We start from the raw sequence: 45300 nt of genomic DNA, 5'->3' as shown, positions 1-45300 counted from the left end.
CGCGGTGTCGCTTCTCGCTCCACAAAACCTAACTCAATCTCGTCCAAACATCCGTTGAGGCGGTCGTTTTCGGGCATAGATCACTCAGAAAACGCACCGCCTCACTCTTCATCCTTATCTGAACACCACCCTATCGGCCCCGGCATACGGCGGTCGGCGCTCACCGGGACCGCTCGATTGCCAGCAACGCGCCCGCGAGAACCCCGTAGAGGACTCCGAGTAACGGAACCCGGAGGTCGCCGCCGAGGAAGAACAGGGCGAGGCCGAGCCCGTACCCGTAGCCGAGCAGCGCCCCGGTGGCCGTCCGAACCGGATTGTAGCCGCGCCGCTCGGTCAGCGCCGTCAGGAGCCAGTCGACGAGCGCCGGCGCGGGAAACAGCGCCACGAACGCGATGTCGACAAGCCACGCCGGGCCGACGGCGTACGCCGCGAGGCCGGCGGCGATACCCGGATAGATGCCGGCACATCGCGCGCAGACGTGGATTCGCCGGCCGAACACCGTCGGCGCGTAACACCGGTACCACTCCGAGGGCTCGTGGTGGGCGAGGAGGTAGCGCCGCGTCTCGCGGAGGCCGTCCCCGACCTCTGACCACTCGACCATCGACGGCCCTTGGCGACGCCGAAGCCTCAATCTTGCCCTCGGGCCGCCGGACAGCGGCCACCTGCCGGCCTCGCCGCCGAGGGGGGAGAGAGCTATCGAGCGGCGGCCGTACGACCCCCTAGTCCGCCGTGCCAGCGACCACGGCCGGCGTCTCGACGGGCGCCGGCTCGAGCTGCGATGGCTCCCACTCGAGGTCCTCCTCGTAGTGGACGGGCGCGTTGTCCTGCTCGGGGTCCAGCACCGTCAGCTGTATCCAGCCGTTGTCGAGCAGTTGCCGGAGTTGTTCGTGCTCGCGGAGAACCTCGTTCACCCGTTCGACCGGCGCGTGGATGACCGCCGTCAGGCGCAGCGGCTGGTGATACGGCCGGTCGGCGTCGGCGTACAGCGACTGCAGCGGGAGACCGGTCATCAGGTCGCCGCCGTTGCCCTGATAGACGCCGACGTTGCCGACGGGGTTCTGGGTCACCTTCGAGCCGCTGCCGTAGACGGCGTTGTCGACCGTCGCGAAGTAGTACTGGTTGTTAATCCACTGGGTGACCACGAGCGGCCCCGTCATGATGGCTTCGAGGGCCTCGCCGTCGGGGTCGGTCGTCCAGTCGTAGGAGTGGAGGAACGCGCGGCCGTCGAGGTCCTCGCCGTCGGTCAACTCGCGGGGACCGATAACGAAGGAGGCGTTGCCGGCCAGCCCCCATTCGGGGCGGGTCTCGGCCCAGTCGGCCGCACGGCGCTGGGTCTCGCGGACGCCGTCGTCCGTGTCGGCGCCCATCGAATCGGCCCGTTCGGCCGTCGCGCCCGCCCGCGCGGTTTCGAGGTCCTCGCGCAGACGCTCGATGTCGTCCGCGTGGCTCTCGGGGGCCTCGCCGTCGAACAGCGTTATCTCGTCGGTGGTCGTGTTGTGTTCGGCCGCGAGGAAGACGGTATCGTCGGGGATGTCGATGCCGCGGTCGCGGAGTTCGTCTTTGACGGCCTCGTCGTTGCAGATTTCCGCGAGCACGCGGGCGTTCGGGCCACCGGGGTTGCCGGCGCAGGCCCCACAGTCCAGACTCGAATCGAACGGGTTGTTCGTCGTGTGGCTGGCATGACCTGCGAAGACGACGAGGCGGGCGAACGCCTCCCAGCCCATCAACTCGAAGGCGTTCTGCGCGTAGGTGACCTTCTCCTCCAGCGTCATCCCCTGCGGGAGGTCACCGTGGTCGTGTTCGTGTTCGGACTGTCGGTCCAGCGTCGGCGCGGCGAACTCGGGCGTGCCGGGAACGGCGCTGTCGACGGCCGTCAGTCCGTCGTACACTGCGGCGGGCAGTAGCGTCCGCGTCGCCATGGCCGCACCGTAGGTGGTCCCCGCGCCCTCGACGAACGTGAAGGCGGCCGCGACGTTGCTCTTGAGCGTCTTGAGGTGTTTGCGGCCGGCCGCCACCAGCCGCGACCACTGGTCGTGGGCGTCACGGCTGTCGGCTTCGTCGGGGGCCGGACGGTCGGTGACGTAATGTTGGGGGTCGACGATGGGCGGGCAGGCGTCGATGGTGGTGTCGTCGTCGTAGCCCTGATAGCGCATCGGAACGCCGAAAAAGCCCGCGTAGCCGTGGGTCTCGTAGGGGCCGGTGGCCTCGATGTGGCGGCGGATTATCTCCGAGCGGGTATCGATGCAGAACACCAGTTGGGCGGCCGGGCGGGCGTCCGCGCCGTCGGCGGGCGTCTCGTCCGGGGACGCCACCTCCACGAGCCGGTCGCGGTGGCTCTTCTCCCACGCGCGCAGCCAGAGTTCGGGAAGCGGCACGTCGTCTTCAGAAGCCGCGTCGCCGTCGTCGCCGTCCGGTTCGATGGGCGCATCCAGCAGGTCGGCCACCGTCAGCCGCACCGCGAGGTACTCGGTCAACGAGATGGGGTAGGTCGACTGCCACGGGTCGGCGTCGCAATCGCCGTCGGCGCGCTGTTTGATGAAGCCGGTCCAGCCGGGCAGCGCGGCGAGGTGATGCTCGAAAATCGGAACCCAGCGGTCCTGCGAGTAGTCGGAGAGGACCGCCTCCAGCGCGGCCTCGGGCGTGTCGGGGAGGTCCGACGGGGCGTCACAGCCGGGAATCTCGTCGTCGTACGGCGCGACCGCCCGCCACGCCGCATAGAAGCCCGCCTCACGGTCCGGCATCGCCCACTCGGCGTTGCCCTGGTCGAGGAAGACCGAGAGCCACTTCGAGAGGATTCGGTCGACCGCATCCGTCTCGGGGTCCGTCTCGGAGGCAGAATCGCTCTCCGCGTCGGCCTCGGCCATCTCCGTCAGCAGCGCCTCGGGCGTCTCGTCGATGCCGTGGGCGTCCAGTTCGGCGGCCAGTATCTCGGGGTCGATGCGGCCGTCCTCCCAGGCCCGCTCGAAGACGGAGGCGCGCGGGTAGCCCCGGCCGCCGAGGCGGCGTTCGGCTTCGCTGACAGCCCGATGGAACGGCCGGTCTTCGAGCCCGGAAAGCGGGTTGGCCGTGACGAAGGAGTGGAGCGGCCAGAGGGAACCGACGGAGTCGGCTGCGCGGTCGATGCTCTCATCGAGGGTCGTGTTATGCGTCATTGTAGTCCTCCTTGCGGGTGAGAACGGTATCCGGATTCGGCTGCGAGAGGTTCAGCAGCGCCACGTAGAGCCGTCTGCTGGAGCGGTGCCAGCCGAGTTCGGTCGCCAGATACGCGGCGGCGAAGACGGCAGCGACCGCGCCGTGGACGACCGTGAGTTCGGTCGGGGCGGTCGTCATCGGCACGCTCGACAGCAGCGCGGAGATGCTGTTGAACATCACGCTGTAGACCCCGATGGCCGCCATGACGACGAGTGGGACGCTGACCAACCGCAGCGGCGGCGACAGTTTCGACCGGCGGAGGATGTCCCGCGCGGCATGCAGCGTCGTCAGGACGACCACGAGCGTCAGGACGACGCTGGAATCGAGTTTCAGGCCCTTTCCGGTGAGCGTCGTAAAGAGGACGCCGCCGCCGACAGCCGTGAGGAGGCTGACGCCGAGGCCCAAGAGGCCGAGGCTGGCACGTGTCGAGTCGGTCGGAGCGGTCCCTTCGACGGTCGCGCCCGAGGAGAGGAACAGATACGCCTTATAAAAGCCGTGCAGGATGAGGTGCGTGATGGCCGCGGCGAAGAAGCCGAGGCCGCATTGCAGTATCATAAAGCCCATCTGGGCGACCGTCGAGGCGCCGAGTTTGCGCTTGATGTCGGGTTGGACGAGCAACAGGGCCTGTCCCAGCAGGGCGCTGACGGCGCCGACGACCACGATGGCCGACATGACCGCGAGGTCCTCGGCGAACAGCGGGGCAAAGCGGGTCAGCAGGATTCCGCCCGCGTTGACGAAGCCCGCGTGCATCAGCGCCGATGCGGGCGTGGGGGCCGTCATCGACGAGAGCAGCCAGTTGTGGAACGGGAACAGCGCCGACTGGCATATCGCCGCGAGGGCCAGCGCCGCGACGGCGAGCAACGTGAGCCGGGGTGGGAGGCTGTCGGCCTGCCCGAGAATCCCGGTGAGCGAGGTCGTCCCCGCCGTCCAGACGAGCGTCGTCAGACCGACGGCGACCAGCCCGCTACTGACGAGGAAGTACCGGCGGGCCATCGAGGCGGCGGCCTGCGCCTGCTCCCAGCCGCGGACGTGGCCGATGAGCGAGGCCATCGTCAGCCCCATCGCCAGCCACGCCGCGACGAAAAGCAGGGCGTGGTCGGCCGCCGTCATGACCATGACGGCGAGCGTGAAGAAGAGGACTCGCCCGAAGAAGCCCTCGATGTGGCTGTCGCCGGCCATGTAGCGGCGGGAGTAGGAGTGGACGATGCCGCTGAAAAACGAGATGACGACCCACATGAGCATCGTCAGGCCATCGATGACGACGTAGCCCGGAACGGCCCATTCGTAGCCGCGCCACACCGAAAGGGAGAGGATTCCCAGACAGGCGACGAAGAGCGCCCAGACCCCCCACGTCGACGCTCGCGGCACGACCGACGTCTGCGAGGGCGTTTCGGGGAGTTGTACGGCGTCGTTCGAGTGCGATTGTTCGGTCATCCTTCTAATTCGTCTTCCGTCCAGCCCGATTCCCGACGCGCCGTCGGCGTGCGAACGGAGTGGCTGGTTCTACCCCAGTAAAGAACAAACTGATTAATATATCCTACGATACGACCAATTCGTTCTATCTATAATTATTTTTGAACGAATTGGTCAGATGTCGGCGGGAGAAGCGCGTCGTCTCCCGTACGTGCGCGTAATCGGGGTGGAACCGAGAGCCGCGCCGACACGGCCATCGTCGCCGGACCGCCCGACCGGAGCCCTGCGTAACATGGCTGGAAATCGGTACTCGGTTCAGTGTTGAGAGAGACCGGACCATAAACCCACCTGTTTCGAACAGTTCGGTGATATTCGCCGATTTGTGGAACAAACTGTTCGATACGTCGCCGAAGCTACTCGTCGACCGGGTCAGCGGAGAGGTCGTCGAACGGCGTCGTCTCGTGGCTCCGGACCAGCACCTCGTCGGCGACGGTTATCCCCATCTCCAGAAGTTCCTGTGCGACGGGCGTGATGTCGCTGTCCGTCTCGCCGACGACCGTGACCAGCAGGTTCTCCTCGCCGGTGACCAGTTCCTGGACCGAGACGACGCCAGGGATGTCGAGGATCTCCTCGATGAGTTCTCCCCGCTCCGGGATGGGCGCCGTACAGAACAGGAGCATCCGGAGCGGGTAGCCCGATTTCTGGTAATCGACATCGGCGCTGTATCCCTTGATGACCCCTTCGGATTCCAGTCGCTGGATGCGTTTGCGGACCGTACTCGACGAGGCATCCGTCCGTTCAGCGATCTCCCCAGACGACAGGTTTCGGGCGTCTTCCTGGAGCGCATAGAGGATTTCCCGGTCGACGTCATCGAGTTCGTAGTCCGGCATACCCCCTGCTATTCCTCGAAAATATAAGGTACTTCGGCTCTGTATGGTTCAGTCGGCACTCGGAGTAGGGCGACGGCTACTCTCGGCTCCTGAGAGGAACGAGGAGCGACCCCGACAACGGCGACCATGCCACGAACCACCCTCGCTGAACTGTTAGCACGGAACCGGCGGCACGTCGAATCGCTCCCCGAGCACCACTTCTCGGCGGTCGAGGACTCCCAGTCGCCCGCGATGGTCTCGGTCTGCTGTTCGGACTCGCGGGTCTCGCAGGAGGGCATGTGGGACGTCGACGAACCGGGGTGGCTCTTCTCGGTCGCCAACATCGGCAACCAGACGTGGGACGCCGTCGGCAACGAGCGGGTCGTCAACGGCGACGTCCTCTATCCGCTCCGGTATACGGGGACGGACACCGCCGCCGTCGTCGGTCACACCGGCTGTGGCGCCATCACCGCCACGCTGGAGGACGTCCACGGCGAGACGAAAGGCGAGTTGCCGCCCGGCATCAAACAGCGGGTCAGTTGGCTCCGCGCGGTCATCGAGGACGGCCTCGACGACGCCCGCGTGCGGACCGACCGCGACGTCAACCTCGTCGACCAACTGGTGGAGTACAACGTCGACCGGCAGGTGGCCTACCTCCGGGAAAACGAGGAGGTACCCGACGGGACGACGATACTCGGATTCGTCTACGACTTTCAGGGCGTCTACGGGGACGTTCGCGGCCGCTCGTATCTGGTCAACCACGACGGCGAGACGGACATCGACCGGTTGGCCGAGGCGGTTCCGGACGGCTACGAGGACCACGTCGAGCGCCTGCTGGCGTAGGGTCACCCACGAGGCGAGCTATTCTTCCCCCAGCCACAGCAGAATCGCCGCGGCGACGACGAGCGTCCCCGCGAGACCGGCGAAGGCGACGGTGAAGTTCATCGCCTCTGCGACGACGCCGACGAACGTGGGGCCGAGGCTCCCGATACCCAAAAAGAGGGTCCGTGCGGCCCCGAGGTCCGCGCCGGTCTTCTCGTCGGGTGCGGCGTCCAGCAGGATGGCGTCGATGACCGGGAACTGGGCCTTGTAACCGAAGGCAAAGAGGACGATGGCGGCGGCGACGCCGACGACTGACCCGACGGCGACCAGCAGCGCCAGCGCGGCGGCGGCCAGCACCATCCCGACGACGGCGACGGTATGTCGCGGGAAGCGGTCGCTCAGGCTGCCGGAGACCGGCTTGACGAACAGGCCGAAGACGAAAAGCAGGGCGTAGGTGGCGCTGGCCAGTTCCGGCGAGAACTCCTTCGTCTCCCGGAGGTACTCCGGCAGGAAGTTCAACACGCCGTTGACCATGAAGTAAAAACAGACGAAGGCGACGATGGTCCAGCGCTGCCGCGGCGTCGCCAGCAGGCGCCGCGCGGTCGAGAGGATTTCGAGGTCCGCCTCGTGGGCGACGTAGGGCTCGCGGTTCCAGACGACGAAGAGGGCCAACAGCGCGACGAGCAGGACGGCGACGGGGAGGAAGACGACCCGCCACGTCGCGTAGGCGATGGCGACGACGGCAGCGATGGAGGCCAGGACGCCGCCGAGGTCGGTCCCCGCGCTGAAGACGCCCAGCGCGCGGCCGCGGCGCTCGACGAACAGGTCCGACAGCATCGCCCGCGAGGGGATGGCATAGAGCCCCTTCCCGAGGCCGAAGACGGCCGTCCCGGCGACGAAGAACAGGAAGCCGCGCGCGCCGCCCATGAGGAGACAGCCGACCGCGAGGACGAGAAACGAGGGCGCAAGTAGGGTCGCCCGGCTCCAGCTATCGGAGAGGCGGCCGCTGGGATACTGGAAGACGGCGTAGACGCCCTGCAGCACCGTCAGGGCGATACCGGCCTCGGTCAACGACATCGAGAGGTCCGCACGGACCTCCGGCAGCAGCGGCGGAACCGCGAAGCGAGCCAACTGCAGGGTGGCCCACGTCAGCGCCAGCACCGCCAGCATCCGGCCCGTGTACCCGCCGACCAGTCGCTCCTCGTTGGACACATTCGACGGTGGGCGACGGGAGTACTTTTAAACCCGGATTTCCGATGCGGCGGTCAGGAGCGTTCGGTTCCGGGGCGTTCGCGGTGGCCGCTGCCGAACAGGCGTTCGAGGATGGACCGCTCGGAGGGCCGTTCGGAGAGCATAATCGAGCAGTCGACCTCGTCGACGACGTCGAGGTGGAGCGTCTCGGTGACGAGTCGTGAGAGCAGTCCCTCCTCGGTCGCCCCGAGCGCGACGACGGTGTGGTCGTTCGCCTCCCGCTTGATGGCCGCCTCCACGTTGCCGGAGTCGTCGATGACTATCTCGGCGTCGGCGAGGTCCCGGTCGACGGCCCACTCGCGGATGTACCGCTCGCCGGCATCGACGTGTTCGGGGCCGTCGACGACGTGGAGGATGGTCACCTCGATATCCATGACCGACTGGAGGGCGCGAGCGACCTCGGCGCTCAAATCGGAGTCGGGACCGCCCGCGGTCGGCAGCAGGAACTTCGAGACGTCCAGTCCGCGGTCCTTGACGACGAGGAAATCGCAGGGCAGGCGGTTGGTCAACTCCGCCAGCGGCCGCTCGGCGCGGGCGGCACTCCAGAGGCGGCCGTGGGTCCAGCCCATCAACACGAGGTCCGGTTCGGTCCGGCGGGCGACGTTGAAGACCTCCTCGAAGGAGCGGTGCGTGACGGTCGTCGACGTCTCGAAGCGGATGTCGTAGTCGGCCGCGGTGTCGTGGAGGGATTCGAGTTGCTTTTCGGAGGCGGCCGTGATGCGCTGGCGCTGCCGGCTACCCAGCGACATCCGTTCGGGTGCCTGCACGACGTGGACGGCGTGAACCACGGCGTCTTCGTGGTCGCTGGCGATTGTACAGGCGAGTTCGACGGTCCGGGCTTCGGTCCGCGGGTTCGAGATGGGCACCATGATTCGGTAGCCGGCGTCCTCGCTGAGGCCGGTCTCCGAGGGGTCGAGGATGGGGACGTACGAGCGGCCGACCAGTCGGCCGAACAGCCATTCCCGGGGCGAGAGCCGACGCTCGATGCCCTCGAAACGAGCGGATTCGAGCCGCTGCTCGCTCGTCTGGAAGTAGTTGACGACGGTGACGAGCACGATGCCCCCGATGGTGTTGCCCAACAGGACGGGGAGTACGAACCCCGCCATGCCGGGGACGAAGGCCAACTCGCCGTGGAACATCAGATAGAGCGCTTCGGTAAAGGAGACGACGACGTGGAAGAGGTTGCCGAGCGGAATCGCGAGGAACGCGAGGTAGACGACGACCATCCGGGAGATGGTGTCGCGGGAGGCGAAACTGACCCAGACGACGCCGGCGACGATGAGTCCGGCGAAAAGCGCCTTGAAGAACAGCGACCACCACGCGGTCTCGAAGGCGCCCTTGCGGGCGATGTAGAGGGCCTCCTCGGCGGCCGCAGGCTCGAAGACCCCGCCGTAGGTGAGGACGACGGCACCGGCCGCCCCGCCGAGGAAGTTCCCGGCCAGGACGATACCCCAATGTCGCAGTAGCGTCGGGAGGCTGGCGAGCCGTTCGATGGTCAGCGCGACGGGCGGCAGCGTGTTCTCGGTGTAGAGTTGGTAGCCGCCGATGATGATGTAGATGAAGCCGAGGGGATAGAGCATCGCACCGACGAGGGGGCTGTCGCTTGCGGCGGACATCGATGCATACAGCAGGAACGTGATACTGATGGCGAAGCCGGCGGCGATGCCGCTGAAGAGGAGCTCCCGGCCGCCGGAGGTGACCTCCTCGTCGGCAGCCGCGATGACCCGCTGGAACACCTCGTCGGCCGAAAAGCGGTCCCTGACGGCCTCACCGACCGCGGGGGCACCGAGCTTCGAGCGCTCGATGGCTTCCCGAACCGACTCGTCCAGTTCCTCTTGGCGGATGTCCTCCGAGCCCACGTCGGTCAGTTCCGTCCCGTCGGAGTCGTCCATTACTGGTGTGGTCAAAGGGCGGGAACTTGAGTTTGCGGGACACGACCGAAACCGTCAGCAACCACAAAAAATCAGCCGACGGACGTATCGTACGGGCTGGTGTCGCCCGCACCGGTCATCGCCACGACGAGTCGGCGATGACCGAGGCGTCGTTACGAGACCCGTATCAGTCGCCGACGCCCTCCAGTTCGGTCAGCGATTCGAGGTCCGGCACGTCCTCGGCGGCGTCCTTGATCTGCTCCATCCGCTCGACGTGTTTCTCGGTGGCGAACTGCTGGAGTTCGGCCGGTTGCGGGCCGACGTTCTCGACGTACTGCTCGTCGGGGTTGGCGGCGATCTTGTTGATATAGGGAAGGAGGTCGTTGACCGTCTCGTCCAGCAGGTGTGGGTCGACATCCTCCTCGGTGATGAGTTCCTTCAGTTTCGCCATCCCGAAGCCGACGTGGCGACCCTCGTCCTGCCGAATCTTGGTAAAGCCCTCGTAGAGGCCCGGCAGATGCGGCAGGTCGGTGTGGGTGTCCTTCGCGTAGGACTGCTGCATCCCGTAGTAGCCCGTCTGGGCGAGGATGCCCTCGATGACGAGGTGGTAATGACAGTACGCCCGCGCGAAGTTCTCCGGCGTCGGGGCCTCCAGCAGGCGGTGGGTCGCCTCCTCGTTGCGCTCGAAGAGGTCGTGGTAGGCGTCGTTGAACCACTTGTCGTCGGTCGGCGAGGAGGGTTCGAAGCCGAGGGCCTCCTCGACGGGGTGGATGACCTGCCGCCAGTAGCGGTCGAAGTGGTCGGTGTGTTTGGCCTCCTCGTATATCTGGGTCGTGAGGAACATCTGGTCGTCGAGGTCCTCCAGCGCCGTCGCCAGCGGCGCGAGGTCCTCGGTGACCGCCTGCTCGCCCGCGCCGAAGCGGGCGACGCCCATCCGCATCGAATCCAGCCTGGCCTCGGTCCGGTCGGCGTCTTCCAGATACGAGATGAGGCGCTCGCGGTCGGTGTCGAGGTCGATGTCGAAGGGGTCCCAGTGGCGTTCGACGGCGTTGCGATAGTAGCGCGTCCCGCGGCTCTCCCGGTCGAGTTGCAGGTGTCGTGTGCTATCGATATTCATGGCTCGGTAGCTAATACGGCGGCAGCCACATAGATGTTACACCCCGGAACGAAGGCTCGTTCAAAAGGGAGCAGCCGAGCGGAACCGGCGTTTAAGAACGCAGCGGCCCAACGGACGGACATGCGACTGTTCGTCAGCGTCGATATCGGCGACCTCAGCCCGGAGGTCGACCGGGTGCAGGCGCCGTTCCGGGAGTTGCCCGGCATTAACCCGACCGACCCCGAGCAGGCCCACGTCACGATGAAGTTCCTCGGCGAGGGCGACCACGACCTCGCCGAACTCACCGCGGCCATCGAGGCCGCCGTCGACGGAGCCGAGACCGACGCCTTCGATGCCACGTTCGAGGGACTGGGCGTCTTTCCGTCGCTGGATTACATCAGCGTCATCTGGCTCGGCGTCTCGCAGGGCAGCGAACCCCTTACCGAACTCCACGAGCGCCTCGAATTCGAGACGACCGCGCTCGGCTACGACGAGGAACGCCACGACTTCACGCCACACGTCACCCTCGGGCGGATGGACCACGCCGCCGCCAAGGAGGAGGTCCAGCGACTCGTCGAGGAGACCGACCCCGAAGTCGGCACCGTCCGCGTCGAGGAGCTACGGCTGAAAAAGAGTACGCTGACCGACGAGGGGCCCGACTACGAGACGGTCGAGCGGTTCCCGCTGTAGGCCGGTCGCACGCCCGCGTAACCAGCGGCCCACGGGACCCAAAGGAACAAGAATTTAAACACAGCGAGGGAAGACTCGTCCACTATGGGTAAGAAATCGAAGGCCAAGAAGAAGCGGCTGGCGAAACTGGAGAACCAGAACAGCCGCGTGCCCGCGTGGGTCATCATGAAGACGGACCGTGACACGCTTCGCAACCACAAGCGCCGCAACTGGCGGCGGAGTGACACGGACGAATGAGCGCCGAATTCGACGAGCGCGTCATGACGGTCCCGCTCCGCGACGTCCTCGCGGAATCGAAGGGCCAGCGCGCCGACAAGGCCATGAACCTCGTTCGCTCGCACCTCGCACAGCACTTCAACGTCGACGAGGACGCCGTCCGACTGGACCCCTCGATCAACGAGGAAGTCTGGTCCCGCGGCCGTTCGAAGCCGCCGAAGAAACTCCGCGTCCGGGCCGCCCGCTTCGAAGAAGAGGGCGAGGCGGTCGTCGAAGCAGAGACCGCATAACGTGCTCCGGGCGGCGCTTTCCGGTTCCGACTACGTCGGCGTCTTCGCGCGGGCCACCGACGACGTGCTGCTCGTTCGGCCCGACATCGATGAGTCACTACTCTCGGATTTCGAGGACGAACTCGAGGTGCCGAGCGTCGAGACGACCATCGCCGGCTCCGGAACCGTCGGCGCCCTCGTCGCGGGCAACGAGAACGGCCTGCTGGTCACCGAGCGCATTCGCGACCGCGAACGCGACCGCATCGCCGAGGTGACCGACCTCCCGGTCGTCGAACTCCCCGGCCGCATCAACGCCGCCGGCAACGTCGTCCTCGCCAACGACGAGGGCGCGTACGTCCATCCCGACCTCTCGCGGAAGGCGGTTCAGGCCGTCGAGGACGCCCTCGACGTGCCCGTCGAACGCGGGATGATTGCCGACGTTCGGACGGTCGGCACCGCCGCCGTCGTCACCGGCGACGGCGTGCTCTGTCACCCGAAGACGACCGACGAGAAACTCGACTTCCTCGAGGACCTCTTCGGCGTCTACGCCGACATCGGCACCGTCAACTACGGCGGCCCGCTGGTCGGCTCCGGCCTCGTGGCCAACTCCTACGGCTACGTCACCGGCAACGCCACGACCGGCCCCGAACTGGGCCGCATCGAGGACGCCTTGGGTTACATCTAAAGCCCGAACTTTTTGCACGGGTCGGCTACGCCGACCCGGCAAAAACTTCGATGAAAAAGACACGTCGGCCTTCCCTACGGTCAGGCCTCGGTCCCGCGCGCCGTAGGCGCGCGGCGAACCGCTTCGAGGGGGTTCTTCGAACCCCCTCTCGCGGATGCTGATACTGTTTTTGCCTGCTTGGCTAAGAAGGATGAACCTCAACGATCTCTATATGATATTCAAAATAAATCGTCAACGAGCATCCGCGAGGGGGCGTCCGAAGGTCGCCCCCGAAGCGGTTCGCGGCACCGAGAGAAGCGAGGTGCCGTAGCGACGAGTGACTACCGCGCGCCGGAGGCGCGCGACAGGAACGAGTCGCGCATATTTTCCCCACGTTTTTGCCGCGGAGGCGGGTTCGGCGCCTCGCGCGCCGAACCGCCGGAGCGTGCAAAAAGTGGCTATGCGAACGCGAGGTCCTGCTCGGCTTCGAGCAGTTCGTGGTACCGGTTGCGGATGGTGACCTCGGAGATGTCGGCAACTTCGCTGACGGCGGCCTGCGTGGTCTTCTCGTTGGTCAAAAGCGAGGCGGCGTAGACGGCAGCGGCGGCGAGGCCGACTGGCGATTTGCCGGAGTGAACGCCCTGTTCCTTGGCGTTCTGCAGCAGTTTGCGGGCGCGGTTCTCGGCCTCGTCGGAGAGGTCGAGGTCGCTGGCGAAGCGGGGCACGTAGCTTTCGGGGTCGGCGGGCTGGACTTCCAGTCCGAGTTCGCGGACCACGTAGCGGTAGGTACGTGCGATTTCGCTCTTCTCGACGCGGGAGACGCCGGCGACTTCGTCGAGGCTGCGGGGGACGCCGGCCTGTCGGGCGGCAGCGTAGACCGACGCGGTCGAGACGCCCTCGATGGAGCGGCCGGGCAGGAGGTTCTCGTCGAGCGCGCGACGGTAGATGACGGAGGCGGTCTCGCGGACGTTGTCCGGAAGCCCGAGGGCGCTCGCCATCCGGTCGATTTCGCCCAGCGCCTGCTTGAGGTTGCGCTCCTTGGAGTCGCGGGTGCGGAAGCGCTCGTTCCACTTGCGAAGGCGTTGCATCTTCTGGCGCTGGTTCGAGGACAGCGAGTTGCCGTAGGCGTCCTGGTCTCGCCAGTCGATGTTCGTCGAGAGCCCCTTGTCGTGCATCATGTTCGTGGTGGGGGCACCGACGCGGGATTTCTCGTCTTTCTCGGCGCTGTCGAAGGCGCGCCACTCGGGCCCGCGGTCGATTTCGTCTTCCTCGACGACGAGGCCGCAATCGCGGCAGACGGTCTCCCCGTGTTCGGTGTCGGCGCTCAGTTTCCCGCCGCATTCGGGACAGCCGACTTCCTCTTCGTCTCGTTCGGATTCCGTTTCCGTCTCGGTCGTTCGTGTTCGAGTGTGCTTGCTCATGCTACAAGGCGGGTGCTACCAGGTGGGATACGCCCCGAAAAAGCCCGGTCAGCGGTTCGCTATCATATACAAGTAGCGCCAGTATTTAAATCCAACGATATTTTCATGCGCTGGAACCCGAGCCCTCCGTTATTGAGCGATTCAGCAGAATTGAAACGTGTCCTTAAGTATTAATCGTGGGGTGACGTGTCACGCTCTGCCTCGCTTGCACCCTCGACCGCGGTGGTCAGCGAGACGTTGAAGAACAGCGTCGAGGCGACGCCGCCAGCGACGGTAACGAGGTTCTTGATGGCGTGGTCGACGATGGCCGCCCCCAGCGCGACGGGCCAGACGACGGGCGTCAGCGCAACGACGATGAGCGTGAAGGCGCCCTCGTAGAGGCCGATACCGCCCGGGGAGAGGGGCAGGACCTTGGCGAGGTTGCCGACGCTGACGGCGAAGAAGCCGACGGCCACCAGCGCCCACAGCGGGACGTCGACGCCGAAGGCCGCGAAGACGACGATGGCGGTCACCACGTCGATACCCCAGATGAGGAGGCTGGTCGCGCCGACGACGGCGAAGGCCCGCCGGTCCTCGGCGATGGTCTGGACGTCGCCCGCGAACTGCTCGACGACGCCGGCGACGTAGTCGACGTAGGAGTCGCTGCTGATGCGACCGAGCGCCGACCGCACGAGGTTGCGCTCCGAGCGGGCCGTCGCGAGGATGAGACCCACCGCGAGCAGGGCGGCGAGACCGACGGCTCCAGCGACGAGGACGGCCTGTCGGCCGCTTTGCTCGACGTCTCCGCCCGGACCGGCCGACTGCAGCGCGGTCACGTCCACCCCGGCGGCGGCCAGCGCGAGCAGCGTCGTTCCCGCCATCACCGTAATCGTCAGCAGGTCGAAGACCCGCTCGATGGCCAGCGAGGCGAAGCCGGTGGGATACGGGATATCCCGGCGGGCCTTGACGATGTAGGCGCGGATGGCGTCGCCCGCCCGCGCGGGAAAGACGAGGTTCCCGGTCTGACTTATAAAGACCGCCCCTGTGAGGAACCCGACACTCTCCCGATAGCCCAACTCCGAGAGGATGTCGCGATAGCGGAGGCCCCGGAAGGGCCAGGAGGCGAGATACACCAGCGTCGCGGCCGCCACGAGCGTCGGGTCGGCGTTGCGCATCTCCGCGAGGACCTCCGTCGGGTCGAGATAGACGGTCATCAGCGCGACCGCGAGGACGACGAGCAGCGTCCCGGCGGCCATCGTCACCCGGCGGTCGATCCTCGGCCGGACGCCGAGTTGCCACCACAGCCGGAGAATCTGGCTGCCCATCCCGAAGACGTCCCGCACGAGGTCAACCTTCGTGTCGCCTTTCGGCTCCCAGTCGACCGGGAACTCCTCGATGTCGTAGCCGGCCCGCTGGGCCCGGACGAGTATCTCGGTGTCCCAGAACCAGTGGTCGTCCTCGACGTCGTCGACCAGCGACAGCAGGACCTCACGGTCGAAGGCCTTGAAGCCGCACTGGTGGTCCTCGACCTCGGAGCGCAAGAAGAGCCGCACGAGCGAATTGTAGCCCCGCGAGGCGACGTCCCGTTTAAACGGGCGCTCGGCGACGTTGCCGGGCATCCACCGCGACCCCGTCGCCACGTCGTAGCCGTCGGTTCGGACCGCCTCGACGAGTTCCTCGAGGTGCCGCATGTCCGTCGCGAGGTCGGTATCGAAGTAGACCAGCACGTCGCCGTCGCTTTCCTCGAAGGCGCGTTCGAGGGCGCCACCACGGCCAAGGCGCTCGTCGCTGTGGAAGTGTCGGATTCGGTCGTCCGCCGCCGCCAAGCGGTCGGCGATTTCGGGCGTCCGGTCCGCACAGCCGTCCTCGGCGATGAGCACCTCGAAGGCGTCGGCCGGCAAAAAGGAGGCGAGCGCCTCGACGGTCACCTCGACGGTGGATTCGATGGTGTCCGCCTCGTTGTAGGCGGGCAACACGACGCTTACCTCCCGGTCGGTCATCGGTGCTTGCTGGGGTTGGGCCGGGTATCAACCTTCTGTCTGCGGGCGTCGCCACAACCGCTTTGGTGACCCCGAAAGAAGGACCGCCAATGCAGACGCAGACGCTGGTCATCGGTGGCGCCGTCGTCCTCGCACTCGTCGTGCTATTGGTCGTCAAGGTCGCCTTCGGCGGCAAAAGCGACGCCCAGAAGCAACGGGACCGCGCCCACGAACAGGCCCAACAGCGGCCGCCCGAGGAGGCCGCCGAGAAGGGCGAGACCTACGAAATCGTCGTCCAGGAGACCCAGTACGACCGCTCGCCGCCCGAGGTCAGGGGGACCATCAACGGCCTCCAGACCTTCGTCCGCGAGGTTCCGGACCCCGACGGGTCCAGCGCGCTGACCGAAGGCGACACCGTTCGTGTCCGGGTGATGGACTACGGCACCGAAGGCACCACGGCACAGGCCGACTTCATCGAGCGCGTGTAGGTCCGGAACCGAAGAACCGCAAGACACCTTACCCGCCCCTCGCATCACCACCTGTGCAGACGACCCACGAGATACGCGTCGGCGACGCCCGCGAGTTCGACGTCGAACCGGGAAGCGTCGACCTCGTCGTCACGTCGCCGCCGTATCCGATGGTCGAGATGTGGGACGGGAGTTTCGCCGCCCAGAGCCCCGCCGTCGCCGACGCCCTCGAAGCCGGCGACGGACAGGCCGCCTTCGAAGCGATGCACGACCTGCTCGACGACGTCTGGGAGCGGGTCGCCGATGCGCTTTGCGAGGGCGGCATCGCCGCAATCAACGTCGGTGACGCCACCCGGCGCATCGACGGACAGTTTCGGCTCTATCCGAATCACGCCCGGATTATCGAGGGGCTCGCCGACGCGGGCCTCGGCCAGTTGCCGGGCATCGTCTGGCGCAAGCCGACCAACAGCACGGCGAAGTTCATGGGGTCGGGCACCCTGCCGACCAACGCCTACGCGACGCTGGAACACGAGCACATCCTCCTCTTTCGAAAGGGCGGCACCCGCGAGTTCCCGCCGAAGGACGAGGACCGATACGCTTCGGCGTTCTTCTGGGAGGAGCGCAACGAGTGGTTCTCCGACTGCTGGGAGGTCCGCGGCACCGGCCAGACGCTCGATAACGGCGCCCGCGAACGCTCCGGAGCCTTTCCCCTCGAAATCCCGCTTCGGCTCGTTCGGATGTACTCGGTTCGCGGCGATACCGTGTTGGACCCCTTCGTCGGCACCGGCACCACGTCGCTGGCGGCGCTCGTCGAGGGGCGCAACTCCGTCGGCATCGAGCGCGACGCCGAACTCGCCGAGGCCTTCGAAGCGCGTGCGACCGACGCGCCCGACCTCTCTACGACCATCGCCGACGAGCGCCTCGACCGCCACCGCGAGTTCGTCGCCGACCGTGACGACGAGCCGAAATACGAGGCCGAACACTACGACACCCGCGTCGTGACGAAGAACGAACGACGGATTCGCCTGCCGACGGTCGCCGAGGTCGACCGGAGCGGCGACGACCCCATCCGGGTTACCGCGACCCACGAGCCCTTTTAATATCGGCGTCCACAGTTCGGCCATGACCCTGACGTTCGATTCGTTTCGCCTCGCGGCCTCGACCGCCGACCTCTCCGAGGAGTCGGCGGCCCGCGAGCACGCCGACTGCGTGGAGTTCCGGATGGACCTCGCCGCTGACCCACTCGACGCGCTCGCCGACTACGACGGCGACCTCCCCTTGCTCGTGACCAACCGCGCCGACTGGGAAGGCGGTGAAGCGACCGACGAGGGCCGCACCGACACGCTGAGACGGGCCATCGAACACGAGGCGGTCGCGGCCGTCGACATCGAACTCGCAGCGCTGGAAGAGGGCGACGGACTGGACCTCGTCGAGGCCGCCGACCAGCGGGGCGTCTCGGTCGTCGTCTCGACCCACGATTTCGAGGGGACGCCCTCGAAGGGGCAACTCCAATCCCTGCTCACGCGGGCCGGAACCTACGGCGACGTGGCCAAACTCGCTGTCACCGCCGAGGACCGCTCGGACGCGCTGGCGGTACTCGGGGCGACCCACGAGATGACCCAGCGCGGCGAGCGCGTGGCGACGATGGCGATGGGCGAGGCCGGCAGCCACACCCGCGCAGTTGCGCCGGTCTACGGCTCGAAGATCGGCTACGCGCCGGTCGACCCCGAGAAGGCGACCGCGCCCGGCCAGTACGACCTCGAAACGCTTCGGCGACTGGTCGACGAACTCGCTTAGGACTCGTCGGCCTCTCGCTCGGCGAGATACGCGAGTACCGCCAGCAGGTTCACGACCGGCATCACCGAGGCGTGAATCCACACCCGGTCGTCGACCGCGCCGCGCCGGCGAACGTCGTAGAACACCCACGCGGGAACGAGCAACTCGACGGCGAGGAACGCGAGCGCGAGGAGCCGAACGGTCCGGGAGAACTGGTCCAGAAGGCCCGTCCAGCCGAGCAGGCTGGCCGCGACGACCCCGAAGGCGACGACGAGCGCGAACAACTCGGTGATCGTGAAGGCAAACAGGACGTCGGCATCGTCGCCGGCCATGGCGCCACCTGCGACGCCCCTACTTAAAAATGGTCGTTCGACGCCGTGGGTTTATAAGGGCGTATCGAATACCATTCGCCGTCATGAACGGACGCGGCAACCGACGGCGGTTCGTGGCCGCGATGCTGTCGTTCCTCCAGCCGGGCGTCGGCCACGTCTACCTCCGGGAGTGGATTCGGGCGGTCCTCTGGGGCGCCGTGTGGCTCGGGTCCCTCCTGCTCGTTCTCACGACGGCCGGCCTCGAATTCACGGCCCGGAACCTGCTTGCGACCGCCGGTGGCTTCTTTTCGGCCGTCGACGGCTTCCCGATGGAGGCCGCGCTGGCGATGCTCACGATCTCCGTCTTCGCGACGATGGACGCATACTGGCTGGCCGCCCGCGAGGACTACCGCCTCGACGAGACGCCGCGATGTCCGAACTGCGGCAAGGAACTGGACCCGACGCTGGAGTTCTGTCATTGGTGTACGGCGCGACTGGATGAGAGGTAGTCAAAGAGACCTGCTCGGAGAAATCAGCAGGGCGTTCCGACGGGAATTACTCGGTCTCGTCGCGACCCCGCCACGCCCACAGCGTCCCCACGAGGACTGCGAATAGGGCAACGAGCGCGCCGAATCCGGGCTGGTCGGCCGGTTCGGTGGGCGGCGCCCCTTCCTCGCCATCGCCGCTGTCGACGGTCAGTTCACCCGCCGGGTGGCCGTTTACTTCGACGACCCCCTCGTTCGGTTCCTCGAAGGTGACGTCCAGTTCCAGTTCGGCCGGCTCCTCCGTGCCGAGCGTCACGGCGTGCGTCGAGACGTTGGCATCGGCGTGTGTCACCCGAAGGGTCGTCTCCGACCGTGCGTCGGGGTTGGTAATCCTCACTCGTACCGTAGCCGAATGGCCCACCCGAAGCCACTCCACCGGAAGTGACGCGTTCAGTACTTCGGGCTCCGCCGCTTCCGCCGTCGAGACGCTGCTCGGGGTGGGCGTCAGTGTCGGCGTCGGCGACGATGTCGGCGTCGCGGTCGGTGCGGAGCCACCTGAAGACGACCCGCCCGCGCTACCGGAGCCCCCAGATGTCGGGGTCGGCGTGGGGGTCGGAGTAGGAGTTCCGGTCGGCGTTGCTGTCGGTGTCGACGTTGGTACCACGGTCGGTATTGGCGACGGAATCAGCGTCGGCGTTGGCGATGGGGTCGCAGTCGGTGTCGACGTCGGCGTTGCTGTCGGTGCCGCGGTCGGAGTAGGAGTTTCGGTCGGTGTTGGCGACGGGGTCGGCGTCGGTGTTGGTATCACGGTCGGTATTGGCGGCAGAATCGGCGTTGGCGACGGGGTCGCAGTCGGCGTTGGCGATGGGGTCACAGTCGGTGTCGACGTCGGCGTTGGCGATGGGGTCACAGTCGGTGTCGACGTCGGCGTTGGCGATGGGGTCACAGTCGGTGTCGACGTCGGCGTTGGCGATGGGGTCACAGTCGGTGTCGACGTCGGCGTTGGCGATGGGGTCACAGTCGGTGTCGACGTCGGCGTTGGCGATGGGGTCACAGTCGGTGTCGACGTCGGCGTTGGCGATGGGGTCACAGTCGGTGTCGACGTCGGCGTTGGCGATGGGGTCACAGTCGGTGTCGACGTCGGCGTTGGCGATGGGGTCACAGTCGGTGTCGACGTCGGCGTTGGCGATGGCGTCGCAGTCGGTGTTGGCGTTGGTGACGGAGTCGGCGATGGCGTCGCAGTCGGTGTTGGCGTTGGTGACGGAGTCGGCGATGGCGTCGCAGTCGGTGTTGGCGTTGGTGACGGAGTCGGCGTTGGCGATGGCGATGGCGTTGCTGTCGGTGTCGCAGTCTCTTCATCCTCCTCGTCCTCCTCATCCTCCTCGTCCTCCTCATCCTCCTCGTCCTCCTCATCCTCCTCGTCCTCCTCATCCTCCTCGTCATCGTCCGCGAGAACCGTCGAGGTGTCCCCACCGACCCCGAAGGAGGGGCCTGCCAGTAGGCCGACCAGCAATAGGCCCACCACGAGACACACCTTCAGAGCTGATCCCATACCTGTTGAACGACGAACGCACAATTCGTTATGTGGGGAGATATATCGGTAACGCGACCTTACCACCCGCGAGAACCGCCGCATCGGCGGGATGACCGAAGTCGACGCAGATTCCACCGCGCTGCTCGCGGCCAGTTTCCTTTTATCGGCCGGTCGTGTCACGCCGACTATGCGTCGTCGCAGAGGGAGGTGGCTCGTCGATGGTGGTCGTCGATAGACTCCGCCGGGACCGACGGAAGGGACAGAGCGGCAAATACCTCGTCAGTACCGGCTTGTTCGTGCTGACGGCCGGGCTATTCACGGACACACTCGGTTGGCGATTCGGTATCGCCGACGTTCGGGTGTCGGTGCTCGAAGCCGGACTCCTGCTTCTCGGGGTCGCACTCGGTCGGTTGCTCGTCCGTGCGGCCCTCCGGAAACTCAAGCGGTCGGTGCTCAAGGGCCTCGCCATCGGCGGTCTCTCGCTGGGGGTCGGCATCCCGGCGCTGCCGGCGGTCGCGTCGATACCCTTCGCCGGCCGACTCGCGAAACGACTCCCCTACGATGGCGTCGTCGACCGACTGCCGTGGTTCGGAGCGTCTCGCTACGAACGACTGCTCCGTGCCGTCGGCGGGAAGCGCGGCCTCGGAACCGGAAGCGCGAGCGCGACGCTCTTCGTCTACGGGAATCAGGCCGACAAGCTATCGGAGACCTACGTCGTGTTCGGCCATCGACTGTCGCTGGCGACCGTCTTCGGCCTCTTGGCCGTCCCGGGAGCGTTAATCTACGTCATCCGGAACGTCTGAAATCGCCGACATCACACCGTAGCGCGTGAGTTCTCGCCTCATCGACACCAGGTAGGCGTTCCAGCGGAACCTTTATATTAGCGTTTTCTAATATTAGCATGTGCTAAAATGAGTGGGCAGGAACCCGAGTCCCGAGCAGGGGGCACGCAACCGCAGGGCGCGGACTGTTGTCGACCGGCCAGCCACTCCCTGCCGGAAGACGACATCGCGACCGACGTCCAGACCCTTTCGACCCTCGGGAACGACACCCGGTACGAAGCGCTTCGGCTCATCGCCGAATCCGACGACGGCGTTTGCGTCTGCGAGATAGAGCCCGCACTCGGCGTGAGCCAGAGCGCGGTCAGTCAGGCGCTCTCGAAGCTCTTCAGCGCCGGCCTCGTCGAACGGCGAAAGGAGGGCCGCTGGCGCTACTACACCGCGACGCCCCGTGCGGAACGACTCCTCGACGTCCTCGACGAGACCAGAGAATGACCGACAACACATCCACCCCGGAACCGGACGACGGCGGCCTCACCGCCACCGAACAGCACACCACCGTACGAGAGCGGTACTCGGAGATAGCCACGGGCACGAGGGCAGACACGGATACCTCCTGCTGTTCCGATACCGAGTCCTGCTGTGAGACGACCGCAGGTCTGCCCCACGAACTCGGCTACACGGAGGCGGACCTCGATGCCGTCGCCGACGGCGCGAACCTGAATCTCGGCTGTGGGAACCCGACCGCCATCGCGAGCCTCGATGCGGGCGATACCATCCTCGATCTCGGCTCCGGCGGCGGGTTCGACTGCTTCCTCGCGGCACGGGAGGTGGGGCCGACCGGTCGCGTCATCGGCGTCGATATGACCCCCGAAATGGTGGAGAAAGCCCGCGAAAACGTCGCAAAGAACGACGCCGCGAACGTCGAGTTCCGACTCGGCGAGATCGAACACCTCCCGGTCGCCGACGCCTCGGTCGACGTCATCCTCTCGAACTGCGTCATCAACCTCTCGCCGGAGAAGCCACAGGTGTTCCGCGAGGCCTATCGCGTCCTCAAACCGGGCGGGCGCCTCGCCGTCTCCGACGTGGTCCGCACCGCCGAGTTACCGGGCGACCGATGGGAGCACCTCCAAGCCGACCCGACGTCGGTGGCGTCCTGTATCGGCGGTGCGGTGACCGTCTCCGCACTCGAAGCGATGCTGACCGACGCCGGGTTCACCGACGTTTCCATCGTCCCGAAAACGGAAGACAGCGAGTTCATCAACGAGTGGGACGACGAGCGCGATTTGAGCGAATACTTCGCTGCTGCACGAATCGAGGCCGAAAAGCCGGCATCGGAGCCCGACCAGAAACAGGAGAACACCGAATAACGATGTACCAGCCACCGCTCGACCCACGACCCCGTTCGACCACCAGCGGACCCACGTGGCGGGCCCTCCTCGTCCGGTACGTCGTCGTCGCCGCGGTGCCGATACTCCTCTGGGCAGTCAGCCGACCGGTCACCGCCGTTCTCGTGCTCGGTGGGGTCGCCGTGCTGGGTATCGGCGCGCGACGTGGCTACGGGCTGGTCCGCTGTTTCTACGACTGCCAAGCCATGGCCTTCGACCTCGGCGGGACGGCCCGGATTACGATCAGGCAAGCGCCGGCCGACGACCCATGCTGCCCGACTCGATAACGCTCACGAGCGCCGAAGCGGCAGAGATAGCGTGGCTCGAAGCACTGCTTGAAGCGAACGACCTTCCGAACCGGAACCTCCGCTCGGGACCGGGCCAGTTCTTCGTCGCCCGCACCGGAGCCGAGCGTATCGGTGGCGGCGGGCTAGAATCCTACGGCTCGAACGGCCTCCTGCGTTCGGTCGTCATCGCGGCGACACACCGTGGACGAGGCTACGGCGTCGCGCTCTGTGATGCGCTGGAGGCCCGGGCGCGAACGAACGGCGTGGAAACGCTCTACCTGCTCACCACGACCGCGGCCGCGTTCTTCCGCGAGTGCGGGTACAACGAAATCGACCGCGAGGTCGTGCCGCCCGAGATTCAGGAAACCTCTGAGTTCGCCGACCTCTGTCCGCAATCGGCGACCTGTATGCGGAAATCCCTATAACGGAGTTGCACCCGTCGAAGACGCTCGGCGAGTTACCGAACGCGGAGCCCTACTTCTCGATGATGCTCTCGTCGACTTCCTCGCCGAAGTGGCGGGCGACCTCCTCGTAGTAGACGAGTACCTCGTCGCCCTCTTCGAGGTCGGTCACGGCCTTGCGGCCCTCGCTGGTGGCGACCTTGATGGTCTCGGCGTTCTGCAACAGCGTCTCGATGCGGTCGCCGTTGTCGGTTTCGGCCTCGACGCGGAACATCGGGCGCTGTTCGATCTTCGCGCGGCCGACGATGGTCTCGCGGGTGTTGCCCTCGGTGTCGACGACCTGTACCTCGTCACCGGATTTCAGTTCGGCGAGGTACTTCGTCTCGCCGCCGGGCGTCCGGACGTAGGCGTGGACGGCACCGGCGTTGACCCGGAAGGGTCTGGAGGCGACGTACGGCGAGTCGGCCGTTTCGGCGTGGACGAAAAAGAGGCCGCGGGACATCGACCCGACGAGCATCCCCTCGTCGTGGTCGAGCATGGAGGCGGTGTCGACACAGACGCGGTCCGCGGACCCGGTCTGTTCGACGGCGGTGACCGTCGCCGTCTGGAGGTCGAGGCGTTCGCGTTCGGTCGCATCGCGGACCTCGACGGTCGCGCGAATCTCGTCCGGATTGTCCGAATCCAGCAGGACGGCGTCGGCGCCGATTTCGAGCGTCTCGAAGGCCGTCTTGGCCTCCTCTGCCGTCTGGACGCCGGTGATGAGTTCCGTCTCCCCGCCGATGCGGGCGATGAGGTTTTCGAGGGGGATTATCTGCCAGTCCTCGCCGATGACGATGGTGAAGTCGGCGTCTTTGGCGGCCTCCTCGGCGAAGGCCTCGTAGTCGGAATCGAGGATGCGGACGTATGAGCCTGCGGGGCCGTCGGTGCGACGGAGCGTGGTGAGGTCCGCCGACCCGGAGAAGTCGTTGGGCAGGTCGACGGTGCCGTCGCCCTCGCCGTCCTTGCCGACGATGACCGCGTCGGCCTCGGCTTCCTCTTGGGCCTCGGCGTCCATCACGTGGACGTCGTCGCCGGCGAAAGCGGCGATGTTGACCTGTCCGAGGTCGCGGACGCGGCCCACGTCGCGCTGGTCGACGAGGACCCAGTCGACGCCGGCTTCGAGGCCGGCGGTGATGCGGCGCTTCCGCGCCTCCCAGTCGCCGATGGCGTCGTCGGCTTTCAGCCAAACGGAGCGTGTCATGCTCGTCGGGTCGGGTGGGGCGGTATTTAACGTGGCGGAAGGCGCAGGCCGGCCGCCGACGAACTAATAGTCCCTGAACCGTAGTTTGGGCAAGCATGGAGGGCGACCGACGGCCATCGATGTGGGTGATACTCGCGGCCTGCTGTCTGGTCGGCCTCGTCCTCGGCGGCGCGCTCGCGCCGGCCGCCGGTATACAGACCCCAATCCCCGACCTCGGCGTGGAGGGGGAGGGCGTCGACGATGCCGACGCCGGCGAGGGCGACGAGCCCGGGAGCGGCGACGGCGACCTCGGCGCGAACGGGTCGGGCGTCAGCAACTACGGTGGCGTCTCCGCGGGCGGCTATCCCGAGCGCGCGACCGTCGGCGGCCGCCTCGAGTTGGCCGACCGACCGGCACTGGTCGTCGAAAGTCCCGAACCCGCGCGGTGGCGGCTCGGCGCCTACGCCACCTACACGGGCGATGGGTGGGAGAGTGGGTCCGATTCGCGGGTACCGCTTTCCTCGCCCGTGTCGGCGGTCAGCGCCGACCAACCCGCCTACGAAATCGACGTACGCGCCCGTCGGTCGTTCCGGTCGCTGGCGACGGTCAACCGACCCGCCTTCGCGGCGACGAACGAGAGACAGGTCTTCGTCGACGAGGAGCGAGCCTTCACCGTCGACGAGCCGATTCGGGCCGGCGAGACCTACACGACGCTGACCTACGGCGAGGCGTCGCCAGCGTCGGCGGCGGTCGCAAGCGACGGCGACTACCCGGCGGATATCGAGGCGCGGTACACACGACTCCCGGAGGACACGCCCGACCGCCTCGGCAATCGGACCGCCGAGATAACCGCCGACGCGGGGACGCCCTACGAGTCGGCGGTGGCCGTCGAGCGCTGGCTGGAGGCCACCAAGGCGTACTCGCTGAACGCCACCCACGACCGCGAGGCCGACGTCGCGACCGAATTCGTCTTCGAGATGGAGGCCGGCTACTGCCAGTATTTCGCCACCTCGATGGTCGCGATGCTTCGGACACAGGGGATTCCCGCCCGCTACGTCACGGGCTACAGCCCCGGCGACCGCGTCGGCGACGACGAGTACCGCGTCAGCGAGGCGAACGCCCACGCCTGGGTCGAGGTCTACATCGCCGACGTCGGGTGGGTGACCTTCGACCCGACGCCCGCCGAGGGCCGCGTCGAGGCCGGCCGCGACCCCGCCTCGCTGGACGAACTCGGCGACGACTGGGACGCGACCACCGACGAGGAGAACGCGACCGACGCCCTGACGAGAGCCGATGAACCCGGAGGTTCGATATCCGTCACGCTGACCGACGACCCGGTCCCCGGCCGACCGACGACGGCCGTGGTGACCCGGAACGGGACACCGGTCACGCGAGCAGACGTGCTGTTCAACGGCGAGCGTGTCGGCGGAACCAGCCGCGGCGGGTCGGTCACCGGCATCGTGCCGTACGCCGAGACGCTGTCCGTCGAGGTACGCATCCGGGCGGACCCCTCACAGCTGAATCGGGACGAACTCGATGCCACGGTGGCGTACTCCGCTGGCATCCAGACCGACGGGAACCCGATCGTCGAGTTCCCCTTGCACACGACCGCCGCAATCGACCCGCTCGGCGACCCGACACCGGGCGAATCAATCGAGGTGGTGGCGACGGTTCAGGGCGATCCGATACCCGCCGCCGACGTCAGCGTCGACGGCCAGCGGGTCGCGACGACCGACGACCGCGGCAGCGCGACCGTCGAGTTGCCGGACGCCGAGTCCGCCGACATCGTCGTCGAGCGCGGCGGCGTCAGCGGCGACCGGACGATTCCCCTGCAGTCGAACGAGTCCAGCGATGACGGGAGCGGTCCCCTCTCGGTGTCGGTCACGCCGGAGGGGCCGGCCCCGCTTCCCTACGCGCCGGCGACGGTCCGGGTCGAATACGAGAACGAACCGGTCGGGAACGCGACCGTCACCGTCGACGGCGATGCGGTCGCCGAAACGGGCGCCGACGGGACGGCCACGGTCCGACTCCCGCTTTCGGACCCCGTGACCGTCACCGCGGCCGCACCCGAGGGCTACGTCTCGGACTCGGAGGAGAATCCCCTCGGCGAGACGGCCAGTGCGGACCTCGGCGGCGCCCGCCTGACCGGAACGGCGCGAATCGGCAGCCTCTACCGGAACACGATGGGCGTTCTCGGCATCGGCATCGGCATCGTCGGCGGGTTGGTCGGCCTCGGTCGCCGCCGCGATATCCGCGCCCGGCGTCTGCTTGCCGACCGCGACCGCCTCCTCGCCGATACGTCCCAGTCGGTCCTCGGCGTCGTCGTCGGGACCGGCGCCGCGGTGGATTCGACGCTGCCCGCACTCCGGCGACGGGTCGAAGCGGGCCTCGCGCTGCTGACCGACGGCACGGAGGGAATCAGCACCCTCGGAGCGGCGCTGGCGGCGGCGCTTCGGCGGGGGCTTCGACGAATCGACCCCCGTGCGCTCCTCGCGGCGCTTCGAGGCGAGGACACCGCGAACCGAGCGGCGGGGGATACCGCCCGCCAGCCGACGGTTCGCGAGGCGTGGACGGAACTGCGGGACCACACCACGGTCCCCTCGTGGGCGACCTCGACGCCCGGTGAGATAGCCCGCTGGGCGGTCGAACGGGACGGCCTCCCCGAAGACGCCGTCGCCACTCTGCTTTCGGCGTTCCGCGAGGTCGAATACGGCGACCGGCCACCGGAGGAGCGGGCGGCGGCCATCGAGGCGGCCATCGAGCGGATACGCGAGACCACGACCGCGACAGACGACGGGGGTGCCGACCCGTGAGCGAACGCGTCGGCTGGCGGGGCCTCATCACGGCACTCGGCGTCGTGGGCATCGGCCTCGCCGCCCTGCTCGTGTTCGTGCCTGACGTCGCCGACCCGCTCGGCATCGAGCGGCTAGCGAACGCGGCTTCGGTCGCCGAGGGGGGCGACCGCGCCTTCTGGCTGGCCGCCGTCGGGGCGTGCTGTCTGCTGTGGGTCGCCCGGACGGCCGGCCTCGAAAGCGACGCCGAGGGGTTTCCCGCCCACACGGGAGCGGCCGACGACGGGACCGTCCCGACCGTCGGCCGCGGGTTCGATGCCGCCGTCGAAGCGGCCGCCGACGCCGCCGTCGAGGGGGCCGACCACGACGACGCGAGGGGAACACTCCGCTCGCTGGCGGCCGACGTCGTCGCCCACGCCGACGGCTGTTCCCGGGAGGACGCCGCCGAACGGGTCAGACGCGGCGCGTGGACCGACGACCCCGTCGCCGCGGCGTATCTCGCCGACGCCGTCGACCCGCCGTTCCGGTGGCGGGTTCGGGCGTGGTTCCGGCCACGACGGACGGTCAGACGGCGAATCGACCGAACCGTCGCGGCCATCGAGGAACGGATGGAGGCCCGAGAGCGCCGATGACCTCGACGCTCGGCCGGTTCGACGCCGCGGTGCTGGCCGGAGTCGTCCTCGTCACGACCGGCGCCGTCCTCGGCAACGGCGTCCTCTTCGTTTCGGCGACCGTCCCCTTCGTCTACGTCGTCGCCGCGACCGTCTCCCGGCCGCCCGACCCCTCGGTCGCCGTCGAGCGGTCCCTCGACCCCGCCGTCGCAACACCCGGCCAACCGGCCACCGTCACGCTCACGGTGCGAAACGAGGGCGACCACATCCTGCCGGACGTCCGGGTTCACGACCGGCCGCCGGAGGGAGTCCGCATCGAAGGACGGCCGCGCGGCTGCTTCTCGCTGCGGCCCGGCGAGGCCGATTCGCTCACCTACGAGGTCGTCGCGGGCCACGGCGACTACGAGTTCGGCGACCCGACGGCCCGAGTCCGGCCGCTGTCGGCGGTCGATTTCCGAACCGACCGGCTGTCGGCGACCGGCGACGGGACGCTTCGGTGTCAGCGGCTGTCGGCCAGCCCCGAAATCCGGGCGGCTGCCGACCGGCGAATCGGCACCCGGACGGCCGACTCTCCCGGCAGCGGCGTCGAGTTCCACTCCGTTCGGGAGCACCGCCACGGCGACGCCGCCAGCCGCGTCGACTGGCGGGGATTCGCCAAGACCGGCGAGCTGACGACGGTCAACTTCCTGGAGACGAACGCCTCGGAGACGGTCATCGTCGTCGACGCACGGACGCCGAACCGGGTCGTTCGGGCGCCGGGCTATCCGACCGCGGCGGAGTTTGCGGCCCACGCCGCCGACCAACTGTTCGACCGCCTGCTTGCGGCCGACCACCGGGTCGGACTGGCAGCGCTGGGTATCGACGCCGAAGCCGTCGACATGACGACACCGAGCGACCGGGGCGGCCGGCCGTGGGTGCCGGTCGGCGACGACGCGACCACCCGAACGCGCGTCGAGGCGGTGCTGGATGCGGTCGTCGATGCCGCCGCGGCCGAACGCGCCTCGCCGCGACCGGCCTTCGCCGGCAGCGTCCGCCATCGCGCCGAACCGACCAACGCCGCCGCTCTCCGCGAGCGCGTCCCCCGGACCGCGGACGTTCTCGTCGTCTCGCCGCTGCTCGACGACCCGCCGCTGTCGCTGGCCCGGACGCTGTCGGCCGCCGGCCACACCGTCCTCGTCGTGAGTCCGGACGTGACGGGCGGAGACGCAGGCTCCGACGGCCTCGGTCCACGGGTCGCCGGCGTCCAGCGCCGCCTCCGCCTCCAGCGACTCCGCGCCCGCGGGATTCGGGTCGTCGACTGGGAGACGACCGACCCGATTTCGACCGCAATGGAGGGGTCGACGTGAGCGGCGTCGACCCGAACCGTCCGACGCCGACCGCCGCCGCGGCCGCGCTGGTGGCCGCCATCGGGACGCTCGGGGTAGCCGCCGCCGTCGACGGCGCGGTACCGGGCCTCGCCGGCCTGTTCGCCGGGGCGTGTCTCGCGACGGCCGTGCTGGCGACCGCCGAGACCGACTACGGCGCTGCGATACCGCTTGCCGGAGTCTTCGGCGCGCTTGCCGGCCTCGCGGGAATCGCCGGCCCGCTCGCGGTCGCGGTTGCCCGGGTCCCGTGGCCGCCGATTCCGCCCATCGACTATCTGCCCTTCGCGCCCTTCGCGGCGTTCGGTGCCGCCGTGCTGGTCGGCTTCGGCGCGCTCATCGTCGCCGCCGGGTCGCCGCCGACGGGCCACGCCGGACCGGCAGGAAGCCGTGTCCTCGTCGTCGCCGCCGTGCCCGCCGTCGCCTTCCTCGTCGTCGCGCCAGCCCCACCGCCGAACGCCGTCGTCCTCGCCGTGTTGGTCGTCATCACCGCGGCCGTCGCCGCTCGCTGGACGCGCGGCGGCGAGGAGGTCCGACTCGGCCCCTCGCTTTTCGTCTACGGACTCACGGGGGCCGTCCTCTCCGTCGCCGTCCTGCCCTTCGCCGGCCGCCTCGGGGCCGTCGCTATCGCGGCCGCCGACACCGAGACGGGACGAGGGGCGCTCCGGGAGTGGTTCGCGGCGCTCGGCACCGACGGCGCCGCCCTCGCCGTCCTCGGGACCGCGCTGGCGGTTTCGGGCCTGTTCCTGCTCGGCGTTCGCGCCGCCGACCGGGTGGGCCTGCTCGGCGATGCCGCCGGCGTCCAGTTCGCGAGCCTCGGGGCGTTCGCGGCCGCTATCGCCGCCGCCGTCGACGGCCTCCATCCGGTCGCCGTCTTCGGAGCCGTCGCGGTGAGCCTGCTGGTGTGGGACCTCGGGGAGTTCGCGGCCACGCTCGGCCGCGAGGTGGGCCGCGGCGGCGACACCAGACGCGGCGAACTCGTCCACGCGGTCGGCGCGCTCGCGGTGGCCGGCGTCTCGGTGCTCGCCGCGACCGTCGTCGTCTGGACGGCCGGCCTCGTCCCCGCTGCGCCGGCCCCGGTGTTGCTCGTGGCGACGCTGGCGGCGGCAGTCGGAACCCTGCTACTCTTCGTGGCGTTGCGGTAATCAGTCCTCGTCGACCGCGACCGCCGGCACCTCGACCTCGTCGAGGACCGCCTCAATGACCGCTTCCGGATCGGCGCCCTCGACGGCCGCCTCGGAGGTGAGAACGAGACGGTGGGCCAGCGTCGGGCGAGCCATCGCCTTCACGTCGTCGGGGACGACGAAGTCCCGACCCTCGATGAGTGCGCGGGCACGGCTGGTCTCGAAGAGGCGCTGGATGCCACGGGGGGAGACGCCGACATCGACGCGGTCGTCCTCGCGGGTCGCCCGACCGAGGTCGATGACGTAATCGCGGATTGCGCCGTCGACGCGAACCGTCTCGGTGGCCGCCTGCAGGTCGCTGACACGACCCGACGCCAGTACGGCCTGCGGGTCCGGCGCGCGGGTCGTCCGGTCGGCCCGGCGGTCGATGAGTCGGCGAGCGCCCTCCCGGTCGGGATAGCCGAGCGCGGTCTCGAGGGCGAAGCGGTCCCGCTGGGCCTCCGGGAGGGCGAAGGTGCCCTCCTGTTCGACGGGGTTCTGGGTGGCGATGACGAAGAACGGTTCCGGGAGGTCGTAGGTCGTCCCGTCGGCCGATACCTGCCGTTCGGCCATCGCCTCGAGCAGGGCGGCCTGCGTCTTCGGCGGCGCGCGGTTTATCTCGTCCGCGAGGACGACGTTGGCGAAGACCGGCCCCTCGGCGAACTCGAAGGCGCCGGTCTCCTCCCGGTAGATATGCGAGCCGGTGATGTCGCCGGGCAGGAGGTCCGGCGTGAACTGGATGCGGTTGAACTCCAGGCCGAGCGCGGTCGCGAGGCTGCGTGCGGTCAGCGTCTTACCGGTGCCGGGAACGTCCTCCAGCAGGACGTGACCCCGCGAGAGGACGCCGGCCAGTACGGTCTCGAGGACGCGTCTGTCGACGACGACACATTCCTCGACGGCGTCGAGAACGTCCGAGCAGACGGTCGACGCCTCGGATACGTCCATACCGTGAGATGCCGCGCTGCGTATTTCAATCTGTTCGCGGCCAAACAGTCGGGACTGACCGGGAGTGCGAGCGGGCAATAAAAGCGGGGCGCGGGACGGGAGTCGTTTTAGGACGTCTCTTTGTCGGCTTCGTCGATAGCGGGGGATTCGTCCTCGCCGCCGAGGAACCGGTCACGGAAGCGGTCGATACCGCCCGCGACGCCGTTCTCGAAGAACAGCACGACGATGAGGAGCAGCACACCGAAGGAGAACTCCCAGTACTCCTCGAGGAGTGGGAACTGGCTGATCGCCCAGCGGATGTACTCGTAGCTGAACGCGCCGACGATGGGGCCGATGAAGGACAGCGGCCCGCCGATGACGGTCATGATGACCGGCGCCGCCGAGGCCGTCCAGTAGACGTGGTCCTGGGGGTTGACGTTGCCCCCGAGAACGACGAGCATCACGCCGGCCAGTCCGGTGAACAGCCCCGAGATGATGAACGTCATCCACTGGTGGTAGGTCACGTTGACGCCGACTGCACGGGCGCGTTCGGGGTTCTCGCGGATGGCCTTACAGACCATCCCGAACGGCGACTTGACGATGCGCCACAGCGCGTAGACGCTGATGACGAACACGAACACCGTCAGGAAGTAGTACGCCAGTGGGTTCGTGAGGTTGACCAGCGAGAACTCGAAGCCCAGAAGCGAGACGTCGCCGGGGATGAACGTCAGGCCGTCGGACCGGTTGGTGAAGTTCCCGTCACCGATACCGAGGGCCCCCGCGACCTGCCCGGGGACGTCCTGGTTCGCCATCGCGTAGATGGCCATACTGAACGACAGCGTGATCAGCGCGAAGTAGATCTCTTCGAGTTGGACGGCGAGATAGCCGATGAACACGGCGAAGATACCTGCCACGACGATGCCGAGGACGACAGCGAGCGCCCACGTGCCGAGTGGCGCGAGGCCGCCCAGCACGTCGAGATAGGCGCCGAGGACGGTGAACGTCTTCGCGGCCGTGTAGCCGGCGACCCCGACGAACATGGCGTGGCCGAACGACAGCAGGCCGGTGTAGCCGTACAGCAGGTTGAATGCCGTCGCGAAGATGGCGAAGATCAGCGTCTCGGTGAGCAGGGAGATGTGGAACCCCGCGAGCCCGCCCGCGAAGATGACCTGAAACAGCAGCGGAATCAGCAGGAGGACCACCGTCGCAACCGCTAACAACGTCTTCGGGTCCTCATCCGTCAACAGCCGTCTGCGCATGCTGATACTCATCGATGACTTAGATACCCGGCGGGAGGTCGCTGCCGGACAGCAGGTCCTCGGCAGTGCTCCGGTCGAGGGTGTAAGTCTCGGTGTTGGTCAACCCGACGCCGTCGTAGGGCACGTCGGCGTCCATCGACGTCTCGCCGATGACCGTCGGCGCCGAGGCCTGATGGCTTTCGGGGTCGATGGTCCACGTTCCGCGCGGGCCCGTGAACTCCATGCCCTCCATCTCGGAGATGATGTCGTCGGGGTTCGTGCTGCCGGCGGCCTCGATGGCCTCCTTGTAGACGTAGACCGCCGCGTAGGAACTGCCGCCCGTGAAGGACGGGTACGGGATGACGTCGGTGTCTTCGTACTCCTCGCGGTAGGCTTCGAGGAACGCCTCGTTTTCGTCGTTGTCGAAGGCAGAGCCCCAGTACCACCCGGAGTAGTGCAGTCCCTCGGGCATCGTGTCGCCGAGCGCGGCGAAGCCGTTGGGGTCGGAGCCGATGGTGTCGAAGACGTCGTCGACCTCGTCGAACAGGCCCTGCTCGTCGGCCTGCTGGACGAAGGTGACGACGTCGCCGGCCCAGAAACTCGTGAACACGAGGTCGGGGTCGGCGTCGAGGACCTGATTGATCTGCGGCGTCATGTCGCTGGCGCCGAGCGAGGGGAACGCCGAGGCGACGTACTCGTGGCCGGCGCCCAGTCCGTCGGAGTAGGCCTTGAAGTAGTCCCAACACTGCTGGCCGTAGGCGTAGTCCGGCCCGAGGTTCGCGATGCGGGCCGACCCGTAGTTGTCGTTGATCCACTTCGCGATGGCGTAGGTGTTGGTGGACGTGTTCGCGTTCGTCCGGAAGAGGTTCGGGAGCGCCGCCGCCGTCCCCTCGTCCTCGTAGTAGTTGCCGTAGGTGTCGACGTCCGGTTCGGTCGGGAACGGCGTCCCGATGTCGGTCAGCGTAAAGGGCACCTCCAACTGCTCGATGGTCGGTCCGGAGTTCAGCGTCACCCCCGAAGAGGTCAACCCGAGCATGATGTCGGCGTTTTCCTCCTGAACGAGGCTTCGCATCTGACCCTGTGGGTCCTCACCGTGGTCCCGGAAGATCGCCTCAACCTCGCGGCCGTCGATACCCCCGTCCTCGTTGATCTGCTTGACGGCGACCTCCGCGGCCGCACGCGAGGACGCCCCCAGCTGTTCGGCCACGCCCGAAAGCAGGTAGACCGCCCCGAGCGTAATCGTATCGTCACCGCCACCGTCACCGATACAGCCGGCGAACGTCACTGCCGCGCCCGTCCCGGCGGCGGCCAAGAAATCCCGGCGGCGAACGCCCGCGCGCCGGCCGTTTGCTTCCGTTCCCGAGCCATCCGTGTTTTTGTCTAACATGGACTCCCGAGACCTTCGGAGATAACCCATATAATAGTGCGGGTTGATATTCAAACCCACCACGAAAGTGATAGATGGAGAGGGCGATAGATATCGGCGGAAGAACGGGAAACCGGGATTTCCGGCGAAAGATTTAATCTATATCTGACAATGGTCCATGTTATGTCGTTCCACTCTCTGGTCTTCGACCAGATCATTACGGGAGTCAGTATCGGGAGCCGGCTCTTTTTGGTCGCGGTCGGCCTCAGCCTGATCTTCGGTGTTCTGGACGTCCTCAACTTCAGCCACGGCGTCCTCTATATGGTCGGCGCCTACATGGCCATCGTCGTCATGGGGACCGCGTTCGGGAATTTCGCACTCGGCGTCGTCGCCGCCATCGTCGTCGTCGCCGTCATCGGCGGGATTCTGGAGGCGGGCTTCATACGACGGTTGTACGGCCGCGATGAGGAGGAACTCGACCAGTTGCTGTTGACCTTCGCGTTCGTGTTGATAATCACCGACGGGGTGAGGGCGGTGTTCGGCTCCCAGTCCCGGTTGGTCAGCGCCCCGGAGGCGCTGAGCGGGTCGGTTCAGTTCACGTCGAGTCTCGCCATCCCGACCTACCGGGCCTTCGTCATCGTGATGGCGATCGTCGTGTTGGCGGCCATCCTCACCGCGCTCCGGTATACGAACATCGGCCGCATCGTCAGGGCGACGTCGAGCGACCGGGAGATGGCACGACTGCTCGGTATCAACGTGCCGAAACTCTACACCGGCGTGTTCATCATCGGCGCGGCGCTGGCCGGTCTCGGCGGCGCCCTCGCCGCGCCGATGCAGTCGGTCTCCCCCGGCCTCGGCAATCAGGTCATCGTCGACGCGTTCGTCGTCGTCGTCATCGGCGGGCTCGGTTCCTTCGTCGGGGCGTTCGTCGGCGCGATGATTATCGGCCTGCTCATCGCCCTCGGCAGCGGCGTCGCGGGCGCCGGCGTGCTCTTTCCCTTCCTCGCGATGATCGTCGTGTTGGTGTGGCGGCCGACCGGCCTCTTCGGAGGTGCTGAAGCATGACCAAGGTACTCGAAACCCGCGGCCTCACCAAGGAGTTCGGACGCCTCGTCGCCGTCGACGACGTCAACGTCGAGATCGACTCCGACGAGATTACGAGCATCATCGGCCCGAACGGCGCCGGCAAGACGACGTTCTACAACCTGCTGGCCGGCCAGTACGAACCGACCGCGGGGTCGGTCCACATCCGACCGCGGGACGGCGACGAACTCGTCGAGACGACCGGGAAGCCCCCCTACGAGATCAACCGACTCGGCCTCTCGCGGGCGTTCCAGATCAACAACGTCTTCGAGGGGCTGTCGGTCATCGACAACGTCCGCATCGCCCGCATCAGTCGGGACGAGCGGACCCTCGACATTCGCTCGATCGCCCAGGAGGACGAGGCGTTGACCGAGCGCGCCCGCGAGATACTCGAGTTGACGAACCTTCAGGACGTCGCCGACGAGACGTGTGCAAACCTCTCGCACGGCGACATCCGGAAGGTCGAAATCGCGGTCGCACTCGGGACCGACCCGTCGGTCGTCCTGCTGGACGAACCGACCGCGGGGATGAATCCCACCGAGACCGACCGGATGGTGGAACTCGTCCGGGAACTCGACGAGACGACCGACACGACGTTCGTGTTGACCGAACACGACATGGACGTCGTCCTCGGTATCTCCGACCGCATCCTCGTGCTCGACAACGGCGAACTCATCGCCCGCGGGACGCCGGACGAGGTGATGGCCGACGAGCGCGTCCGCAAGGCCTACCTCGGCATCGACGAGGACGACGAAGGGCCCACTGGCCCCACCGAGGCCAGCGGAGGTGAGGAGGCATGACCATCCTCGAACTCTCCGAGGTGAACGCCTACTACGGCAACAGCCACGTCCTGTTCGACCTTGAGATGGCCATCGAGGAAAACGACGTCGTGACCCTGCTGGGGCGGAACGGCGCCGGCAAGACGACGACGCTCCGTGCGATTACGGGAACGGTCCCGCGCCGCGAGGGCCACATCGAATACCGCGGCGAGGACATCAGCGACCTGTCCGTCGAGGGCATCAGCCAGCGCGGTATCAAACTCGTCCCCGAGGGGCGGCGAATCTTCCCGACCCTGACGGTCACGGAGAACATCCAACTGGCCCACGAACTCGCCGACGACCCACGGACAATCGAGGAGATGTTCGACATCTTCCCCGTGCTCGACGACCTGCGGAAGAACCGGGGACAGAACCTCTCGGGCGGCGAACAGCAGATGCTGTCGGTTGCCCGGGCGCTGGTCCAGAACCCCGACCTCCTGTTGCTCGACGAACCGACCGAGGGGCTCGCGCCGGTCATCGTCGAGGACCTCCGGGAGGTCCTCGGCGACGTCGTCGAGCGGGACGTGACCGTGCTGATGACCGAACAGAACGTCGATTTCGCCCTCGACCTCGGCGAACACGCCTACATCATCGACAAGGGGGCGAACGTCTGGGAAGGCGCCGTCGACGACCTTCGAAACCGCGAGGACCTGCTCGACGAGTACCTCTCGGTCGGGGGCGCAGAGGCCGAGTGAGCACCCGATAGAGCCCACTACCCACAGACACAGCCATGACATGGAACGTCACACTTCCGACGGAGAGTTACGAGACGGCACGCGAGGAGTTCGAATGGGACGTACCGAGCGACTACAACGCTGCCTACGACCTCGTCGGCAAGCACGATGACCCGGAGGCGCGGGTCGCGCTGTTTCAGGCCTACCCCGACGGTCGCCGGGAGACCTACACGTTCGCGGACCTTGACCGCCTCTCGGACCGCCTCGCGAACGCCCTCGCCGATGCGGGCGTCGAACGCGGCGACCGCGTCGGAGTCGTGTTGCCGCAGATACCGGCCAACCCGATAACGCATCTGGCCTGCTGGAAACTCGGCGCCATCTCGATGCCGCTGTCGGTGCTTTTCGGTCCCGACGCGCTCGAGTACCGCCTGCAGGACAGCGCCGCGACGGCCGTGATGGTCGATTCTGGCCGCTACGAGGCCGTCGCCGAGGCCCGCGAGAACTGCCCGGACCTCGAAACCGTCGTCGAGGTCGACTGGCGCCACGAGGGAAGCCACGCAGACCCCGAATCCTTCGCCGACCTGCTGACGGGCGCATCCGCCTCCTTCGACCCAGTCGAGACGGGCCCGGAGACGCCAGCGACCATCATGTACACCAGCGGTTCGACCGGCCCGCCGAAGGGCGCACTCCACACCCACTCCGCGTGGGTCGGCCACTGTCCGGCCTTCCGGATGTACTTCGAACTCGACGTCTCCGAGGCGGTCTGCTGGACGCCCGCGGACTGGGCGTGGATCGGCGCCCTCGGCGACCTGCTCTTTCCCGCGTGGCACTACGGCCGGCCCGTCCTCGGCTATCCGATGGGCGAGTTCGACGCCGAGACCGCCTTCGACCTCATGGAGGAGTTCCGCGTCACCTCGGCGTTCCTGCCGCCGACCGCCATCCGCATGATGATGAACGTCGACGCCGACGACTACGACCTCGCGCTGGAGGCGGTCTGTTCCGGCGGCGAGCCGCTGACGCCGGAGATCATGGAATGGGCCGACGCGGAACTGGAAGGCGTCGCGATGAACGAGTTGTACGGCCAGACGGAGGCGAACCTGCTGGTGGCGAACTGCCAGTCGTGGTTCCCCGCGAAACCGGGCAGCATGGGCAAGCCCGTCCCCGGCCACGACGTCGCCGTCATCGACTCCGAAACCGGGGAGGAACGTCCGACCGGCGAAGTCGGCGAAATCGCCGTCAAGCGCGATGGGGACCCGGTCCTCTTCGAGGAGTACTGGAACCAGCCGGAGAAAACGGAGGGCGTCCGCGTCGGTGAGTGGCACCTCACGGGCGACCTCGCCGAGCAGGACGACGACGGCTACATCTGGTTCAAGTCCCGCGACGACGACCTCATCATCACGAGCGGCTACCGCGTCGGCCCCGGGGAGGTCGAGGAAGCCATCCTCGAACACCCGAACATCGAGCAGGTCGGCGTCATCGGGATTCCGGACGAGACCCGCGGCGAGGTCATCAAGGCGTTCTGTCAACCCGTCGACGGCGTCGACGGGGACGACGACCTCCGGGAAGAGGTCCGGACGATGGTCAAGGAGGACCTCGCGAAACACGAGTACCCGCGGGAGATCGAGTTCGTCGACGAACTGCCGACGACGACGACCGGCAAAATCAGGCGCTCGGACCTTCGCGAGCAAGAGACGGACTGAGGACCTCCGTTAGGCCCTGCTCCGGGAGATAGCGAGTCGGAGGGAGCTACGTTCGTCCGGCGTGTTCCTCGGCGAACCACGAGAGGACGCTGTGTTCGGCCCGGTGGAGGATGTCGCTACATGTGGCCTTCGAGATATCCAGCCGTTCGGCGAGTTCGGTCAGCGTCACCTCCCGCGGCACCGCGTAGTAGCCCGCATCGAGCGCAGCGAGCAGGACCTCTCGTTGGCGTTCGGTCAATAGCCGGTCGGCATTGGGCGTGCCGATTTCGGCCGTGTGTTCGAGTTCGTAGCCGATGTCTGCCCGTTCGAGATACGTTCCGAGCGCCGACAGCCGCTCGGCGGTGGTCGTCAACTCCCACGTCGCCGTGCCGTCCCGTATCGTGAACGGCATCTCGATGGGGATGCCGGCTTCCCAGAGGGGCAAAAGCAGCGGAGGGCTCGTCGTCCCGACTTGCACGAGCCCGGTCCGGGCCTGCTTCCAGAGGAGGTCGATGGCCGTCACGTCCGGCTGGCGTTCGATGTCGGTCGTAATCGAAAGCAGGTCGTCGGTCGTGATGCTGAGCAGGGCGATACCCGCATTCTCACCCATAAGCGCAGTCAACACCTGAAATTCCGTCTCCGCGTACGTCGTCGAAACGCCGTGCATCCAGATGTCCTCGGGAAGCGAAATCGAGAGTCGGGCCTGTGGCATACGGATACGTCGGACCGCGCTACCCTCGAAGCTTGTGCGAACATGTTCGTACCAAGCGAAGGTATTCGCGTACCCCTGTGTCGTTCGGAACAATCGCTACCCGTGAAAGCGGCGTACCGTCTCGCAGGTTCGAACACGACAATGTCACTACGGACACGAAACGACCCGTTTCTCGTCATGGCCGGCCTGTATCTCACGGTCGGTCTACTCGCTATCGTCGGCAAACTGGCGGTCGACGCCGGACTGATGGGAGGACTCCCCCGTCTCCGGTGGCTCACGATTCACTTCGTCACCATCGGCGGCCTCACGCAGGCGCTGTTCGGTCTCTTGCCCGTCGTCGGAGCGGTCGGGCGTACGTCGTGGAGCATCTCACGACGCTTCCGCTGGCTGCAATGGCTATCGCTGAACGCCGGCTATCCGCTCATCTTGGTCGGGATGGCGACGGGCGAGTCCACGGTAGCCGTGGTCGGTGCGACGCTCGTCCTCGGGGCGCTCGGCGGCCTGCTGCTGACGGTCACCTCGCTCGTGGGCGGCGGCACCGATTCGGGTCACTTCTTCAGGACTGCACCGTGGTATCTGGTCGTCGGCATTCTGGCCGCGTTCGGCATGCTCCTGAACGTCCACGGCCCCGGCGGCTACTTCGGCTCCATCGAAGCCCACGTTCACGCCAACGTCTGGGGATTCCTTGCCCTCGTCGTCGCCGGTGTCCTGCTCGTCGCCCTGCCCGAGTTGTTCGGGACCGACCTCCGGTATCCCCGACTCGGCCGCGTGACCTACTGGGGGCTCACGGTCGGCGCTGCCGGGCTCGTGGCCGGACCGTGGCTGGCGCGCAACGAACTCACGATGGCCGGCCTCGCCATCTACGTCGTGGGGACCGTCGCGTTGCTGGCCAACGTCGTCGGCACCTATCGGGCCAGCAGCCGGACCCAGCCGAACCGCCTCGCGCTCGTCCTCGGGGCGTATCTCTGGCTTATCGTCCCCGTCCCCGTGGCTCCGTTCGTACTGCTGTTCCCCGAGGCCGTTCCAGCGGCGGCTATCGAGCAGTCCGCCATCAACGGCCTCGTCTTCGGCTGGATGCTCCAGTTGGCGATGGCGTTCCTCCCGCTCGCTACCGTCGCGATAACAGAGGAGACGTCGAATCCGCTCGGTGGCCTCGCCGCTGCGAGCGAGGCCGTCGGCCAGCCGTCGTGGTGGCAAATCGGGAGTATAAACCTCGGGATGGCGCTACTCTGGGTGACCGCACTGCCCCAACTGGCGGGGGTTTCCGACCTGCTCTCGCTTACGGGGTATGGCCTCATCGCCGTCGCGTGGGCCGTGTTCCTCGTCGAACTTTGGGCTGTGCTCACCGCGCCCGTGACGGCCAATCCGAGTCACGACCCTTCGTTGGACTGAGCGACCGAGAAACAGTACAGACGGTCTGCGGGCCCGAAAATCGGGAAGTCGAGGGCTCGAAGGGCGAGTGACCGCTCAGGCCTCGACCGCGAGGCCGGCGCGTTCGAGTGCGTCTTCGGCGGAAACGTCGTCGTGGACGACCAGCGAGACTGCGCGAGCCATCTTCTCCGGGTCGTCGTGCTGGAAGATGGTCCGGCCCATCGAGACGCCGGCGCCGCCGGCGTCCATCGCACCGCGGACATCCTGTAGCGCCGAGAGGTCGCCGTCCGGCGAGCCACCGGCGATGAGGACGGGCAGGGACGTGGATTCGCAGACGTGCTCGAAGCTCTCGGCGTCGCCGCTGTAGCCCGTCTTGATGAGGTCCGCGCCCAACTCCTCGCCGAGGCGGACGGCGTGGCCGAGCGCCTCGGGGTCGTCGCCCTCGATACCGGGACCGCGTGCGTAGGTCATCGCCAGCACCGGGATGCCGTAGTCGGCGGCCTCCTCGGTCACTTCGGCGAGTTCCGACATCTGCTCGGGCTCGTAGTCGGAGCCGACGTTGAAATGGAAGGAGACGGCGTCGGCGCCGGCGCGGATGGCCGATTTTACCGAGCCGGTCGTCCGTTTGTCGTTGGAGTCCGGGCCGATGACCGTCGACCCGTTGAGGTGGACGATGTAGCCCGCGTCGTTCTTGTTGCCGTGGACGCGGTCGGCGATACCCTTCTGGGTCAGTACGGAGTCGGCGCCGCCGCGGGTGACGGCGTCGATGGTCGATTCGATGTCCTTCAGGCCCTTCACGGGGCCGAGTGTGATGCCGTGGTCCATCGGCACGGTGACGTAGCGGCCGTCCGTGCCGATTCGGTCGAGGCGTGCAGCGGTCCCTGTGGTCATATGTGTGGGTGTGGTAGGTTCGGTCATGTTCCTTCCGGTCGCGGCCGACGTTGCGCGCCAGCGAGGGCGCCCTCCTTCAGTTCGCGAGCGAGCGATTCCAGTTTCGCGGCGGTCTCTTCGGTCGGTTCGTCCTCTTCGTGTCCTTCGGCGACGATATCGACGAGTGCCGAACCGACGATAACGCCGTCAGCGCCCGCCGCAACGACGTCGGCGGCCTGCTCGCCGCTGGAGATGCCGAAGCCGACGGCCTTCGGGACGTCGTATTTTTCGAGGCGTGCGAGGCTCTCCTCGGTCTGGTCGGAGACGTCCGCGCGGGCGCCCGTGACGCCGAGGCGGGCCTGCACGTAGACGTAGCCCGAGACCTGTTCCATGATGCGGTCGAGGCGCTCGCCCTTCGTCGTCGGCGCGACGATGAACACGAGGTCGAGGCCGTAGTCGTCGCAGGCCTCCCGCAGGAGGGCGGCCTCCTCGGCGGGCAGGTCCGGAACGACGAAGCCCTCAAGGCCGACCTCGGCAGCGCGTTCGACGAAGGGCAGAACGGGTGGGTCGCCGTCTTCGCCGTACTGGTAAATGAGGTTGTAGTAGGTCATACAGACCAGCGGCACCTCGACGTCGAGTTCCTCGACGAACTCGAAGAACCGTTCGGGGGTCATGCCCCCCTCCAGCGACCGGACGACGGCCTGCTGGATGGTCGGCCCCTCGGCGATGGGCTCCGAGAAGGGCAGGCCGAGTTCGATGATGTCGGCGCCGCCGCGTTCGAGGGCTTCGACGTACTCGATGGAAGAGTCGAAATCGGGGTCGCCGGCCGCGAGATAGGGGACGAAGGCCGGTTCGTCGAAAACATCTTCCAGAGACATTACTCGAATACCTCCATCGTCGGCGCGTTCTCCAACTCGCGCTTGTCGGTCTCCTCGATGACGGCTTCGAGGTCCTTGTCCCCGCGGCCGGAGACGTTGACGACGACGGTATCGGGCAGGTCCACGGAACCGTCACCGTCGGGGCCAGCGACATCTTCGAGGAACCCGAAGGCGTGAGCCGTTTCCAGCGCGGGAATGATACCTTCGTCCTGCGAAAGCCGGTGGAAGGCTTCGAGGGCCGACTCGTCGCCGACGTTCTTCGGGATGACCCGACCCTCGTCGACGAGGTATGCGAGTTCGGGGCCGACGCCGGAGTAGTCGAGCCCCGAGGAGACGCTGTGGGACTCCATAATCTGGCCGTGGGTATCCTGCAGGAGTTTCGTGCGCGCGCCGTGGAGGACGCCCTCCTCGCCCGTCGACAGCGACGCCGAGTGCGGGGCGACGCCTTCCTCCTCGTCGACGGTCAGCGATGATCCTCCCGCTTCGACCGCATAGAGGTCGACGTCCTCGTCGTCGATGAACTCGGCGAAGGCGCCCATCGTGTTCGAGCCGCCGCCGGCACAGGCGATGACGGCGCCCGGCAGTTCGCCGAACTGCTCTTCGGATTGGCGGCGTGCTTCCTTCGAGATGACCGACTGGAAGTCCCGGACCATCGCCGGGAACGGCGCGGGGCCGACGACCGACCCGATGACGTAGTGGGTCGTCTCGACGGTGGTCGCCCAGTCGCGCATCGTCTCCGAGATGGCTTCTTTGAGCGTGCCGCGGCCGATATCGACGGGGTTGACCTCGGCGCCGTTGATGCGCATCCGGAAGACGTTGGGTCGCTGGCGGTTGATGTCCCGTCGGCCCATATAAATCTCGCAGGGCATATCGAGGTGAGCGGCGGCCATCGCCGTCGCGGTACCGTGCTGGCCGGCGCCGGTCTCGGCGATGATGCGCTCTTTGCCCATGTACTTCGCCAGCAGGACCTGCCCGAGGGCGTTGTTGAGTTTGTGCGCGCCGCCGTGCAGCAGGTCCTCGCGCTTGAGGTAGACCTCGGTGTCGTAGCGCTCGGAGAGTTGGTCGGCCCGTTGTAGCGGGGTGGGGCGCCCGCCGAAGTCCCGGATGCGCTGGCGGAACTCGTCCATAAATCCGTCCTCGTTGTCCAGTACGTACCGCTCGTAGGCGTCGGTCAACTCCTCGATGGCGGGCATCAACGCCTCGGGGACGTACTGGCCGCCGTAATCGCCGAATTTCGTGTCCGATTTAGACATTGGTGAGTCCCTGTGTGTTCTCGCGAACGTCCCCGTCCATGATGGCCGACCCGACGAGCAGGCCGTCGGCCCCGGCGCGGCGCATTCGCGAGACGTCTTCCCGTGACCCTATGCCACTTTCCGCAATCAGGGTGACGCTCTCGCGGGTTGCTGCCGGAATCGAGTCGGCGACACGCTCGAACGTCCCCAAATCGACCTCCAGTTCCGCGAGGTCGCGGTTGTTGATGCCGATGATGTCCGCACCCGCATCGAGCGCCGTCTCGACTTCCTCGGGGGTGTGCGTCTCCACGAGCACCTGGAAGCCGCGCTCGCGGGCGGCTTCGAGCAGACCTTCGAGGTCGTCGACGAACCGGACGATGAGCAACACGACGTCGGCCTCGACGGTGTCGAGTTGCTCCTCGCGCACGATGAAATCCTTCCGGAGAACGGGTACATCGACGGCTTCCCGGACCCGACGCAGGGTCTCGGGCGACCCGCCGAAATGCTCGGGTTCGGTCAGCACCGACAGCGCGGCAGCGCCGCCCTCGACCATCGCCTCGGCGAGTGCGACGGGGTCGTCGGTCCGCTCGCCGTCGGTCGTCGGACTGGTCGGCTTCACCTCCGCGATGAGGGGGACGCGGCCGTCGGCCTCCGCGGCGGCGAACGCCTCCGGCAGCGACCGCGGGTCGACGGCGACGCGCTCGTCACCGCCGGACCGCTCGGCGGCCGCCTCCAGAATCGAGCGGACCACCGGCGCCAACTCGTCAGTTGTGTTCATTACTGTACTCTAACGGACTCATTTGTACATAAGGATTGCGTCTCGGTGACGCACGGATGGCCGCGCGCTGGCCTCGTTTTTCCCGCGTCGCGGAGTGAGCAGCAGAAATGACGTGGCCGCTACCGGCGCCGCTCGGATGAGTGGCCGCGCCGATCTCGAACACCTCAAGTTACAAGCCATCGACACCCGACAGTCGGGAGTATGAGCACCGAGGCGGAGGCCGGTATCTACGCGCGGGAGTCGGAGTATCTGGACTGTTACGTACAGGTCGGCTACGCGAGCGGTCGCGTCCTGTCGGTGTCGTTTCCGGAGGTACCCGACGCGGACGCCACGGACGACCTCGAACTCCTCGACCGGATTCAGGCGTATCTGGAGGGCACCGAGGACGATTTCAACGACGTCGAGGTGGCCCTGACGATGCCGACCGACCAGCGGGAGGTACTGGAGGCCGTCCGCGGCGTCCCCTACGGCTCGCAGGTCGGCGTCGAGAAACTCGCCGCGCTGGTACCGGGGCTGGACCCCGAGGAACCCGAGGACCTGCAACTCGTGCGGACGGCGCTGGCCGAAAACCCCGCGCCGCTTCTCGTGCCGGACCACCGCGTCCGTGACGGCCCAAGCGCCGCACCGCCGGAAGTCGAACAGCGCCTTCGGTCGCTGGAAGGCCTGTAAACGTCGTCTTCCCGTCTTCGCACCATCGGCCTCCGAGCTGGTCCCGCGCCGGAGCCACGCCCTTATACGTTCCCGCGAGAATTGTCGTATAATGAGTCAACAACGCGTTGCGGTCCGCTGTCCGTCCTGTTCTCCGGCCGATGAGACGGCCCACGAGGTACTGAAGCAGGGCGGGCAGGCGACCGTTCGATGCAGCGAGTGTGGCCACGTTCACAAGACCACCATCGAGCAGGATTCGACCATCGACCGACGGGTCATCGTCTCCCAGGACGGCGAAAGCGAGGAGGGCCGCATCGAACTCGACCCCGAGGAGGAACTCGAAGTCGGCGACGAACTGCTCGTCGAGACCGACGCCGCCCTCTATCGGGCCCGCATCACGTCGATGGAACTGACCACCGACGCACGGGCCGACGAGGCCGAAGCCAAGGACATCAAGACCGTCTGGACCCGCGCCGTGGGGAACGTTCAGGTCAACCTGACGCTACACCCGAAGGACGGGGGCCACGACGAGAGCCGCAGCACGAAAATACAGGTGCCGGGCGACGAGAAGTTCGTCGTCGGCGAAACCACCGAGTACGGCGACGAGGAGTTCACCGTCGAGCGCCTGCTCGTCCGCGAGGACGCGACCAACTACGACCGCGAGGGCTACGACCACGACGGCGACTACGCCTTCGCGAAGGACCTCAAACGGGTCTACGCCCG

The 45300-nt window shown here is 67.3% G+C and carries 46 protein-coding genes and 1 pseudogene (1 of these 47 cut by a window edge); 26 read left to right on the top strand and 21 right to left on the bottom strand.

The window, feature by feature from the left end; all coding sequences use genetic code 11:
- From U5914_RS05585 to U5914_RS05565, 5 genes and pseudogenes are all read right to left on the bottom strand, one after another.
- Positions 1 to 77 (bottom strand): annotated as a pseudogene (locus U5914_RS05585) (IS6 family transposase); the annotation flags it as partial.
- An 83-nt stretch (positions 78 to 160) separates the two neighbouring features.
- The gene (locus U5914_RS05580; protein WP_336134771.1) at positions 161 to 601 is read right to left on the bottom strand and encodes a DUF2085 domain-containing protein; all 441 of its coding nucleotides are present in this window, start codon (positions 599 to 601) and stop codon (positions 161 to 163) included.
- Positions 602 to 719: 118 nt separating this feature from the next.
- Positions 720 to 3152 (bottom strand): DUF2309 domain-containing protein, encoded by a 2433-nt coding sequence (locus U5914_RS05575; protein WP_336134770.1) that lies wholly within the window; start codon positions 3150 to 3152, stop codon positions 720 to 722.
- Entirely contained in the window at positions 3142 to 4626 is a 1485-nt protein-coding gene (locus U5914_RS05570) for a proton-conducting transporter transmembrane domain-containing protein (protein ID WP_336134769.1), read from the bottom strand. Before U5914_RS05570 ends, U5914_RS05575 begins: the two co-directional genes overlap by 11 nt.
- 392 nt (positions 4627 to 5018) lie before the next feature.
- Positions 5019 to 5495 (bottom strand): Lrp/AsnC family transcriptional regulator, encoded by a 477-nt coding sequence (locus U5914_RS05565; protein ID WP_336134768.1) that lies wholly within the window; start codon positions 5493 to 5495, stop codon positions 5019 to 5021.
- 126 nt (positions 5496 to 5621) lie between these two features.
- Between U5914_RS05565 and U5914_RS05560 the strand changes: the two genes are divergently transcribed.
- Positions 5622 to 6317: a carbonic anhydrase gene (locus tag U5914_RS05560; RefSeq protein WP_336134767.1), complete on the top strand. Its 696-nt coding sequence runs from the start codon at positions 5622 to 5624 to the stop codon at positions 6315 to 6317.
- An 18-nt stretch (positions 6318 to 6335) separates the two neighbouring features.
- Here the strand turns inward: U5914_RS05560 and U5914_RS05555 are convergent, their stop codons facing one another.
- From U5914_RS05555 to U5914_RS05545, 3 genes are all read right to left on the bottom strand, one after another.
- The gene (locus U5914_RS05555; protein WP_418766747.1) at positions 6336 to 7466 is read right to left on the bottom strand and encodes an MFS transporter; all 1131 of its coding nucleotides are present in this window, start codon (positions 7464 to 7466) and stop codon (positions 6336 to 6338) included.
- Between the two features lie 95 nt (positions 7467 to 7561).
- A complete protein-coding gene (locus tag U5914_RS05550; protein ID WP_336134765.1) occupies positions 7562 to 9439 on the bottom strand; it encodes a formate/nitrite transporter family protein in 1878 nt (625 codons plus the stop codon).
- Positions 9440 to 9605: 166 nt separating this feature from the next.
- Positions 9606 to 10535: a ribonucleotide-diphosphate reductase subunit beta gene (locus U5914_RS05545; protein WP_336134764.1), complete on the bottom strand. Its 930-nt coding sequence runs from the start codon at positions 10533 to 10535 to the stop codon at positions 9606 to 9608.
- Between the two features lie 120 nt (positions 10536 to 10655).
- Here U5914_RS05545 and thpR point away from each other — a divergent pair, with 120 nt between their 5' ends.
- The 4 genes from thpR to U5914_RS05525 all read left to right on the top strand — a co-directional run bounded on the left by thpR (position 10656) and on the right by U5914_RS05525 (position 12374).
- Positions 10656 to 11204, top strand: coding sequence for an RNA 2',3'-cyclic phosphodiesterase (gene thpR / locus U5914_RS05540; protein WP_336134763.1), 549 nt, complete (start codon positions 10656 to 10658; stop codon positions 11202 to 11204).
- A gap of 84 nt (positions 11205 to 11288) precedes the next feature.
- On the top strand, positions 11289 to 11441 hold the full coding sequence (locus U5914_RS05535) for a 50S ribosomal protein L39e (RefSeq protein WP_332311913.1): 153 nt from the start codon (positions 11289 to 11291) through the stop codon (positions 11439 to 11441).
- Positions 11438 to 11710: a 50S ribosomal protein L31e gene (locus U5914_RS05530; RefSeq protein WP_178290583.1), complete on the top strand. Its 273-nt coding sequence runs from the start codon at positions 11438 to 11440 to the stop codon at positions 11708 to 11710. Before U5914_RS05535 ends, U5914_RS05530 begins: the two co-directional genes overlap by 4 nt.
- Before the next feature lies 1 nt (position 11711).
- The gene (locus U5914_RS05525; protein ID WP_336134762.1) at positions 11712 to 12374 is read left to right on the top strand and encodes a translation initiation factor IF-6; all 663 of its coding nucleotides are present in this window, start codon (positions 11712 to 11714) and stop codon (positions 12372 to 12374) included.
- A gap of 437 nt (positions 12375 to 12811) precedes the next feature.
- On the opposite strand, the gene U5914_RS05520 is transcribed toward U5914_RS05525, so the two are convergent.
- Entirely contained in the window at positions 12812 to 13774 is a 963-nt protein-coding gene (locus U5914_RS05520) for a transcription initiation factor IIB (RefSeq protein WP_336134761.1), read from the bottom strand.
- A 170-nt stretch (positions 13775 to 13944) separates the two neighbouring features.
- Positions 13945 to 15753 (bottom strand): flippase-like domain-containing protein, encoded by a 1809-nt coding sequence (locus tag U5914_RS05515; RefSeq protein WP_336134760.1) that lies wholly within the window; start codon positions 15751 to 15753, stop codon positions 13945 to 13947.
- A gap of 89 nt (positions 15754 to 15842) precedes the next feature.
- On the opposite strand from U5914_RS05515, the gene U5914_RS05510 reads away from it, so the two are divergent.
- From U5914_RS05510 to U5914_RS05500, 3 genes are read left to right on the top strand one after another with little or no spacing between them, the layout of a single operon-like run.
- Positions 15843 to 16220 carry a hypothetical protein gene (locus U5914_RS05510; protein ID WP_336134759.1) on the top strand — a complete coding sequence of 126 codons (378 nt, stop codon included), beginning with the start codon at positions 15843 to 15845 and terminating at the stop codon, positions 16218 to 16220.
- 53 nt (positions 16221 to 16273) lie between these two features.
- Positions 16274 to 17299 (top strand): DNA-methyltransferase, encoded by a 1026-nt coding sequence (locus U5914_RS05505; protein WP_336134758.1) that lies wholly within the window; start codon positions 16274 to 16276, stop codon positions 17297 to 17299.
- 22 nt (positions 17300 to 17321) lie between these two features.
- Positions 17322 to 17996 carry a type I 3-dehydroquinate dehydratase gene (locus U5914_RS05500; protein ID WP_336134757.1) on the top strand — a complete coding sequence of 225 codons (675 nt, stop codon included), beginning with the start codon at positions 17322 to 17324 and terminating at the stop codon, positions 17994 to 17996.
- Here U5914_RS05500 and U5914_RS05495 read toward each other — a convergent pair.
- Positions 17993 to 18307 (bottom strand): hypothetical protein, encoded by a 315-nt coding sequence (locus U5914_RS05495; RefSeq protein WP_336134756.1) that lies wholly within the window; start codon positions 18305 to 18307, stop codon positions 17993 to 17995. The two genes, U5914_RS05500 and U5914_RS05495, sit on opposite strands and share 4 nt — an antisense overlap.
- Positions 18308 to 18390: 83 nt before the next feature.
- Here U5914_RS05495 and U5914_RS05490 point away from each other — a divergent pair, with 83 nt between their 5' ends.
- Positions 18391 to 18795, top strand: a complete 405-nt coding sequence (locus U5914_RS05490; RefSeq protein WP_336134755.1) for a zinc ribbon domain-containing protein — start codon at positions 18391 to 18393, stop codon at positions 18793 to 18795.
- A 46-nt stretch (positions 18796 to 18841) separates the two neighbouring features.
- Here U5914_RS05490 and U5914_RS05485 read toward each other — a convergent pair whose 3' ends face one another.
- A complete protein-coding gene (locus U5914_RS05485; RefSeq protein ID WP_336134754.1) occupies positions 18842 to 19168 on the bottom strand; it encodes a PGF-CTERM sorting domain-containing protein in 327 nt (108 codons plus the stop codon).
- A gap of 100 nt (positions 19169 to 19268) precedes the next feature.
- Here U5914_RS05485 and U5914_RS05480 point away from each other — a divergent pair, with 100 nt between their 5' ends.
- From U5914_RS05480 to arsN2, 6 genes are all read left to right on the top strand, one after another.
- Entirely contained in the window at positions 19269 to 20375 is a 1107-nt protein-coding gene (locus U5914_RS05480; RefSeq protein WP_336134753.1) for a hypothetical protein, read from the top strand.
- 148 nt (positions 20376 to 20523) lie between these two features.
- Positions 20524 to 21108, top strand: a complete 585-nt coding sequence (locus tag U5914_RS05475; protein ID WP_336134752.1) for a hypothetical protein — start codon at positions 20524 to 20526, stop codon at positions 21106 to 21108.
- 108 nt (positions 21109 to 21216) lie between these two features.
- Positions 21217 to 21579, top strand: coding sequence for an ArsR/SmtB family transcription factor (locus tag U5914_RS05470; protein ID WP_336134751.1), 363 nt, complete (start codon positions 21217 to 21219; stop codon positions 21577 to 21579).
- The gene (locus tag U5914_RS05465) at positions 21576 to 22454 is read left to right on the top strand and encodes an arsenite methyltransferase (RefSeq protein WP_336134750.1); all 879 of its coding nucleotides are present in this window, start codon (positions 21576 to 21578) and stop codon (positions 22452 to 22454) included. Before U5914_RS05470 ends, U5914_RS05465 begins: the two co-directional genes overlap by 4 nt.
- Positions 22455 to 22456: 2 nt before the next feature.
- Entirely contained in the window at positions 22457 to 22759 is a 303-nt protein-coding gene (locus tag U5914_RS05460) for a hypothetical protein (RefSeq protein WP_336134749.1), read from the top strand.
- The gene (gene arsN2 / locus U5914_RS05455) at positions 22741 to 23184 is read left to right on the top strand and encodes an arsenic resistance N-acetyltransferase ArsN2 (protein ID WP_336134748.1); all 444 of its coding nucleotides are present in this window, start codon (positions 22741 to 22743) and stop codon (positions 23182 to 23184) included. Before U5914_RS05460 ends, arsN2 begins: the two co-directional genes overlap by 19 nt.
- 49 nt (positions 23185 to 23233) lie before the next feature.
- On the opposite strand, the gene U5914_RS05450 is transcribed toward arsN2, so the two are convergent.
- Entirely contained in the window at positions 23234 to 24400 is a 1167-nt protein-coding gene (locus U5914_RS05450) for a 3-dehydroquinate synthase II (RefSeq protein WP_336134747.1), read from the bottom strand.
- Positions 24401 to 24495: 95 nt separating this feature from the next.
- Here U5914_RS05450 and U5914_RS05445 point away from each other — a divergent pair, with 95 nt between their 5' ends.
- Genes U5914_RS05445 through U5914_RS05430 form a run of 4 tightly spaced genes read left to right on the top strand, consistent with a single transcriptional unit; the run spans position 24496 to position 30288 of the window.
- On the top strand, positions 24496 to 27192 hold the full coding sequence (locus U5914_RS05445) for a transglutaminase TgpA family protein (RefSeq protein ID WP_336134746.1): 2697 nt from the start codon (positions 24496 to 24498) through the stop codon (positions 27190 to 27192).
- The gene (locus U5914_RS05440) at positions 27189 to 27803 is read left to right on the top strand and encodes a DUF7269 family protein (protein WP_336134745.1); all 615 of its coding nucleotides are present in this window, start codon (positions 27189 to 27191) and stop codon (positions 27801 to 27803) included. Before U5914_RS05445 ends, U5914_RS05440 begins: the two co-directional genes overlap by 4 nt.
- Complete coding sequence (locus U5914_RS05435) at positions 27800 to 29128, top strand: DUF58 domain-containing protein (protein WP_336134744.1); 1329 nt, start codon at positions 27800 to 27802, stop codon at positions 29126 to 29128. The genes U5914_RS05440 and U5914_RS05435 overlap by 4 nt, the downstream gene beginning before the upstream one ends.
- Positions 29125 to 30288 (top strand): DUF7519 family protein, encoded by a 1164-nt coding sequence (locus U5914_RS05430; RefSeq protein ID WP_336134743.1) that lies wholly within the window; start codon positions 29125 to 29127, stop codon positions 30286 to 30288. Before U5914_RS05435 ends, U5914_RS05430 begins: the two co-directional genes overlap by 4 nt.
- Here U5914_RS05430 and U5914_RS05425 read toward each other — a convergent pair whose 3' ends face one another.
- The 3 genes from U5914_RS05425 to U5914_RS05415 form a co-directional block, all read right to left on the bottom strand.
- On the bottom strand, positions 30289 to 31251 hold the full coding sequence (locus tag U5914_RS05425; protein WP_336134742.1) for an AAA family ATPase: 963 nt from the start codon (positions 31249 to 31251) through the stop codon (positions 30289 to 30291).
- Between the two features lie 107 nt (positions 31252 to 31358).
- A complete protein-coding gene (locus tag U5914_RS05420) occupies positions 31359 to 32501 on the bottom strand; it encodes a branched-chain amino acid ABC transporter permease (protein WP_336134741.1) in 1143 nt (380 codons plus the stop codon).
- A 7-nt stretch (positions 32502 to 32508) separates the two neighbouring features.
- Positions 32509 to 33855 carry an ABC transporter substrate-binding protein gene (locus tag U5914_RS05415; protein WP_336134740.1) on the bottom strand — a complete coding sequence of 449 codons (1347 nt, stop codon included), beginning with the start codon at positions 33853 to 33855 and terminating at the stop codon, positions 32509 to 32511.
- Positions 33856 to 34017: 162 nt separating this feature from the next.
- On the opposite strand from U5914_RS05415, the gene U5914_RS05410 reads away from it, so the two are divergent.
- The 4 genes from U5914_RS05410 to U5914_RS05395 are packed head-to-tail and all read left to right on the top strand — an operon-like array spanning position 34018 to position 38109.
- Positions 34018 to 34899: a branched-chain amino acid ABC transporter permease gene (locus tag U5914_RS05410; RefSeq protein WP_336134739.1), complete on the top strand. Its 882-nt coding sequence runs from the start codon at positions 34018 to 34020 to the stop codon at positions 34897 to 34899.
- Positions 34896 to 35717, top strand: coding sequence for an ABC transporter ATP-binding protein (locus U5914_RS05405; RefSeq protein WP_336134738.1), 822 nt, complete (start codon positions 34896 to 34898; stop codon positions 35715 to 35717). Before U5914_RS05410 ends, U5914_RS05405 begins: the two co-directional genes overlap by 4 nt.
- On the top strand, positions 35714 to 36430 hold the full coding sequence (locus tag U5914_RS05400; protein ID WP_336134737.1) for an ABC transporter ATP-binding protein: 717 nt from the start codon (positions 35714 to 35716) through the stop codon (positions 36428 to 36430). The genes U5914_RS05405 and U5914_RS05400 overlap by 4 nt, the downstream gene beginning before the upstream one ends.
- Positions 36431 to 36465: 35 nt before the next feature.
- The gene (locus U5914_RS05395) at positions 36466 to 38109 is read left to right on the top strand and encodes an acyl-CoA synthetase (RefSeq protein ID WP_336134736.1); all 1644 of its coding nucleotides are present in this window, start codon (positions 36466 to 36468) and stop codon (positions 38107 to 38109) included.
- 46 nt (positions 38110 to 38155) lie between these two features.
- Here U5914_RS05395 and U5914_RS05390 read toward each other — a convergent pair whose 3' ends face one another.
- Positions 38156 to 38800, bottom strand: coding sequence for a helix-turn-helix domain-containing protein (locus U5914_RS05390; protein ID WP_336134735.1), 645 nt, complete (start codon positions 38798 to 38800; stop codon positions 38156 to 38158).
- A gap of 141 nt (positions 38801 to 38941) precedes the next feature.
- On the opposite strand from U5914_RS05390, the gene U5914_RS05385 reads away from it, so the two are divergent.
- On the top strand, positions 38942 to 40192 hold the full coding sequence (locus tag U5914_RS05385; protein ID WP_336134734.1) for a hypothetical protein: 1251 nt from the start codon (positions 38942 to 38944) through the stop codon (positions 40190 to 40192).
- A gap of 75 nt (positions 40193 to 40267) precedes the next feature.
- Here U5914_RS05385 and U5914_RS05380 read toward each other — a convergent pair whose 3' ends face one another.
- The 4 genes from U5914_RS05380 to trpC are packed head-to-tail and all read right to left on the bottom strand — an operon-like array spanning position 40268 to position 43929.
- A complete protein-coding gene (locus tag U5914_RS05380; protein ID WP_332322717.1) occupies positions 40268 to 41062 on the bottom strand; it encodes a 2-amino-3,7-dideoxy-D-threo-hept-6-ulosonate synthase in 795 nt (264 codons plus the stop codon).
- A gap of 23 nt (positions 41063 to 41085) precedes the next feature.
- Entirely contained in the window at positions 41086 to 41919 is an 834-nt protein-coding gene (trpA, locus tag U5914_RS05375) for a tryptophan synthase subunit alpha (protein WP_336134733.1), read from the bottom strand.
- Positions 41919 to 43172 (bottom strand): tryptophan synthase subunit beta, encoded by a 1254-nt coding sequence (gene trpB / locus U5914_RS05370; protein ID WP_336134732.1) that lies wholly within the window; start codon positions 43170 to 43172, stop codon positions 41919 to 41921. Before trpB ends, trpA begins: the two co-directional genes overlap by 1 nt.
- Positions 43165 to 43929 (bottom strand): indole-3-glycerol phosphate synthase, encoded by a 765-nt coding sequence (gene trpC / locus U5914_RS05365; RefSeq protein ID WP_336134731.1) that lies wholly within the window; start codon positions 43927 to 43929, stop codon positions 43165 to 43167. Before trpC ends, trpB begins: the two co-directional genes overlap by 8 nt.
- Before the next feature lie 201 nt (positions 43930 to 44130).
- Between trpC and U5914_RS05360 the strand changes: the two genes are divergently transcribed.
- On the top strand, positions 44131 to 44598 hold the full coding sequence (locus tag U5914_RS05360) for an MGMT family protein (RefSeq protein WP_336134730.1): 468 nt from the start codon (positions 44131 to 44133) through the stop codon (positions 44596 to 44598).
- Positions 44599 to 44689: 91 nt separating this feature from the next.
- A protein-coding gene (locus U5914_RS05355) for an HVO_0476 family zinc finger protein (protein WP_336134729.1) crosses the window boundary here: on the top strand, positions 44690 to 45300 show its 5' portion. 40 nt of this gene lie beyond the right edge of the window; the window shows 611 of its 651 coding nt (coding positions 1-611); it begins with the start codon at positions 44690 to 44692; the stop codon falls past the right edge of the window.

This window comes from Natronomonas amylolytica, assembly GCF_037031205.1.
Lineage (GTDB): Archaea > Halobacteriota > Halobacteria > Halobacteriales > Haloarculaceae > Natronomonas > Natronomonas amylolytica.
This window is presented reverse-complemented; position numbering and strand designations above follow the sequence as displayed.

Coding starts and splice junctions, on each gene's coding strand:
- U5914_RS05580 (WP_336134771.1), bottom strand. CDS start 601: ATGGTCGAGTGGTCAGAGGTCGGGGACGGCCTCCGCGAGACGCGGCGC.
- U5914_RS05575 (WP_336134770.1), bottom strand. CDS start 3,152: ATGACGCATAACACGACCCTCGATGAGAGCATCGACCGCGCAGCCGAC.
- U5914_RS05570 (WP_336134769.1), bottom strand. CDS start 4,626: ATGACCGAACAATCGCACTCGAACGACGCCGTACAACTCCCCGAAACG.
- U5914_RS05565 (WP_336134768.1), bottom strand. CDS start 5,495: ATGCCGGACTACGAACTCGATGACGTCGACCGGGAAATCCTCTATGCG.
- U5914_RS05560 (WP_336134767.1), top strand. CDS start 5,622: ATGCCACGAACCACCCTCGCTGAACTGTTAGCACGGAACCGGCGGCAC.
- U5914_RS05555 (WP_418766747.1), bottom strand. CDS start 7,466: ATGCTGGCGGTGCTGGCGCTGACGTGGGCCACCCTGCAGTTGGCTCGC.
- U5914_RS05550 (WP_336134765.1), bottom strand. CDS start 9,439: ATGGACGACTCCGACGGGACGGAACTGACCGACGTGGGCTCGGAGGAC.
- U5914_RS05545 (WP_336134764.1), bottom strand. CDS start 10,535: ATGAATATCGATAGCACACGACACCTGCAACTCGACCGGGAGAGCCGC.
- thpR (WP_336134763.1), top strand. CDS start 10,656: ATGCGACTGTTCGTCAGCGTCGATATCGGCGACCTCAGCCCGGAGGTC.
- U5914_RS05535 (WP_332311913.1), top strand. CDS start 11,289: ATGGGTAAGAAATCGAAGGCCAAGAAGAAGCGGCTGGCGAAACTGGAG.
- U5914_RS05530 (WP_178290583.1), top strand. CDS start 11,438: ATGAGCGCCGAATTCGACGAGCGCGTCATGACGGTCCCGCTCCGCGAC.
- U5914_RS05520 (WP_336134761.1), bottom strand. CDS start 13,774: ATGAGCAAGCACACTCGAACACGAACGACCGAGACGGAAACGGAATCC.
- U5914_RS05515 (WP_336134760.1), bottom strand. CDS start 15,753: ATGACCGACCGGGAGGTAAGCGTCGTGTTGCCCGCCTACAACGAGGCG.
- U5914_RS05510 (WP_336134759.1), top strand. CDS start 15,843: ATGCAGACGCAGACGCTGGTCATCGGTGGCGCCGTCGTCCTCGCACTC.
- U5914_RS05500 (WP_336134757.1), top strand. CDS start 17,322: ATGACCCTGACGTTCGATTCGTTTCGCCTCGCGGCCTCGACCGCCGAC.
- U5914_RS05495 (WP_336134756.1), bottom strand. CDS start 18,307: ATGGCCGGCGACGATGCCGACGTCCTGTTTGCCTTCACGATCACCGAG.
- U5914_RS05490 (WP_336134755.1), top strand. CDS start 18,391: ATGAACGGACGCGGCAACCGACGGCGGTTCGTGGCCGCGATGCTGTCG.
- U5914_RS05475 (WP_336134752.1), top strand. CDS start 20,524: ATGGTGGTCGTCGATAGACTCCGCCGGGACCGACGGAAGGGACAGAGC.
- U5914_RS05470 (WP_336134751.1), top strand. CDS start 21,217: ATGAGTGGGCAGGAACCCGAGTCCCGAGCAGGGGGCACGCAACCGCAG.
- U5914_RS05465 (WP_336134750.1), top strand. CDS start 21,576: ATGACCGACAACACATCCACCCCGGAACCGGACGACGGCGGCCTCACC.
- U5914_RS05460 (WP_336134749.1), top strand. CDS start 22,457: ATGTACCAGCCACCGCTCGACCCACGACCCCGTTCGACCACCAGCGGA.
- arsN2 (WP_336134748.1), top strand. CDS start 22,741: ATGCTGCCCGACTCGATAACGCTCACGAGCGCCGAAGCGGCAGAGATA.
- U5914_RS05450 (WP_336134747.1), bottom strand. CDS start 24,400: ATGACACGCTCCGTTTGGCTGAAAGCCGACGACGCCATCGGCGACTGG.
- U5914_RS05445 (WP_336134746.1), top strand. CDS start 24,496: ATGGAGGGCGACCGACGGCCATCGATGTGGGTGATACTCGCGGCCTGC.
- U5914_RS05435 (WP_336134744.1), top strand. CDS start 27,800: ATGACCTCGACGCTCGGCCGGTTCGACGCCGCGGTGCTGGCCGGAGTC.
- U5914_RS05425 (WP_336134742.1), bottom strand. CDS start 31,251: ATGGACGTATCCGAGGCGTCGACCGTCTGCTCGGACGTTCTCGACGCC.
- U5914_RS05420 (WP_336134741.1), bottom strand. CDS start 32,501: ATGAGTATCAGCATGCGCAGACGGCTGTTGACGGATGAGGACCCGAAG.
- U5914_RS05415 (WP_336134740.1), bottom strand. CDS start 33,855: ATGTTAGACAAAAACACGGATGGCTCGGGAACGGAAGCAAACGGCCGG.
- U5914_RS05410 (WP_336134739.1), top strand. CDS start 34,018: ATGTCGTTCCACTCTCTGGTCTTCGACCAGATCATTACGGGAGTCAGT.
- U5914_RS05405 (WP_336134738.1), top strand. CDS start 34,896: ATGACCAAGGTACTCGAAACCCGCGGCCTCACCAAGGAGTTCGGACGC.
- U5914_RS05400 (WP_336134737.1), top strand. CDS start 35,714: ATGACCATCCTCGAACTCTCCGAGGTGAACGCCTACTACGGCAACAGC.
- U5914_RS05395 (WP_336134736.1), top strand. CDS start 36,466: ATGACATGGAACGTCACACTTCCGACGGAGAGTTACGAGACGGCACGC.
- U5914_RS05390 (WP_336134735.1), bottom strand. CDS start 38,800: ATGCCACAGGCCCGACTCTCGATTTCGCTTCCCGAGGACATCTGGATG.
- U5914_RS05385 (WP_336134734.1), top strand. CDS start 38,942: ATGTCACTACGGACACGAAACGACCCGTTTCTCGTCATGGCCGGCCTG.
- U5914_RS05380 (WP_332322717.1), bottom strand. CDS start 41,062: ATGACCACAGGGACCGCTGCACGCCTCGACCGAATCGGCACGGACGGC.
- trpA (WP_336134733.1), bottom strand. CDS start 41,919: ATGTCTCTGGAAGATGTTTTCGACGAACCGGCCTTCGTCCCCTATCTC.
- trpB (WP_336134732.1), bottom strand. CDS start 43,172: ATGTCTAAATCGGACACGAAATTCGGCGATTACGGCGGCCAGTACGTC.
- trpC (WP_336134731.1), bottom strand. CDS start 43,929: ATGAACACAACTGACGAGTTGGCGCCGGTGGTCCGCTCGATTCTGGAG.
- U5914_RS05360 (WP_336134730.1), top strand. CDS start 44,131: ATGAGCACCGAGGCGGAGGCCGGTATCTACGCGCGGGAGTCGGAGTAT.